The 57,671-nt window shown below is 42.9% G+C and carries 47 protein-coding genes, 1 tRNA gene, 2 pseudogenes and 1 riboswitch (2 of these 51 cut by a window edge); of the genes and pseudogenes, 13 read left to right on the top strand and 37 right to left on the bottom strand.

The genetic code is table 11. The features are described 5' to 3' along the window. The 17 genes from U2P91_RS08475 to U2P91_RS08395 all read right to left on the bottom strand — a co-directional run. A protein-coding gene (locus tag U2P91_RS08475) for an energy-coupling factor ABC transporter permease (RefSeq protein WP_322519438.1) crosses the window boundary here: on the bottom strand, positions 1–875 show its 5' portion. It extends 139 nt beyond the left edge of the window; the window shows 875 of its 1,014 coding nt (coding positions 1–875); its start codon is at positions 873–875; its stop codon lies beyond the left edge, outside the window. Between the two features lie 239 nt (positions 876–1,114). Continuing rightward, the gene (locus U2P91_RS08470) at positions 1,115–2,530 is read right to left on the bottom strand and encodes a D-alanyl-D-alanine carboxypeptidase family protein (protein ID WP_111889505.1); all 1,416 of its coding nucleotides are present in this window, start codon (positions 2,528–2,530) and stop codon (positions 1,115–1,117) included. Between the two features lie 22 nt (positions 2,531–2,552). Continuing rightward, on the bottom strand, positions 2,553–5,507 hold the full coding sequence (locus U2P91_RS08465; protein WP_322519437.1) for an insulinase family protein: 2,955 nt from the start codon (positions 5,505–5,507) through the stop codon (positions 2,553–2,555). 24 nt (positions 5,508–5,531) lie between these two features. Beyond that, positions 5,532–6,860: a replication-associated recombination protein A gene (locus U2P91_RS08460; protein WP_111889504.1), complete on the bottom strand. Its 1,329-nt coding sequence runs from the start codon at positions 6,858–6,860 to the stop codon at positions 5,532–5,534. A gap of 50 nt (positions 6,861–6,910) precedes the next feature. Next, positions 6,911–8,974 (bottom strand): Eco57I restriction-modification methylase domain-containing protein, encoded by a 2,064-nt coding sequence (locus tag U2P91_RS08455; RefSeq protein ID WP_322519436.1) that lies wholly within the window; start codon positions 8,972–8,974, stop codon positions 6,911–6,913. A 196-nt stretch (positions 8,975–9,170) separates the two neighbouring features. After that, positions 9,171–9,255: transfer RNA gene (locus tag U2P91_RS08450), tRNA-Leu, on the bottom strand. Positions 9,256–9,348: 93 nt separating this feature from the next. Then, positions 9,349–9,609 (bottom strand): DUF1294 domain-containing protein, encoded by a 261-nt coding sequence (locus tag U2P91_RS08445; protein WP_322519435.1) that lies wholly within the window; start codon positions 9,607–9,609, stop codon positions 9,349–9,351. 15 nt (positions 9,610–9,624) lie between these two features. After that, the gene (locus U2P91_RS08440) at positions 9,625–10,308 is read right to left on the bottom strand and encodes a GntR family transcriptional regulator (protein WP_111889501.1); all 684 of its coding nucleotides are present in this window, start codon (positions 10,306–10,308) and stop codon (positions 9,625–9,627) included. A 22-nt stretch (positions 10,309–10,330) separates the two neighbouring features. Further along, complete coding sequence (locus U2P91_RS08435) at positions 10,331–11,035, bottom strand: GntR family transcriptional regulator (protein WP_162624561.1); 705 nt, start codon at positions 11,033–11,035, stop codon at positions 10,331–10,333. Next, entirely contained in the window at positions 11,019–11,705 is a 687-nt protein-coding gene (locus U2P91_RS08430) for a cobalamin B12-binding domain-containing protein (protein ID WP_322519434.1), read from the bottom strand. Before U2P91_RS08430 ends, U2P91_RS08435 begins: the two co-directional genes overlap by 17 nt. Further along, positions 11,689–13,062, bottom strand: a complete 1,374-nt coding sequence (locus U2P91_RS08425; protein ID WP_322519433.1) for a trimethylamine methyltransferase family protein — start codon at positions 13,060–13,062, stop codon at positions 11,689–11,691. Before U2P91_RS08425 ends, U2P91_RS08430 begins: the two co-directional genes overlap by 17 nt. 324 nt (positions 13,063–13,386) lie before the next feature. Continuing rightward, entirely contained in the window at positions 13,387–14,034 is a 648-nt protein-coding gene (locus U2P91_RS08420; protein ID WP_322519432.1) for a DUF1638 domain-containing protein, read from the bottom strand. 69 nt (positions 14,035–14,103) lie between these two features. Continuing rightward, entirely contained in the window at positions 14,104–17,040 is a 2,937-nt protein-coding gene (locus U2P91_RS08415) for a methyl-accepting chemotaxis protein (RefSeq protein WP_322519431.1), read from the bottom strand. Positions 17,041–17,130: 90 nt separating this feature from the next. Continuing rightward, positions 17,131–18,597, bottom strand: a complete 1,467-nt coding sequence (locus U2P91_RS08410) for a glycine betaine uptake BCCT transporter (protein WP_111889495.1) — start codon at positions 18,595–18,597, stop codon at positions 17,131–17,133. A gap of 168 nt (positions 18,598–18,765) precedes the next feature. Then, positions 18,766–19,569: a methyltetrahydrofolate cobalamin methyltransferase gene (locus U2P91_RS08405; protein WP_111889494.1), complete on the bottom strand. Its 804-nt coding sequence runs from the start codon at positions 19,567–19,569 to the stop codon at positions 18,766–18,768. 116 nt (positions 19,570–19,685) lie between these two features. Further along, positions 19,686–20,318: a cobalamin B12-binding domain-containing protein gene (locus tag U2P91_RS08400; protein WP_111889493.1), complete on the bottom strand. Its 633-nt coding sequence runs from the start codon at positions 20,316–20,318 to the stop codon at positions 19,686–19,688. 108 nt (positions 20,319–20,426) lie between these two features. Continuing rightward, positions 20,427–21,884 carry a trimethylamine methyltransferase family protein gene (locus U2P91_RS08395; RefSeq protein ID WP_111889492.1) on the bottom strand — a complete coding sequence of 486 codons (1,458 nt, stop codon included), beginning with the start codon at positions 21,882–21,884 and terminating at the stop codon, positions 20,427–20,429. 296 nt (positions 21,885–22,180) lie between these two features. Between U2P91_RS08395 and U2P91_RS08390 the strand changes: the two genes are divergently transcribed. Then, positions 22,181–23,443, top strand: a complete 1,263-nt coding sequence (locus U2P91_RS08390; RefSeq protein ID WP_111889491.1) for an MFS transporter — start codon at positions 22,181–22,183, stop codon at positions 23,441–23,443. 256 nt (positions 23,444–23,699) lie between these two features. Here the strand turns inward: U2P91_RS08390 and glyA are convergent, their stop codons facing one another. The 7 genes from glyA to glp all read right to left on the bottom strand — a co-directional run bounded on the left by glyA (position 23,700) and on the right by glp (position 30,520). Continuing rightward, positions 23,700–24,941 carry a serine hydroxymethyltransferase gene (glyA, locus tag U2P91_RS08385; protein ID WP_111889490.1) on the bottom strand — a complete coding sequence of 414 codons (1,242 nt, stop codon included), beginning with the start codon at positions 24,939–24,941 and terminating at the stop codon, positions 23,700–23,702. Positions 24,942–24,959: 18 nt separating this feature from the next. Further along, complete coding sequence (locus U2P91_RS08380; RefSeq protein WP_111889489.1) at positions 24,960–25,148, bottom strand: hypothetical protein; 189 nt, start codon at positions 25,146–25,148, stop codon at positions 24,960–24,962. A 226-nt stretch (positions 25,149–25,374) separates the two neighbouring features. Next, positions 25,375–25,812, bottom strand: coding sequence for an MOSC domain-containing protein (locus U2P91_RS08375; RefSeq protein WP_111889488.1), 438 nt, complete (start codon positions 25,810–25,812; stop codon positions 25,375–25,377). A 17-nt stretch (positions 25,813–25,829) separates the two neighbouring features. Then, the gene (gene moaC / locus U2P91_RS08370; protein ID WP_111889487.1) at positions 25,830–26,327 is read right to left on the bottom strand and encodes a cyclic pyranopterin monophosphate synthase MoaC; all 498 of its coding nucleotides are present in this window, start codon (positions 26,325–26,327) and stop codon (positions 25,830–25,832) included. Between the two features lies 1 nt (position 26,328). Beyond that, positions 26,329–27,288 (bottom strand): GTP 3',8-cyclase MoaA, encoded by a 960-nt coding sequence (gene moaA / locus U2P91_RS08365; RefSeq protein WP_111889486.1) that lies wholly within the window; start codon positions 27,286–27,288, stop codon positions 26,329–26,331. Between the two features lie 28 nt (positions 27,289–27,316). Continuing rightward, complete coding sequence (locus tag U2P91_RS08360; RefSeq protein ID WP_111889485.1) at positions 27,317–29,257, bottom strand: molybdopterin biosynthesis protein; 1,941 nt, start codon at positions 29,255–29,257, stop codon at positions 27,317–27,319. Positions 29,258–29,296: 39 nt separating this feature from the next. Further along, complete coding sequence (glp, locus tag U2P91_RS08355; protein ID WP_111889484.1) at positions 29,297–30,520, bottom strand: gephyrin-like molybdotransferase Glp; 1,224 nt, start codon at positions 30,518–30,520, stop codon at positions 29,297–29,299. Between the two features lie 148 nt (positions 30,521–30,668). Between glp and U2P91_RS08350 the strand changes: the two genes are divergently transcribed. Both U2P91_RS08350 and U2P91_RS08345 read left to right on the top strand, forming a co-directional pair. Next, positions 30,669–31,343, top strand: a complete 675-nt coding sequence (locus U2P91_RS08350; RefSeq protein WP_111889483.1) for a HesA/MoeB/ThiF family protein — start codon at positions 30,669–30,671, stop codon at positions 31,341–31,343. Between the two features lie 9 nt (positions 31,344–31,352). Further along, complete coding sequence (locus tag U2P91_RS08345) at positions 31,353–31,856, top strand: MogA/MoaB family molybdenum cofactor biosynthesis protein (protein WP_111889482.1); 504 nt, start codon at positions 31,353–31,355, stop codon at positions 31,854–31,856. Positions 31,857–32,236: 380 nt separating this feature from the next. On the opposite strand, the gene U2P91_RS08340 is transcribed toward U2P91_RS08345, so the two are convergent. Both U2P91_RS08340 and U2P91_RS08335 read right to left on the bottom strand, forming a co-directional pair. Continuing rightward, on the bottom strand, positions 32,237–32,455 hold the full coding sequence (locus U2P91_RS08340) for a YdbC family protein (RefSeq protein ID WP_111889481.1): 219 nt from the start codon (positions 32,453–32,455) through the stop codon (positions 32,237–32,239). A 12-nt stretch (positions 32,456–32,467) separates the two neighbouring features. After that, entirely contained in the window at positions 32,468–32,716 is a 249-nt protein-coding gene (locus U2P91_RS08335) for a glutaredoxin family protein (protein WP_111889480.1), read from the bottom strand. A 159-nt stretch (positions 32,717–32,875) separates the two neighbouring features. Here U2P91_RS08335 and upp point away from each other — a divergent pair, with 159 nt between their 5' ends. Further along, positions 32,876–33,505 carry a uracil phosphoribosyltransferase gene (gene upp / locus U2P91_RS08330; RefSeq protein WP_111889479.1) on the top strand — a complete coding sequence of 210 codons (630 nt, stop codon included), beginning with the start codon at positions 32,876–32,878 and terminating at the stop codon, positions 33,503–33,505. An 80-nt stretch (positions 33,506–33,585) separates the two neighbouring features. After that, positions 33,586–34,914, top strand: coding sequence for an APC family permease (locus U2P91_RS08325; RefSeq protein WP_111889478.1), 1,329 nt, complete (start codon positions 33,586–33,588; stop codon positions 34,912–34,914). 170 nt (positions 34,915–35,084) lie between these two features. On the opposite strand, the gene U2P91_RS08320 is transcribed toward U2P91_RS08325, so the two are convergent. Genes U2P91_RS08320 through U2P91_RS08310 form a run of 3 tightly spaced genes read right to left on the bottom strand, consistent with a single transcriptional unit; the run spans position 35,085 to position 38,191 of the window. Next, a complete protein-coding gene (locus tag U2P91_RS08320) occupies positions 35,085–36,248 on the bottom strand; it encodes a SpoIIE family protein phosphatase (protein WP_111889477.1) in 1,164 nt (387 codons plus the stop codon). Next, positions 36,248–37,951, bottom strand: coding sequence for a [Fe-Fe] hydrogenase large subunit C-terminal domain-containing protein (locus U2P91_RS08315; RefSeq protein WP_111889476.1), 1,704 nt, complete (start codon positions 37,949–37,951; stop codon positions 36,248–36,250). The genes U2P91_RS08320 and U2P91_RS08315 overlap by 1 nt, the downstream gene beginning before the upstream one ends. Continuing rightward, positions 37,952–38,191 (bottom strand): (2Fe-2S) ferredoxin domain-containing protein, encoded by a 240-nt coding sequence (locus tag U2P91_RS08310; RefSeq protein WP_242988537.1) that lies wholly within the window; start codon positions 38,189–38,191, stop codon positions 37,952–37,954. It lies immediately after the preceding gene. 324 nt (positions 38,192–38,515) lie between these two features. Continuing rightward, a riboswitch (molybdenum cofactor riboswitch) is annotated at positions 38,516–38,632 on the top strand. 104 nt (positions 38,633–38,736) lie between these two features. Here U2P91_RS08310 and U2P91_RS08305 point away from each other — a divergent pair. From U2P91_RS08305 to U2P91_RS08270, 8 genes are all read left to right on the top strand, one after another. After that, the gene (locus U2P91_RS08305; protein WP_111889474.1) at positions 38,737–39,594 is read left to right on the top strand and encodes a substrate-binding domain-containing protein; all 858 of its coding nucleotides are present in this window, start codon (positions 38,737–38,739) and stop codon (positions 39,592–39,594) included. 59 nt (positions 39,595–39,653) lie between these two features. Further along, positions 39,654–40,355, top strand: a complete 702-nt coding sequence (locus tag U2P91_RS08300; RefSeq protein ID WP_111889473.1) for an ABC transporter permease — start codon at positions 39,654–39,656, stop codon at positions 40,353–40,355. After that, positions 40,345–41,061, top strand: coding sequence for an ABC transporter ATP-binding protein (locus U2P91_RS08295; protein WP_111889472.1), 717 nt, complete (start codon positions 40,345–40,347; stop codon positions 41,059–41,061). The genes U2P91_RS08300 and U2P91_RS08295 overlap by 11 nt, the downstream gene beginning before the upstream one ends. Before the next feature lie 164 nt (positions 41,062–41,225). Further along, positions 41,226–42,293, top strand: a complete 1,068-nt coding sequence (locus U2P91_RS08290; protein WP_322519430.1) for an HD-GYP domain-containing protein — start codon at positions 41,226–41,228, stop codon at positions 42,291–42,293. 268 nt (positions 42,294–42,561) lie between these two features. Next, positions 42,562–43,626 (top strand): ABC transporter ATP-binding protein, encoded by a 1,065-nt coding sequence (locus U2P91_RS08285; protein ID WP_111889469.1) that lies wholly within the window; start codon positions 42,562–42,564, stop codon positions 43,624–43,626. Further along, positions 43,613–44,458, top strand: coding sequence for an ABC transporter permease (locus U2P91_RS08280; RefSeq protein WP_111889468.1), 846 nt, complete (start codon positions 43,613–43,615; stop codon positions 44,456–44,458). The genes U2P91_RS08285 and U2P91_RS08280 overlap by 14 nt, the downstream gene beginning before the upstream one ends. Continuing rightward, positions 44,455–45,234 carry an ABC transporter permease gene (locus U2P91_RS08275; RefSeq protein ID WP_111889467.1) on the top strand — a complete coding sequence of 260 codons (780 nt, stop codon included), beginning with the start codon at positions 44,455–44,457 and terminating at the stop codon, positions 45,232–45,234. Before U2P91_RS08280 ends, U2P91_RS08275 begins: the two co-directional genes overlap by 4 nt. Positions 45,235–45,247: 13 nt before the next feature. Further along, entirely contained in the window at positions 45,248–46,288 is a 1,041-nt protein-coding gene (locus U2P91_RS08270; RefSeq protein WP_322519429.1) for a spermidine/putrescine ABC transporter substrate-binding protein, read from the top strand. Positions 46,289–46,373: 85 nt separating this feature from the next. Here the strand turns inward: U2P91_RS08270 and U2P91_RS08265 are convergent, their stop codons facing one another. The 8 genes and pseudogenes from U2P91_RS08265 to cimA all read right to left on the bottom strand — a co-directional run. After that, a complete protein-coding gene (locus U2P91_RS08265; RefSeq protein ID WP_242988536.1) occupies positions 46,374–47,603 on the bottom strand; it encodes a chloride channel protein in 1,230 nt (409 codons plus the stop codon). Between the two features lie 22 nt (positions 47,604–47,625). Next, positions 47,626–48,086, bottom strand: a pseudogene (locus tag U2P91_RS08260) (diguanylate cyclase domain-containing protein). Positions 48,087–49,198: 1,112 nt separating this feature from the next. After that, positions 49,199–50,689, bottom strand: coding sequence for a methyl-accepting chemotaxis protein (locus U2P91_RS17965; RefSeq protein WP_371414216.1), 1,491 nt, complete (start codon positions 50,687–50,689; stop codon positions 49,199–49,201). Between the two features lie 78 nt (positions 50,690–50,767). After that, positions 50,768–51,913: pseudogene (locus U2P91_RS17960) on the bottom strand (MCP four helix bundle domain-containing protein); the annotation flags it as partial. A 403-nt stretch (positions 51,914–52,316) separates the two neighbouring features. Next, the gene (gene ilvB, locus U2P91_RS08250) at positions 52,317–53,978 is read right to left on the bottom strand and encodes a biosynthetic-type acetolactate synthase large subunit (protein WP_111889461.1); all 1,662 of its coding nucleotides are present in this window, start codon (positions 53,976–53,978) and stop codon (positions 52,317–52,319) included. A gap of 95 nt (positions 53,979–54,073) precedes the next feature. Further along, on the bottom strand, positions 54,074–55,738 hold the full coding sequence (gene ilvD / locus U2P91_RS08245) for a dihydroxy-acid dehydratase (protein ID WP_111889460.1): 1,665 nt from the start codon (positions 55,736–55,738) through the stop codon (positions 54,074–54,076). A 77-nt stretch (positions 55,739–55,815) separates the two neighbouring features. After that, positions 55,816–56,877 carry a 3-isopropylmalate dehydrogenase gene (gene leuB, locus U2P91_RS08240; protein ID WP_322519428.1) on the bottom strand — a complete coding sequence of 354 codons (1,062 nt, stop codon included), beginning with the start codon at positions 56,875–56,877 and terminating at the stop codon, positions 55,816–55,818. Positions 56,878–56,962: 85 nt separating this feature from the next. Beyond that, positions 56,963–57,671, bottom strand: the 3' portion of a protein-coding gene (cimA, locus tag U2P91_RS08235; RefSeq protein ID WP_111889458.1) for a citramalate synthase. The gene runs 875 nt beyond the window's last position; only the last 709 of its 1,584 coding nucleotides appear in the window; its start codon lies off the right edge, out of view — the gene reads right to left on this strand; it ends in the stop codon at positions 56,963–56,965.

The following is a 57,671-nucleotide window of genomic DNA, read 5'->3' as shown; positions in this document are numbered from 1 at the left end:
AAACCATAATCGGGTAGGAAGGCGGTGCTTTCCTGAATACTTCCAGCACTGCTGTAAATATCACCATCTGCTTCGAGTTCGGCGGTTCCGGCCACATTTTCCATGGCCCATTCCAGACCATCGGGATTTGCTGATGCAAAAAGTGATAAACCGCCTCCCACAACGACAGCAAAGATCAGTAGCGTTCCTATTACTTTCTTAATGGAAATATTTTTAGGCAATTTTGTATTTTCAACCGATGATTCCAATAACTCCGGCCGCATTTTATATACAAAGACCAAAATTCCGCCGGTCACAATCCCTTCAACCAAACCAATGGCCAGGTGGATCGGAATCATTAAACCAACAAAGGTCATAAATGGTAATTCGGTAATTCCCGATGCCAGCGTTTCAAGCACTACTGAAAAGGCGCCTAACGATAAAGCTAAAACGACCGAAACAATCGCTGCCACGGTAATCCGACTCGGTGTCAGTCCTCTTTTTACAATCGGTTTAAAGACAAAGGGGTAAACCAGCAAACAGGCATAAAAACCCAAATTCCAGATATTTGCGCCTAAGGCCAAAAGCCCACCATCGGCAAAGAAGAGTGCCTGAATCAGCAATACCGCAGTGAGGGTTAAAAATGCGGGAAAGGGTCCCAATAGGGCTGCCAGTAAAATCCCGCCACCAATATGTCCACTGGAACCAGTCCCCGGAATAGTGAAATTAATCATCTGTCCGGCAAAGATCACGGCCCCCATAACACCCATTAATGGGATCTTTTTTTCATCTAAATCGTCTTTACATTTATACGCCGAATAGGCGATTGCTCCGGCGCTCGCCGCAAGCATGATTCCTCCAACTGCTGGAGAAACTAAAGCATCTGCCATGTGCATAATAAAACCTCCTCAAAGTTTAAAAAACCAAACAAAAAAACACGAAGTACACCTCCTGAGTTTCAACTCTGGAGATACCTTCATGGCATCATTTTTGCATCATAAAATTTGATTCGTATCCTGCACTTCAATGCGAAATACTAGCTAAATTATAACTCACTTGTCTATATATGTCAAGAAATAATAACGGGAGTCTGTCGTTTTTATCGGCAGACTCCGCCTACTCAGTACCACTTAATCTAGCGTCTCCGCTTCGGTGGCTGATTGGATGATCTACTGTTGGAGCCGTTTTGCTTTTTCTTAATTTTAATTTTTTTGTACTTAATATTATTCTTGCGCATAAACTGGACAAACATGATCCGCAAAATAGCAAGTAGTATCATGATCACAATGATGGTCACATACCAGTAAAGAATTGGATAATCCATCCAGTTTCGGGCTTTCATGGCTTTGACTGCGTACAGTGGCGCCGTCTCTACTAAGGTTTCGCCATTGTAAACCTGTAGTTCACCAAGCTGCTCGCCTTCCTTGATATCTGCTTCCAGATTTGCCAGGGTCTCATCACCAATCATCTTTGTTTCATCCCATTTAACTTTGGCCGTGTAGTTAGCCTGATCCGTCTGGGGTGCCGCCGTAATCAGCGCCTCATTTGTTTTATATTTCAATTTATTGCCATCAAACACATGATAGTTGACTACCTGCACAACCCGGTCTTCATCCTCCGGATCCGACCATTCAAGCAGTTCATATTCTTTAACCACCGCATTAATGGTGTCGCTTGCTTCGCCAAAGACAACCGCCTGATCAGCATTGAGAATAACGCCAATCATTTTCTTATCATTACCTTCCCCTTCAAAAACCAGGCACTTATTTGCTTCTTCAGTAAAACCGGTCTTCCCACTGGTTGCGTAACCGTTAAAAACCGGATTGGCCCCCGATAAACCATTGATAACCCGAAACTCCTCCGACAACTCATTAAAATTGGTATAAAGCAAGAGGTTGGTATTATTCCACTTGTGTTTGGTTTTGTTAGTTTGCACCTCATGAACCTTGGCCCGGGTAATGGCTTTGATCGTCGTCTCATCAAAGGCCGTTTTAGCCAGAATCAGCATATCGGCGGGCGTTGTAAAATGATTATCATTGTGTAATCCGTGAGGATTCGTGTAATTGGTGCCGGTCATCCCCAGATCTTTGGCTTTCTGATTCATGGCAGCGATAAAGGTTTCATACGCTTTATCCGAGCTGATAGAACCGTCCCCGGCAATCCTTCTGCCAATGTTCACAGCGATGGTTTCTGCCGCATCATTTCCGGAGGGCAGCAACAAAGCATAAAGCAGTTCGTTAAGGGGCAACACCTCTTCTTCTTCAAGACCAGCGTTGCTGCTGTCCTCATCCAAATATGAAATCTCATCACCTACAGTAATGTTTTCGTTGAGATCACCGTTCTCGATGGCCACCAACGCGGTCATCAATTTGGTTGTACTGGCAGGATAGAATTTTTCATCTTGCTTTTGCGCAAAAAGAATATCGCCGCTATTCACTTCATAAATAACCACACCCTCATCAGCACCATAGGCAGGCAAACCCGCTGCCATAACAGCAGATGTACAAAAGACCAGGCTAAGTATCAACAATAGTCCTATTTTTCTTTTCATATCCCCTCTCCCCTCAAAACTGCTATTTGATATAGCGGGTCACTTTAAACAATTCCTTTTCATCATTAATTGCTTCTTCACTGCCTAAAACGCAGATGGCATTTTTAGCCAGCACTGCCGCAATCATTTCTCCATAACTCTTTAATTGTTCAACAGTGGTTTCTAAAATTTCTTCCCGCTCTTTTTGTAGATCAGCGGCGGTCACGCCGCTGAAAAAGAAGTTATCCGCAATTTCACCTTTCACTGAGGCACTCAGCGGTACATCCTTGCTGCTGATCGTTCCGATGATATATTTTTCCAGCTCACGCTTAGAGAGGTCTAACTGGTTAATATAATCAATCACACCCTGATAAGCTTCAAAGGTCTTTTTAAGTTTTGGGTCCCGGTAGGATCCGAAATACAGGTCTCCGCTCCGTCCGATGTTCATAAAAGCACCGTAGGCGCCACCCTGAACCCGAACCTTGTTCCATAAATAATCCATCGACAGAAGGCCTTTTAAAACCAGTTGAGAGCCGGTGTATTGGTAGCCTAAAGCTCTAATATTATAGCCTTGCGAAACATATTGAATCTTAGCTGCCGTTAAAAAACCTTCGTTGGCAATTTCAGTCTCAAAAGCAAAAGCGTTTTTTACCAGTATTTTCGGAGCCAGTCCCGACACATAAGCGCTCAGAGCGACCAAAGTCTGATCCCGAATTTCTTCGGTGCCGGTGATGCTAATCAGTGGTTTTTTGTTGTTGAAAACCAAGGTGGCAATGCTGGCCAGCTTTTCCGTCAGCGCTTCAAATCGCTCATCAAAATTTGCGTCCAGATCCGCAATAAAACGATAGAACTCAATGCCGCCAAATTCTTCAAACAGCCGCGCTGACTGAGAATAGTAGGACTGCAGTCGTTGCACACCAACCACATGGCCAGCGGTTAAAAATTGAGTTTCCTTATGGGTCTTTATTTCCCGGATCATATCGTGGATCAGATTTTTTTCCTGATAGCGGGTCTTCGTCATCACATCGGTCATAATCCGAATCAGGGTCGGGATCTTTTCAGCAACTGCTTTGCCTTTCACATAGCAATTAGAGGTGAAATCCCCAAAGTGATGAACATCATCATAGGACTCAATCCCGAAGGACAGACCGCCGGTATGAATTTCAATCTCCTGACTCAGTCTTCGAAAATCCATCGTTTCAGTGCTGAGACTACCGAGCATTTTACACATCAGCGATAAATATTTAAGATCTTCCTGGGGCAACTCGCTGTAATCAAAATAAAGTTTTAAATAGGAAATTCCACCCGTAAAACCAGGATGAAACAGCAGTGTAGTATCCAGCACTTCGGTCACTTCCAGGGGATAGGTTCGGCCGGTGCGGCTGATATCTGAAAGCGATAATTTGGGAATTTTTTCCAGATCATCCGGGGCATCCTCTTCATTTTGTTTCTGCATCAGGGTTTGCGTTTCGTCAACCAGGGCCTTAAGTTCTTCTGGGGTCAGACTGGTTTTAAACGCCGCCAATTTTTCTGCTAATGCCTGATCGGCGTTTCCCTGCAGGGTATTGTCCGGTACAATGGTCACTAGCGTTTGGTGGGTATTGTCAATTAGCATCCGTTTAAGCAGTTTTTCGAAGTAGCCGTCTTTCCAGTTGTCTTTGAATTTTTTAAAAGCTTCCTTGTATTTAAGATAAGCAATCGGGTCATCACCATAGAGCCAGTCATCCATCATTTCAATCCCATAAATTAGACCTTTGGGATAAGAACCATACTCCCCTTCAATATGGGAGAATTCATGGATATTAATGCCCGCTTCGACACTGAGAGGATCCAGACCATCTGTTACCAGCTTATTTAACACCGACTCCACCGTGCTGACAAATAAGTCGCGATGTTTTTCCTCAGTATTTTTAAGGACAATCGAAAAATAAGGCTGTCTGAGGGAACTACTAAAATGATAGCTGACGTCTTCAGCAATTTTTAAATCCAGCAAAGCTTCTTTTAACGGTGACGAATTATTATTCAATAAGATATGGGAAAGAATATCAAAAGCCAAAGCATCTTCATGGGATAATTTGTCTCCCAATACCACAGAAAGGGCCAAATAGTCTTTGTTTTCCAGGGATTCTTCCTTCGATACACCATAGGAGGTCCGCAGTTCTGTCCGATTTTTAAGCAACGGCTGAACCGTGATCTCACTATCTACCACCTGTTTTTCAAAGCCACTGAGATACTCATCATTTAAATATTTCAAGTGCGTCCGGACATCCCCGTCGCCATAGAGATAAATATAGCTGTTGGAGGGATGATAGTATTTTTTATGGAAACCCAAGAAATCTTCATAGCTCAATTCTGGAATCACATCCGGATCCCCGCCGGATTCAAACCGGTAGCAGGACTCAGGATAAAGGGATTCGAAAATTTTATTTTGGAGCAATTCCTCCGGATTGGAGAAAGCGCCCTTCATTTCATTATAAACTACCCCATTGTAGATAATTGGATCATCGGCATTTTCAATGTGATAATGCCAGCCTTCTTGCAAGAAGGTATAGGGGTTTTCATAAATATTAGGATAAAAAACCGCATCCAGATAAACATCCATCAGATTCATAAAATCTTTAGCGTTGGTACTGGCAATCGGGTACATCGTTTTATCAGGATAGGTCATGGCATTGAGGAAGGTGTTAAGCGACCCTTTAGCTAGCTCCACAAAGGGTTCCTTGACCGGATATTTTTTTGATCCGCATAAAACCGAATGTTCTAAAATATGGGGCACCCCAGTGCTGTCGGTGGATGGTGTCCGAAAGCTGATCGAAAAAACCTTATTATCATCATCTGCCGATATATAAACTAATCGGGCTCCGGTTTTTTCGTGGACAAAGGTTCGGGCAAAGCCATCTATTTCATCCACAAATTCTTCTTTATTCAAGATAAACCCATGGATATTTTCTTCCAGTTTAAACATTTTTTGCTGTTGTTCTTTTAATTCTTTTTTCAAATGTCACTCCTCTTCTCTTCGTATTTATTCGATTATTCCATTTTTCTTGAGATATTCCTTCATTTTCTGTTCATAGCCCATTTCTGTCGGTTCATAAAAATGGGTGCCCACCAGATCATCCGGAAGATATTGTTGTTCAATGTAGTGCCCGGGAAAATTATGAGGGTATTGATAGGTCATCCCGCGACCCAGTTTTTTGCTGCCGGAATAATGGGTGTCCTGCAAATGTGCCGGGACATTGCTGTTTGAGACATGTTTTACCGCGTCAATGGCCGCATCCACCGCCAGATAGGAGGCATTGCTTTTGGGCGCACAGGCCAAAAAAACGACTGCCTGAGCCAGATTAATCCGGGCTTCCGGCATGCCAATAAAGGCAACCGCATCGGCAGCGGCCATCGCCACGGTCAAGGCCATCGGTTCGGCATTGCCAATGTCCTCAGAAGCCGAAATGACAATCCGACGGGCAATAAACTTGGGGTCTTCTCCCGCCGTGATCATTTTAGCCATCCAGTAAAGTGCCGCATCCGGATCGGAACCCCGGATACTCTTGATGAAGGCTGAAATCGTATCGTAATGATTATCACCATTTTTATCATAGTGAACGGCTCGCTGCTGAATGCACTCCTGAGCCGTTTCCAAATCGATCACAATAACGCCGTCGGCGTTTTTATCCACCGTTAAAATCCCCAGTTCCAGAGCATTCAAGGCCCGGCGAACATCGCCATTAGCGACCTCGGCAAAATGATTGAGGGCGTCTTCATCACATTTAATCTTCATCACCCCGTAACCCCGGTCACGGTCTTCAATAGCCCGTTTTATCACGTCACGAATGTCTTCCGGAGTCAGATTATAAAACTCAAAAATGGTGGAACGGGACAACAGCGGCGAGTTGATTTCGAAATAGGGGTTTTCAGTGGTGGCCCCAATCAGGGTCACCAACCCTTTTTCGACACTGGGTAAAAGGGCATCCTGCTGGGCCTTATTAAAGCGATGGATCTCATCAATAAAGAGGATCGATTTTTTATTATAAACACCCAGATTATTCTTCGCTTTATCCAATACCTCAGTGATTTCTTTTTTTCCTGAGGTGACCGCATTCAGCTCATAAAACACCGCATTGGTACGGTTGGCAATAATTTTTGCCAATGAAGTTTTGCCGGTACCCGGCGGTCCATAAAACACCACCGAGGACAATTTATCGGCTTCAATCAGCCGATACAAAAGTTTCCCCCGACTAATGATATGCTGCTGACCGACAAATTCTGCCAATGTCTGGGGTCGCATTCTTACCGCCAGGGGAGCATTATCCGCAATTTGTCCTTCATAGTTCTGGTTAAAAAAACTTTCCTGCATAATGTCCTTTCACGATAGCGTTTTAATTATAAAACGCTCGGGGTTTTTAATTACCGGTTCGTTTCAATCACTGCTATTTCTGCCTGACTTAACTCAAAATAGTCATAGAACCATCTGTCGATTTCAGCAAGAATCTTGCCTGATTCTAAAGCGCTTCCATTTTTCTTTAAGTCTACAATTTTATCATAAGTATCTTTAAAAACCTTAATTGTATCCTCTTTAATATCGGGTATTCCTAACCGTAGCAGGGTGTTTGGATAATACTCATAAAGTTTATCCCCCAATTTTTTTCCGTAGGATTTAAAATAATAATTATACAACCGGCTGTTTAACAGCATCACCAGAAATTCCTCAGTGACCTGATGGTAAAGCCGCGGTTTAAGAATCATTCCGTAAACATCGGCACTGAAATAGCATTTATTCTCATCGATCGCAAAACGATTCTGGGTTGCCTTATAGGGGAAAATAATTTTTCGTCCTTCAAAATGATCCGGATCCCGACCCCACTGAAGCTTATACCAGGCCAGCTTACCGTTTTTGCATTCCCGACGGTTTTTAAGTTTTTCCCGGTGTTTTTCCAGATGCGCGACTACCTCCGGGTACAAATCAATGGCCCCAATCCGATTGGTATAGAGGATTTTCTTTTGGGGGCTTGTTATCTGGTAAGCCCTCACATCCTTATTTTTAATCCAGGATTTTAATAACGCCGGGTCAAAGGCACAAAGTGTCGGATCAGTTTGTTCAAAGATAAAGGCCTTGTCATTGCCGGTAATAATGCCCTGAAAACTCTGCACTACATTATCCAGGGTAAAGGGTGTTTTTTTCTCAATTTTTTCTATAATTCCCTGCATAACTGGCGAATAAAGACGCCATGAATCATCACTGAGCTGGGCTTGCAGTAGTTCAAATGACTCATAAAGATCACCTTGCCAATTGTTTTGATTAAGTGATTGGATCAGTTTTGGGTAGCTTTCAGGTTTATGGCTTTTGATGAAAAAGCGTTTAACTTGAATGGTTTGCCCCTCATCAATCTGTGTCTTTTTCACTAGCTTAATAATAGCCGGATCAACCCCAACCCCTTCAATAACCCGTAACCCATTAAAATCGATGACCTCCTGGATTGCAAAAGCTTTCCTGATAAAGACCCGTAACGGTTTTCCGTAAAAGGCTTCAACAAAATAACGGGAAGTGATATGAATTAATTGTCCTCCGGGCTTTAGCAGTTCCCAACCCCGGTAAATAAAACAATAGGAAAGATCGCCCTTGTCTCGGTATACCTCACCGTAGCGGTTTTTGAGCAGCTTCATATAGTCGGTCTGGATTTCCTTGTGACCCACATAAGGCGGGTTCCCAATTACCACATCCACCGATTGAGGGTTTATTAATTCTTCGGTAAGAATATCCCCACAAATAACCCCCAGGGGGTTAACATATTCACTTCCTTTTAAGGTTAGGATCAGCCGAGTCACAAGACAGGCAATGGAATCCCGATCCACGCCCAGCAGACAGGTTTCCAGGAGCTGGCGATGCTGCGTTTGTCTTTCGCATGGACTCAATTCGCCATTTTTTAAAATAATCGTGTCATAAATTGCACTTAACAGAGATCCGCTCCCACAAGCCGGGTCCAAGACCCGGATTTTTTCTAATTTGTCCCCCACTTCGTATGTACCAAGCACATTGGAAGCCATATAAGTAGCGATGTTTTCTGGGGTATAGAAGATACCGTGGTTTTTCTTATGATTGATTAGCAGACTTGCTTCGTAAAGGCTGCCAATCAGCCTCGGATTCTCTCCTGCCAAGGATGGTGCTGCGGTGGTTAAATCACTGACCCAATCCCAAACTTCGTTCCCAATCGGTTGGGGGTCTATCTGCTCTTGCTCCCAGAAAGACACCTGAAGGGGCTTCCCCTGCCAGAGTCCCAGGATATAATCAAGGGTAAAATTCTTTTTGATATCCTTCTGATGGACTTCAAAATCAAGGCGCTGATTATCTACCAGATATTTTAACACAATGCACTTAAGCAAAAAAAGCACGTTGGCAGGTTGCTCCTCAGCCAGGTAATTATATCGATTAATAAATTGTGTCAGCTTATCTGAAATCTCCTGAAACTTCATTAAAACCTCTTTCATTTAATTGATGTTCGTCTCACCAGGTTATTATAACATCATTTGCCTGAAAAAGATAAGAAAAAGGCTGAAATAAACGATTTAGAAAATACACCATGTCGCCAGAAGTAATGGTAACACGCGCTAATATTAATTTACAACATAAAAAAAACGGCCGTCAATAGCCGTTTCTGAAAATCCTAAATGGTGCGAGAGACGGGAGTCGAACCCGTACGCCTTGCGACACACGCCTCTGAAACGTGCTTGTCTGCCAGTTCCAACACTCTCGCATAAGTCATTTTGAACACCACTATAGAATACACTCTTTTGAGTGTATTGTCAAGGTCTGAGTACATCTTTTTTTAAGCCAGCTAATTCAATCCTCATAACAAAAGAAACAGACTCAGCCCAATCTGAAAAATCAAAAGAATCGGAATCCCCCAGGAAAATAAAAAGTGCTTTGTTTTATGATGAAACACCCGCATTCCGATAAATCCACCGATAGAACCGCCAAGCAGACATAAACCAAGTAGGGTTTTTTCAGGAATCCGCCAGGCCTCCTTTTTCGAACGCCTCTTGTCATTCCAGAAAAAGACAAAGGTAATCAGATTAATGATGGTCAGGTAGCTTATCAAATAACTCATTTGGCATTATTTCCTTTATTCATAGAATGATTTTCCATTCAGTTCGATATTTTCGCCTAAGACATATATGATACTTTTACCAATCGGATGATCATCCAACGTATAAAAATGCAAATTAATACAAAGCATTGGCATACTTTCATCAATTAAAAGTCTATTTGATATGTACTTATTGGGATAATCCATTGTGACTTCAATTGTTTTTTTTACTTCATAGCTATTAAAGATCCGATTCATAATGGCAATGTTTTTCTCTGCCTTTTTTTCAACCCCTTCAGTAAGATAGTGACCTTTCAGAAATAATGAGTCAATACTATAACCCACTGGCATTGAACCTGAAAAATACATCCGTCTAATCTCCAGTGTTTTTAATTCCCGTCGTTGCCCTTTTATTTGTGCCACCGAAATTAAAATATCCTCTATCTCGGTATCAGTTATTTCTTCATTGATACTATTTTCGAGAGAAAAATTAATTAAGAACAAATCTTTTTCCCGTTCCTTAACAAAGGTACCCACTCGCTCAATGGATATCAAATATCCTTTATTTACAAGCGTTGCCAAGCTCTTACGTACAGTTACACCACTTGTATGATACTTTTCTGCCAATTCCTGATTTGTCGGTAGTTTTTCATTCGGCTTAAGTAAGCCACTTTTTATATCTAGAAGAATATCTTTCTCAATCCGCTCGTATATTTTCACTTTTCCTCACGATCCTCATCTATTATTCTTGGTGAGAATTTCCACGAATGCAACACCACTCTCTTTTTATAAACAGTTGCCGATAACCCATTGGCTCATCATCATCCAAGATTTTTTGAGTTATTTGCATAACTGGGGTTCCTACAGGTATTTTAAGTATTTTCGCAATATTTAATTCACAATTAACACCAGAAACATTCATTTTTCCCTGCATCTGAAAGAGCCTATTCTTTTGTGATAATATTTCACTGAAACTGGTGTATTCAAAATTATCGTTCCATACTGTTATCCCCGGGAAGTATGGAATGTACTGGATATCATACGCAATTGGCTTTTCGTCATTAAGCAAAACCCAACGTATATAAACAACTCGGGCATCCGGTGCTATTCTGAGATGATAAACTAAGTCAATGGTTGGTTTTATAATTTCCGAACCTAAGAGTTCAACCCTTTGGTATGGTTTCATTAATAGATTTTCCGTTTTTAATGAAATGAGATATTTATCATTGTGTTTTTCCAGAACAAAATTTCCTTTGCCAGGGATTGAGTATATATAACCTTCATCAATTAGCTTTGAAATTGCGTTACGAACCGTGATACGACTGACTCCATATTCATCAGCCAATGTATTTTCTGGGGGAATCGCAGAATTAACTGGATAAAAGCTCTTATGAATCTTATATTTGATATTCTCAGCAATATCTTCATATTTATGATTGATAATCATCGCCTCCTTCATTTATCCAGTTTTTACATTGTTTAACACCTTCATATACATCATTTGCAAAGGCATCCACACCGGTATATTCAATCGCCTGACGATGAGTTGAGAGTCCGCCAACGATTATTTTAACTTGGCCTCTAATCCCAGCTGCGACAAGTTTTTCATTAACTTCTTTAATATATCTAACTCCTTCCGCTAAAATTGAGCTAATCGCAATAATGTCTGGCTTACGATTGATGGTTTCATTTAATATCTCTTCCGCAGTTACATTAATACCCATATCAATTATTTCAAAATTAGACATTAAAGCTGCACTCTTGAAAATCGACTTTCCAATATCATGCAAATCTCTTTCGATGGTGCAAAGCAAAATTCTGCCAATTGGTTCTTCTGATTCTTCATTAATCAATTTTAAACTTGGTAATTTTAAAACCTCTTCAAAAATAATACCAGCCATCATCAAATCAGTGACTCCGTATCGTCCTTCTTCAAAAAAACGACCAATTTGATCCAACCCGCGTTGAATTGCCTCGATAATCTGAGCTTGAGAAGCACCTTCACGAATGGCATAATTCACAAGTTTCAGGACTTTTTTTTCCTCTATTTTTTTCATTGCCTCAATGATACTATTTAAAGTAGAAGCACTGGCAGGATTTTTAATCGATATATTCATCTGGTAAATAACCTCTTAATATTTTAATTTGATCTTTTGTTGGGGCAGAAAATTCAAAACTATTCAATCGTCGTTTTATTTCCTCATCAGTCTCTTTTAACATTTCTTCTCTTGTTTTTCCTTCTCCAAAACCACGTTTTGGGTATTGCTTGCGTATTAATTTAAGATTCCTTGAGGAAATATAATTACCTGTTGATCCGGCTCTTAAAATTTCATCCGTCATAACCGTAACATCGTTAATATCCATCCCTTTCAAAAAGTCTTTAAGGCTTAGATACATGTATTCATCTAAGATATACTTATTATAATTAATAGTTCTGAGTGTATCTTCCATCCCAAAGCTATGCATCAAGCAGTCAACTTCAGCAAGCAAACTCGATAAAAGGTTCATACCACTCTCAAAACCACTTTGATAATCCAGGTATTTTGAGTCTGTAAATGTACCCCCGGCCCGAAATGGAATTTGATAATATTGAGCCATCCCCTTTGCCGCAAGAGTAAACAACCCAGTTGCTGAGCTTCCCACTGATGTTTCAGCATTGAAAGGATCAACCCCGAATAATGGAAGTCCATATATTATCGGTAAACCCGGGCTTTGTATCTGAGCAAAAACGATACCAGCTAGAATCCCCGCGTTCGCTAATAATAAATTTCCACCGGGCGTGGGAGGTGCTGTTAATCCACTTAATCCACTTCCACAGGCAATCATCAAGGGTTGATTCTCTTCACAATGGACCGTAATAACTTCCGTTGTCGAGTGCCCCATGATCATAGGCGATGATACATTCACATTGCCAAGAACTACTGGCTTGTTTCTGATCCCATGGTATTTTTGAACCATCTCTATACATCTACGCGAGTCTTCCTTCCCACCTACAACAGAAAGACTTGGTTTATCTGAATATTTTAAAATCATCGCTATACGGTAACTATTCCTTTGATCCAAAGGAATATCGAAGGGTTCTACGGTGTAAGGACAAGCCATACTGATATTATCATTAAGCTGATTCAGTTTTGTAAAGTTGAGATAATCATTTCGTGTCCCTAATGCAATCTGTTCATTCCTGGACACAGTTGTTCCGCCATAAGGCGGCAACGTACATATTTCTCCCTTTCCTACCACTACTCTCCTGCTGCTTGAATAAATTGGAAATGCCCGGGGAACCAGTTTAATACTTTCTTCAATCAGATGAGAATCAATAAAAACTTGTTTGCCTTGTACTCTTGCACCCGCTTTTCGAAAAACATCAAGTGCCTCTTTCGAAAAAACTGTGATTCCCATCGTTTTTAACAATTTTAACGATTGTTCGTGAATGAGATCACATTCTTTTTTCGAAATACTAAGCGTTAATTTCATGATCACTACCCCCTGCATTTCCTCAATTAAACACTTCTTTAGATTATATCATAACAACTTCGGTTTGTTTACCATTTCACCATGATAATTTTCTGTCGCTATCTAGCCTATCATCGTTTTCGGCTGTGATGATAATGCCTTGGATTTGGCCATTATGCCATCTAAAGAACTTAATAGAAGTCTTGTTTTAATTATAAAATGAAACAAGCTGTATGACATATGGTTTAAAATTTCTTATAAATAAGTTATACCACCCTTTTTTCAATTGCAAACGCTAGGGAAACCTTATTGTCAACATTAATATTTTTAATACGCTTCTAATTCCTAATCTGCATGCCGAAATATTTCTTCCGTAATCGCTTCTCCTGGAGCTAATCGGATAAACCGTTCATCTTTGCAACCGCTTACCATCTCATCCAAAATACGAATATTTCCGGTAGTCTCATTGACTTTCAATCCTAATTTTTCAGCCATTGCGTCGCATTTATCTTTATCTTCCTTAGTTTCAACGCCAGTATGGATAAACAATAGATATTGATAATTTTTAAACATTGCCCTGGCAATTTTCAAAGCTCGTTTTTCGCCATATTTTTCTTTTATCCGATCATGTTCATAGCCAATTCCATCTTCGCCCCAAAGCCAGCCCTGAGAAACAAAGTAAGATGAGCAGCGCAGTGCTCCAAGATCGGTGTGATCATACAAAATCATCGCAATGCAGTCATCAACTCTGGGTATTACCAAAGAACATGATTTTGCCTGAATATCAACCAGTGCTTTTCCGCACAAGCCATAACATAGATAGATTATATCAGCATCTGTTTCAGCATCAATTGCATTTTGTATTTCAGTATGAAGCAGTTCCGGCGTGTTGTGGAGTTGCTCTTTAAGCCAGCGATATTCAAGATCTGGACAATCAAACATTGCTTCAATTTCCTTTTTTAAAACACTGCAGCCAATCATAACTTTTTTCATTTTTATACCCTTTCCTTGATACTCCCTGTGTACTTCTAACGTCGTTATCCAATATTAATTCTGTTTGCTTTATTGTTGTAACTTGAATACCCCTACCATCTGCTTGAGCATTTCAGCCTGACCGGATAATTCTTCGCTGGCCGCCGCGCTTTCTTCGACGGTGGCGGAATTAGTCTGCACCACTTGGGAAACCTGTTCAATCCCCTGGGTGATCTGAGCAATTTCGGACGCCTGATCATTGGAAGCCCGGGCAATATTACCCACTAAGCTGGTGACCTTTTCAATTTCATTCAAGATCTCTTTGAGGCTTTCGGCGGTTTCATCGGCAATTTTTGTGCCCACGCCAACCTTCTCAATGGAGCCTCCAATCAGACCGGTGGTTTCTTTTGCGGCTTCGGCACTTCGGGCGGCCAGGGTTCGCACTTCTTCGGCGACGACCGCAAAACCCTTACCGTGCTGACCGGCCCGGGCTGCTTCCACGGCGGCATTAAGGGCCAGAATATTGGTCTGGAAGGCGATGTCGTCAATCACCTTAATAATCTTGGAAATGCTCTTGGATGATTCGTCAATATCACCCATAGCAATAATCATTTTTGTCATTTGGCTATTGCCCACTTCGGCATTTTTCCGAACCCGCACAGCCAGTTCATTGGCATCATTGGCCCGGAGGGCATTCTGTTTGGTTTCATCGGCCACTTCTTCAATGGAGGCCGTGAGTTCCTGGATCGAGCTGGCCTGTTCAGTGGTGCCCTGAGCCAATGCCTGGCCGCCATCGGAGATCTGTCGAGCCCCCATTTCCACTTGAACGGCGGCCACATCAATCTCGGCCATGGTGCTACTCAAGCTGGAACTGATGCCATTGAGTGCCGCTTTGATGGCCCGGAAATCTCCGGTGTAACTGGACGTTATTTCCTGGTCCAGATTTCCCTGGCTGATTTCTTCCAGCATGCTGGTAATTTCACCGACATAGCGCTTCAAATTAGCAATGGTCTGGTTCATGTCTTTTTTGATGATGGCATGATCCCCCTGATAATCGCCTATCATGATAGTATTGAGATTGCCCTCTGCCAGCTCTTTCAGAGTTTCTGAGGCTTCATTGATGGGCCGAATCAACGCTTCCAAAGTTTGGTTAAAACCTGCAATCACCTTGGCGTACTCACCTGCAAACTTATCCGGATCGCCTCTGAAACTGAGATCACCGGCCACGGCTGTTTGTGCCATCATCTGGGTCTCTTCAACCAGGGTTCTGATATTTTCCATCATCCCAATCAGACTGGGTACCAGATCATCCTTTTCGCTGCGCTTGCCAATGGCTTTCAAGTCCTCTAAATCGCTAAGGTCGCCGACTTCAATATGATTAGCAATATCGACGATTCCCAGCAGTTGGCTGTGGACCGAATTAATTTCTGCTCCAATTTGACCATAAATACCCTGATATTGTTGCTCAATTTTCTCACTTAAGTCGTTTCGACTCATTAAATCAAGCACTCGATTGCCTTCTTTTAGAGCACCTAATCCTTCAATACAAGCGTTGATGCTCTGTTTCAGGTTATCATACTCGCCAGCATAGGTTGTCGTTATTTTCTCCGGAATCTCGCCCTGACCGATCTTATCCAGGTATTCGGCGGTGATCTGAAGTGGTCCCACGACGGCATCGAAAGTCGCATTGACCCCTTCGACAATACTCCGAAATCCACCTTCAAATGCTTCGGCATTTCCTCTTTTTTGTAATTCTCCCGCCACGGCAGCCTGGGACAAACCCGTCGACTCCTGGATCAGATTCCGAATTGTTTCAATGGTTTGTTTCAGGGCCGGGTTGATTTCATCTTGTTCATCGGTAATATCGATATTGGCCGAAACATCCCCTGCTGAAATCTGCTTCATGGTTCCGATCACGACATGTTGTAAATCATCAGCAAACTCATCCATCACCGCAGCCATTTCGCCAATTTCATCTTGCGAATCAATGTTTAAACGCATCCCCAGATGGCCTTTGCGCATTTCTTTGATCATCCGATTCACATTCAAAATCGGTTTGGTGATCGAATTAGCGATTTTATAAAGGATCATCGCCAACACCATAAAAATAATTAGACCGGCAAGGGCAATCAGCAGGATATTTTTAGTGATGGTAGCCTGAACGCCCTTCATTGAATAGCCAATGTTTAATGCCCCCTGAAGTTCCCCATTGACGACTACCGGATAGACAATATCATAGACATTGACATTCTCATCCTCATAAAAATACTCTGAGGCATTCCTTTCGCCATCAATGGCGACCTTCTTAATCGCTTCATCATCTTGATAGCTTTTCCCGATATCGTTGCTGTCACTGTCGGCCACAGCAATCAGATTTTTATCAATAAAGCTTGCAAAGACAATGCTATCATCCGATGCCAGTTCATCAATGAGGGCCTGATAGCCAAACTTTCCGGTTAATTCCAGCACTCGAGTGGCCGAAACCCCGACCTGGACAAACTCCCCGGTGTTGCTTTTCAGATAACCGTATTTGAAGGATTTCTCACTGTCTGTATTCTTTCTGATATCTTCCATCAACTCCGGTGCGCCGCTGATCATATAATTATGGATAGGATCGCCCGGCTCGGCCTTCCAGCCCAGATATTCACCATTGGCAGCATTGATAATCTCCCCAGATGGATTATACCAATAGATATGATCGATCCCGGTTTGCGTGGCCAGCTGGCTCAGATAAGCATCGTTGATAGCACCGCGATTACCAATGATAACATTTCCAACACTGCGAATCTGGTTTTCTAGCATTTCGTTCATGGTTCTAACGGCCTCGGTGTTATCTTCAATCCGATCCACAAATCGCTGTGACGACGTGAAACCATTTCGCTCCATTTCGGCAAATAGACTGTTTCGGGTTAAATACGAAGAAATGCCACCAATCATTACTACCCCTGCTAATACACAGATCAGTGGGATGATCAATAGTTTTACCTGAATTGACTTAAATTTCGGAATTCTTTTGTTGCTCTCCATACCAATTTTCCTTTCGCTTACATCCAACCTTTTTCAATGCTCACTAACCATGTCTATGGCAAGTAGAAGCATCGTTAATCCTGTACTAATTTAGTCTTTTGTTTCTTTTTGCAATCCTTGATATAAGGAGATACACATCAGAATAATGATAATCAAAAATGGCAAAGCCATGATAATTGAGGTATTACGTATCGCTACCAGGCCCCCGCTGAAAAGCAAAACAATTGCTATCAACGACAGTAGGATGCCCCAGATCATTTTAATTTTAGTATCTGGATTCAAATCCCCATTTCTTGCGAACATGCCAATCACAAAGGTTGCTGAATCGGCGGAGGTAACAAAAAATGTTATAATCAACAAAGTTGCAATTATTGATATTACATTTCCTAATGGCAATTGCGCCAAAGTGGCAAATAATCCAACGGTGATATCATTAGTAACCTGAGCAACAATGTCAACGCCCTCGAATATTTCGAAATATAAGGCCGTGCCCCCAAATACCGTAAACCAGAAACAACAAAAAACGGCTGGCAGAATAACTACACCCAGAACAAATTCCCTGACGGTCCGCCCCTTCGAAATTCTGGCGATAAAGGTTCCCACAAATGGCCCCCAGGACAACCACCAGGCCCAATAGAAAATCGTCCAGGTGCCGATCCAGGGATCTTTTTTTAAGGGTGATAGAGCCAGGCTCATCGATAAAATATTCTCGATATAACCGCTGATACTCACAAAAAAAGTGTCGATAATAAATATGGTTGGTCCAAATATCAATACAAACAGCAAAAGCAACACGGCAATAATAATATTGGTGTTGCTGAGTATCTTAATACCTTTATTTAATCCTGTTGCTGCGGAAGTCAAAAACAAAATTGTGATAACCACAATAATAACAACCTGCGTGGTGATTGTATTGGGAATATTAAACAACGTATTCAATCCGCCATTCACCTGTAAAGCCCCCATCCCCAACGAGGTGGCAACCCCAATTACGGTTAGAATTAACGCCAGAGTATCGATGAAATAGCCTATTGGCCCCTTGATCTTTTCTCCCAACAATGGGTATAGGGTTGAACTGATCAGACATGGCAGTTTTTTTCGAAAGGTAACATATGCCAGTGCCAATCCCACGATGGCATAGATCGCCCAGGGATGAAAACCCCAATGTAAAAAAGTGTAGCGAAACGCCATCATCGCTGACTGCGTCGAGGACGGTTCAATCCCCATCGGCGGTTGAGCATAATGAAAAACCGGTTCAGCAACACCCCAGAATACTAGCCCGATCCCCATTCCTGCGCTAAAAAGCATGGCAAACCAGGAAAAATTCGAGTACTCTGGACGATCATCATCACCCCCCAGACGTATTTTTCCATATTTTCCAAAAGCTAGAAACAAGGCAAAAAGCAAAATTCCCAGACCGGTTGCCAAATACAGCCAGCCCAGGTCATTGGTGATCAATCCGAACAAACCATTCGTAAATGCTAATAAAGCCTCTGGAAACAAAAATCCAAATCCCAAAAAAAGCAAAAGAAAGACCAGTGAAGCATAAAATACCATTTCGTTTTCCTTTCTATTAATTCTCAGACTCAGTGTTTACACTTTTAGCTATTGTGACTGAGTAAACACCCTTAATTCACAGCTTGTCATAGTTCCGTTTCGACCAAACCAATGAAATGGAACTATGATAGCAATGAAACTGTAATCATATTTTTTAAACCACGCGTATTATTTAACCGCCCCAATCTGTCCCTGACGATATGCTTTACTATATTTTCGACAATGTTTATCTCTGCCAAGAAGTGCATAGGTTGCAAAAATCGTACCCATCATATCACGGTTCAGAGGATCCAATACTGCAGAATCCATACCTGCCTGAATAGCAAAAGCCATACAAGTTTTATTCAAAAGCGATCTTATCGGTAAACCAAATGACATATTACTAATAGCACCGGTTACATGAATAGTCGGATACGATTCCTTAATTTTTCTTATTTCCTCCGCAAAATTCAACATCGAGTTATTTGCCGTTGATAATGCCATCACACAGGGATCAATATGAATGCGATCTGGGGTTATTCCAAATTTTGCAGCTTTATCAACCATAATTTTAGTGATGTTCAATTTCGTTTCGACATCATTGGGTATGCCATTGTTATCACAGGTCAAGCCGACTACTTCCCAGCTATTCCCTTCTAATAATGGTAACAATACTTCGCATTTGTCACCTTCTTCAGAAATTGAATTGATCAAACCGGGTTTATTAGCATATTTGAAAACAGCTTCAATAACCTGTGGATTAGGGCTATCTATACCAAGAGGGGTCTCTGTTGCATCCTGAACTACTTCCATCAGCCATTTCAGGGTTTCGACTTCATATTCTGGTGCAGTACTTGCACATACATCAATAAAATGTGCTCCTGCTTCAGTTTGTTTAATCGCAAGATTTTTGATGAAATCAGCATCTCTTCTTTCGATGGCTTCTTTTACGGATGGAATCGTTCCGTTAATTTTTTCTCCAATTATGATCATGCTTTGTCTCCTTAAATTAAGCATAGAAGACAAGTAAATAGCGACTCATCTTCTATGTATTTGATTATCGTATTCTCTCAGTAATTACCGAATCACTCAACTTTTAATATAGATTTTTATGCTACCCAACCCTGGCATATTTTAACCCCTTCAGCAGCATTTGTTGTATACTGATCTGCACCAACAATCTCACAAGATTCCTTGGTAACGGGATTGCCTCCAATGATAATCTTTGAATCAATACCTTCCACTTTAATTAATTCTATTGTTTCTTTCATCGCATCAATAGCTAAAGTTAAAACGCCGCTCATTCCAATAATACAGCCCTTGTTTTCTTTTGCCGTTTTTACAAAAAGTTCTGGTGCAACGTCGATTCCGAGATCAATCACTTCAAATCCCGCTGCTTCTGACATGCTTTTAAAGATATTTTTACCTATATCATGGAGATCCCCATGGACCGTGCCAAGTATAATTGTTCCAGCAACAACCGTTTCACCACTTCCCAGAACTGGTTTCAAGACATTAATTGACTCTGTTAATAATTCTCCGGCAAAAATCAAATCGCCAACAAAATATTCGCCTTTTTCAAAAAGATCCCCAACCACTGCCATACCACTCTGGCATGCTGCAATGGCTTCTTGTGCTTCCGGCTCTGATGGATTTGAATCTATAAATTCCTTTAAAATGTCCATTACTTGTTCTTCTTCCAAATCTCCTACTGCCTGTGTTAATACTTTAAGATCTAACATATTTTTACCAATCCTTTTCTGTTTTTCGTTATTTCTTACGGTTTAATCCCTATTCATTTCAATCCAACAAGTCGCTAATACTCAACCTTCTACCATAAGTTTCTAAACTTAAAACTTTTCACTTTCCGGTAAATAACGATTTAGCATATCTTGTTGTTTTTTTGTTAATTTCGGTGCTTTATAATTTGCCAGCCGTTCCTCAACCTGTTTAGTAGCCCGCTGTCTAATGTCTCCTACTTCTTCAAATATGACGGATGGATCACCAGCCGTTTTATTGAAAATCGCCGATAAATGATGCTCATTTCGATACTCTTTTGGTGTTCTTCCGGATAGATAATTGCCTAACGGACCGGCTTTCTTTATTTCTTCAAATACTTTACTTGCGTGTGTATCGGAGATATCGATACCTTTGTTTAATCGCATCAAAATCCGGTTGACTTCTTCATCCAACACAAACTTTTCATAACTGCCCACCGCATAAGATTGTAAGATCCCGGCATTATTCAAAGCGAAATCAGATTTTCCTAGATAGGTAGTCATTAAAGTTGTCATCGTTTCCACACCAGCCTGATAGTCCGGTTTAAGCGAATCCGAACCACTTACTCCGGTTCTTACGGGCAATCCATAGTAACGTCCTAAAGCCAACGTTGACATCTGAATCAGTTGGGCTTCTGGCGAGCCAATCGCAATTGCCGTTTTTCGCATATCAGTTGGCGACGAAACTGTCCCATAAATAACCCCAACACCAGGATTAATCAATTGTGTTAATATAATACCAGCCAGAATCGTTGCATTGTCCTGAATAACTGAACCCATCAATGCTGCTGGTGCAGTAAGATTAGTCATTGAACAAGTAATAATTGTAACTGGCTGTCCTTCTTCAACAAGACCCATGATGTTATCCAGCACCTCATAAGAATACCCTAAAGGTGAAAGCGCACAACAATTTGTTAATAGTACCGGTCGATCCCAGATGTCATAGAACTCTTTATACAATTTAACAATATCTTTCGCAGCGTCCTTTAAACTTTGATTCCTAACATTTAAACTATTTGCAACGTTACCATAAGTTGGTCGATCAGAGTATTTTAGGCATAACGCCACCTGTGGAATATAAAAATTATCCTGGTTTTTGTCTAAATCTGGTGTATCATACGCTGAATTATTGACAAAGTCAGTTACATCACTGGTATGCATCAGTTTTAAGAATTTAACTACATCCGGTAGTAATGCGGCTCTGTAGGTATCATCTTCAAATAAAAACTTTGAAGGCCCGTAACAGCCAACTGTTTTTGGTTTAAAACGTTCTCCAATTGCAGTTTCTCCGGCACTCGTCGTTACAGTAAATGATTTTGGAGCTGTTGCCAATGCCTTATTTAGAAGTGCTTCATCAATTTTTACAATATTTCCTTCAACAGTTGCTCCATGCTCTCTAAATATATCAAGTGCTTCTTCACTGGCAAAAGAAATACCCACTTCTTTTAAAACTCTTAATGAATACTCATGCAACAGTTCCACATCGCGTGTAGAAACATATTTTTCATAAAAACGTCTGTTAATATACATTTCAAATAACCTCCAAGATTTTAATAAATACATGTATTTCGCAAGACAAATATACCATGCTTCCAAATCCATTGTCAACCCTGTTTTTTTGCTAAATTTAATTGAATTAATCGTCTACATTTAATAGGCTAAATTAGTTTTGTAAATAAACTCATATTCACCGCTAATTATTAAGGCGAATTTGTCAAAATACTAGCCAAATTATTCAAATCAAAAAAATGTTGACCGTTTACATTTATCGTGTTATAATTTTTGCACTAGACATGTATTTCGCAATCATGACCTAGGAGGATATTATGAAAAAATTTGGCTTTAGAAATGCGATGGTGTTTTTAATTTTAAGTGCAACGGTTGCTCTTGCATACCAATTACCGTTTTTGCGCTATACTTTTTACGATCAATTTGCGGCTGCATACCAACTTTCAAATATGGAAATCGGTATTTTGGCTTCGGCTTTAAATTTGACCTATACTCTATGCTACCCTATTGGTGGCTGGATGGCCGATAAATTTACCATGCGATTCCTAATTTCCACAACTTTGGCAGCTTTAGCGCTACTAACGTTTGCTTTTGCAATGACTACTAATTTCACAGTTCTACTCGTTATTCACATACTTTACGGATTCTTTGGCATTGCTACCTTGTGGTCTGCTTATCTGAAAGGGATTCGAAATTTAGCAAATAAGGAGAACCAAAGTAAAATGTTTGGTAGTAGCGAAGCTTTGCGGGGTGTCATTCAAACGATCATGGGTTTTGCGTTCCTTGCTATCGTTGGTTTAGCCGCCACTGAAGCTGCTGGAATGAAGGTGCTATTTCTCTTTGGTGCCGGGGTATGTGCAATGTTTTTTGTGCTGGCCTTGTTTTTTCTTCCAAAAACAGACATTAAACACGAAGAACATGCAACAACTAGCGAAACCAAATATCGAATTATCGATGTGCTAAAAAATAAAGGTGTCTGGGTCACAATCCTTGTCATTATGTTCTCTTATTTCACATGGGCTCTAGGCAACGCATATATGACAACCTACACCGTACAAGTCTTAAATATTTCAACAACTGCAGCTAGCGCCATCGGAATCGTAAGAAGCTATATCATTGTGTTGTTGGCAGGAGTAATAGGTGGATTCGTTATGGATAAGTTTACATTCAAAGGAAAAGGATTTGTCATCCTTTTTATAGCGATCATCGCAGCTATCATTGGCGTTTTAACAACAGCTAAAATAGTTGCATTAAGTGTCTTCTTAACCTTAGTAATTGCATTCTTGGCTAACGTCTTGAAATCAACCTATTGGTCTGTAATGGACCAGGCAGGTATTCCCATTGGAATGACCGGAATGGCTACAGGCATTATTTCATTTATCGCTTTTCTGCCAGATGCATTTTACGGTCCAATTCTTGGCAAGTGGTTAGATGATGCAAAGGCCGCCGGAGATATTGCCGCTGGCTTCAATCAAATTTTCATCCTGTTAGTTGTATGTGGTATTCTAGGGGTTCTTTCATCTATTTTACTAATTAAACGTACAAAAGAAGTTAAACGATTAGAAGAGCAAGCGTCTTAAAAAACGCTTACAATTAAATCAATACCAGCAAATAAAACGTTTTTTCTACTATTACCATTAATTAAGTTTAGGAAATCAAGCAAACACTATTTATTTTTAACCTGCTTCTAATTGTTATATTGAATGTGGATATAACAAGTTTTTCATTCATTCTCTAATTAAATATTAAATAAACACTAAGCACCCCAAGTTAAATTGAGGTGCTTTATATAAAAAAAGCGTTTAACAGAATAATATCTGTTAAACGCTTTTTTTGTTAACCCATCAAGCCCGGATATAAGGGATACTTTTCGGTTAAAAAGGCGACTTTTTCAAGCGCCAGTTCCATGTCTTTTTTAATCAGTGCCGCTTCGATTGCATCCGCTACCACTTCCATGTCTGCTTCAACCAGACCCCGGGTAGTAATGGCTGGCGTCCCAACACGGATTCCGCTGGTGACAAAAGGACTTTCCTTATCATAAGGAATGGCGTTTTTATTGGCGGTGATATTGACTTTCCCAAGGGTGTCATCGGCTTCTTTTCCGGTTAAGCCAACCTTGCTCACATCTAGTAGCATCAGGTGATTATCGGTTCCGCCGGAAACAATCCGAAATCCCCGATTTTCAAGGGCCGCTGCCAATACTTTGGCATTCTTGACCACTTGTTCCTGGTAGGCCTTAAATTCTGGTGTTGCTGCTTCTTTAAAGGCTATCGCCTTAGCTGCGATCATATGCTCCAGGGGACCGCCCTGCGTTCCCGGAAACACGCCCTTATCGATGAGTTTGGCATATTCTTTTTTACATAAAATAATGCCCCCTCTTGGACCTCGCAAGGTTTTGTGAGTGGTGGTGGTGACAAAGTCCGCATAAGGCACGGGACTTTGATGCTGTCCGGCGGCAACCAGACCGGCAATATGAGCCATATCCACCATCAGAAAACAACCGGCGGCTTTGGTCATCTTTGAAATGCGTTCAAAGTCAATAGCTCGGGGATAAGAACTGGCTCCCACGACCACCAGTTTGGGCTGATGTTCTTTAATCAGTTTTTCTATTTCATCATAATCGATGGTTTCTGTTACCTGATCTACACCATAAGAGATAAAATTATAATATTTACCTGATAGATTCGCCGGACTGCCATGGGTTAAATGACCGCCCTGATCCAAACGCATCCCTAAAACGGTATCGCCGGGTTCTAAAATCCCCATATATACAGCAGTATTGGCCTGAGCACCAGAATGGGGCTGGACATTAGCATGTTCGGCACCAAAAAGTGCTTTGGCCCGATCGATGGCAACCTGCTCAATGGTATCCACATGAACACAGCCGCCATAAAAGCGGTGTCCTGGGGTACCTTCAGCGTATTTATTGGTTAAATGGCTTCCCATAGCGATCATTACTGCGTCTGACACGAAGTTTTCAGAGGCGATGAGCTCTAAATGACTTTGTTGTCGATGCAATTCCTTTTCCATGAGTTCATAAATCTCAGGATCTGCAACTTTTACTTCTTCAAAAAACATAAATTCCTCCATAAAACTCTAGTAGTCATTTCGCCGATTTGAAAGCCTTTCGAGGGAAGCTGCAATACTTTTTAAATAGATCGATATTTCTTCAATTTTCACTTTGAAATAAAAAACAAACATAATGCCTGACATCAAAAAAAAGATCAGTAATACCGGGATGATACTCCAGGCCACTCCGGCCATACTATTTATAAATTCATTCATATTGTCCTCCATTAGGCGACTGTCTTCATCTGAAAGACACTTGTGCGGCAATAACATTTACTATTGTAACACTAAATTCTGATAATGCAAGTCGCATTCCATCATTTTTTTATGATTATTCTATCTCCGGAAAAATTTAAGGTATCTTTCGCTCAATGGTTTCCGTTACCGCAATTTTCATGTTTTTTTGTGTTGTTTTAGCGATGATCTTGATACTCCGGTCTAATCAATCCACCACTTCAATGACATCTCCGGCTTTGATGGTACCACCTTCTAAGATAATGGTAAAGATTCCCTCTCGTGGCATCACGCAATCCCCAACCTGCTGGGCAATTTCGCATCCGGCATGACATTCTTTGCCGATCTGGGTAACTTCCTGAAGCGTTTCTCCGATTTTTAACTTCGTTCCCACCGGGAGTTCATAAACACAAATTCCTTCGGTGGTGATGTTTTCGGCAAAATTTCCGGCACATAGTCCCGCCGCACCCATGGCGATCATCTTATCAATGCTCTCCTGGCCGAGAAGGCTGACCTGCCGATGCCAATTACCGGCATGGGCATCGCCGTCCAGACCAAAATCCTTAATAAAAATTCCAATTGGAATCGGTTTTTTCATGACACCTTTTTTCTCACTGATATTAATTGCAATTACTTTTCCACTCATGTTGTTTCTCCTGTTTTTTATTGATGATTGGGATTAATAAACTCGCCGGATTTGCCCCCGGTTTTCTTAGCCAGATAGATCGATTCAATGGTCATCTCTTTGTCAACCGCCTTGCACATGTCATAGATGGTCAGGGCGGCCACTGAAACCGCCATTAACGCCTCCATTTCCACTCCGGTCTGGCCGCTGTTTTTAACCGTTGCTTCAATTAGAATCCGGGAATTAACCTCATCGATTTTAAAATCAATGTCACTGCCGGAAATAAAAATATTATGACACATCGGGATCAGGTCGGCCGTCCGCTTAACACCCATAATTCCGGCAATTTGGGCCACACCCAACACATCCCCTTTTTTCATCTGCCCATCAATTATCTTTTGCAGAGTCTCTTTTTTCATCGTGATAGCCCCTTTGGCAACAGCCACCCGGGTGGTGCTTTTTTTCTCGCTGACGTCCACCATTTTGCTGCGACCAGCGTCATTAAAATGGGTGAACTCTAAAATTTCTTTGTCCATGTCATCCTCCAATTTCGTTCATATTTCTGCGCAACTGTTTTTCATGTTCGTTGATATGGTGCCTTTCCGGTTTTTCATTAATCGCCTGGAGTAAAATTTCCTGATAGCTTTTTCCTTCTTCTCGTAATGCGATAACATCAATCTCATTGTCTGAATGAAGACAGGGCTTGATCTTACCGTCGGTAGTTACCCGAATCCGATTGCATTCACTGCAAAAATGTTTACTAATAGGGTTAATGAGTCCCACTCTGCCTTTGGCACCGGGTAGCTGATAATATTCCGCCGGTCCGGTTTTATCCGGTTCCAGAAGTGGCATTAATGCAGGCATTTTTTTTAACACCTCATCGTTGGAGAGATATTTGTTTTCTGCAAAATCACTGGATTCACCCAAGGGCATTAGTTCAATAAACCGCACATCAACCGCTTCATTTTTGGTGTAATTCACAAAGGTCTCAATTTCATTATCATTGAAATCCTTAATCAGCACTGTGTTGATTTTTATTGGATCCATCCCTACTGCCTTGGCCGCGGCAATCCCCGCAAAAACATCTTCTAAATGACCCCACCGGGTAATTTCATGAAACTTAACTGGATCAAAGGTATCCAGACTGATATTCACCCGGTTTAAGCCGGCTTTCTTTAAATCTTTGGCGTATTTAGGCAAGAGAATCCCATTGGTGGTCATGGTCAGATCATCAATTCCGGGAATTTCACCGATTCGGCTAACTAGATCAACAATCCCATGACGCACAAGTGGTTCCCCGCCGGTTAACCGAATCTTGTTGACCCCCAGTGAAACCCCGGCTTTGATGAGATTCAGAATTTCTTCAAAGGACAGATTTTTCTGATGGGGATGTTTCACAATCCCTTCTTCAGGCATACAGTAAACACATCTTAAATTACATAAATCGGTGATCGAGATACGCATGTAATTTATTTTTCTTCCATAATAATCCTTCATCTGCTTCCCGCTTTCTCCCTTGTGATGTCTAGGGTTTAACAATTTCTCCCGGCTGTATTATTTCATATCCCCCCAGCTGCATAAGGGCTTCTTTAAATTCCTGGGATTTAAGCACATTGATGAATATCTGCACCCGGGGATCCCCCAGATTCTCTTTTAAAATTACAAAATCGTAGTCTTCATCGCCGATCGGGATAAAATCCAGTTCCATCATATTGGCGGCCGATAAAACCCCGATACCGACGTCGCAGGAACCGGATTTCACGGCCGAAGCGACCATCATATGGGTGTTCATTTCCCGTGTATAACCCAACACCTGACTATTATCAATCTTATTTTCTTTTAATAAATAATCCAACAGCACCCGGGTTCCTGAACCCCGTTGGCGGTTAACAAAGCTTAAATCGGTCCGGATCAGATCCCCAATTCCCTGAATATTCTTTGGATTGCCTTTGGGGATAATCATTCCCTGGGTTCGTTTGACACCTTTAATCAGCTCTACCGCTTCGTCAGCCAGATAGCGTTTTATATAGGAGCAATTATAAACCCCGGTTTCCTCATCGAGCAGATGGATCGGTGCAATATGGCACTCCCTTTTTTTGATCGCCATAATCCCGCCCAGACTACCCACATGAGCTGAAGACAGGTTCACCAGTTGCTTATTCTTATGGATAATATTGGCGACGATATCCATTAACACATCGTGACTGCCAATGGAAACCAGGGTATTTTCTATTTCTTCCCGGCGACGCATGAGAATCAGCTCGACCTCTTCCCCGGCTTCATAGCCTTCTACATTTTTGGGAATTTTTAAAATCCCGTCAGCATTCACCAGCGACATCGTGACACCGGCGCCGCGATCCAGTGGTGTTGCTATGAATCGCTGGTTCACCCGGCCACATTTCATCCGCACAAACTCCAGGTATTTTAGCGATGACATCAGCCGTTTGGACAGTATCGCTTTAATGGTAACACCTTCTGTTGTGGTCTGATGGTTAAAGGCCAGAATCACCGGCTTGACAAAGCTTTCAAAGACAAAGTAGGCGGAAACCGGATAGCCGGGAATGCCAATTACCGGTTTTCCCTGAACGATTCCCAAAACGACTGGTTTTCCCGGTTTAATGGCCACCCCATGAACCACCACTTCACCCAGTTCTTCGATCAGCTTGCGGGTATAGTCTTCGGTTCCGGCCGAAGAACCGGCCGAGATCAGCACCATATCGTTTTCATCCACGGCCTTAACGATCGCGTTTTTAATTAGCTCATAGTCATCTCGAACGGTTTGATAGCGCTTGGCTTCACCGCCGTATTCTTCCGCCAACCCGACAAACATATGGGTATTGGAGTCGATTATTTTTCCCACTGCCATGGCCGCTCCGGCTTCCACCAGTTCGGTACCAGTGGGAATAATCCCCACCCGCGGTTTGACCAAGACCTCAATTTCAGTAATACCGCCAGCTAAAAGGGCACCTAAATCGATCGGACGAACCCGATGAAAGGCCGGGATAATCAGTTCTCCGGCAACGATATCTTCACCAATCGGACGGACATGCTGCCACAGCGAAACCGGACTGTTGATGCTGACTTCATTATCACTTTTAATGATGACATCTTCAATCATCACCACCGCATTATAGGGATCAGCAATCACATCCCCGGTATCGACAAAATTAAAATCGGTCCCTTTTATCAGGGTCCGGGGATGACGTTCATCCACGCCAATCATCTCCATCGCTTCCACACAGATGCCATCCATTGCTGAGGCATTATAATAAGGAGACGAAATTTTCGCAAAAACAGGCTCTTTCGTCACCCATCCCAGGGCTTCGATCACTGGCAACAAGCGGCCTTTTTGCGGCCCTTTTTCAAAAGATAAAAAGGCCAGATATTTGGCCACCGCCACATCCAGATCTTCATTTTTTAAATATAAATTCCGTTCATCTTTTTTTCCGGTATTTTCGGTATTCATTCTCTCCTCCAGTTCTGATGCAAGTAACGCATAAGCTTTCTAAAATAGGGTCACTTCAACCCGGTCTCCGGCATTTTTCCCTTCTTCGTTTTCGGTTATTTCAATGTATCCGTCCGAATAGGATAACAGCGTAATCATCCCGGATTTGCCGTGAGTTGGCCGAATTTCAATGTCCTTTTCGGTTTTTTTAATGGCCACCGTCTGGAAGGTCCGTCGTCCTGGTGATGCGTGGATGTTTTCCATCAAAACCCCCTGGATGGTTTGGTTGTTAAAAGAATCCTGATCATAGTAGCGTTTCATAAATTCCTGAAGTACAATCATCAGTACCATAATAGCGGCTGCCGGCTGTCCGGGTAAGCCGATTACCGGTTTTTGCAAAACACTTCCCAAGATTGTCGGTTTTCCCGGTTTAACGGCCAGACCATGAAGAAGCACCTCGCCCAGTCCATCGATGACCTGAACGGTATAATCTTTTTCGCCCATCGAACTGCCACCAGAAAGAATGACCATATCACCGTTTTTTATTCCGAGCTCCACGGCTTTGCGAATCTCCTCCTGGTCATCTCTGGCATAAGCGGTCGAAATGACATCAGCACCCAAGCGTTTTGCCACTGCTGCCAAGGCTGGTGTGTTGATATCGATCACTTCCCCTGGCTTCGGCGTTTCTCCGGGCCGAATAATTTCATCCCCGGTCGAAATAATACTGAGTCGGGGACGCTTGTAAACCTCAACTTGTAAATAGCCCAAGGCCGATAAAACACCGATATCCTGGGGTCTTAAGAGATGTCCTCGGGAAAAAACCAGTTCCCCATTTCTGATATCATCACCAATGCGCATCATATTCTCATTGGCACCCGCATTGGTGTAAATGGCCAAATCTTTTTCACCCAGTTTTTCGGTATATTCAATCATGATCATGGCTTCAGTGCCGGCGGGCACCATGCCACCGGTAGGAACGTAAAGGGTTTCACCCTGATTAAGACTTTCAGTCGTTTCTTTGCCCATCTGGACTTCCCCGACAATTCTTAAAAACCCCGGTATAGCACTTCCCGCACCCTGAACATCGGTTAGCTTGACCGCATAACCATCCACCACTGATCGATCAAAGTGTGGGACATCCATGGTTGATACGATATCCGCTGACAATACCCGGCCTAATCCAGCGCTTAAATCAATGGTTTCTTTCTCTAAAGTTAATGCTCTAAATGTCTCTTTGATGATGTTTTTCATTTCATCAATAGTTTTTACCTTCAGCAACTCCATTTTTTCTCCTTACCGATCAATTTTTTTGTCTTCTTTCTATTCTAACGATTATTGTAAAAAAAAACAATATCATTCAGGACTTTAATTATTCGTTAAAAATTGTTATACTGATGTTAAATGTTAGATTGGGATACGAGGAGGTGGCACAATGTCACGTTATGAACGGAATTTTCCAGCTTTTTCCGAAGAAGACTTTGAACGCATCCAGCATGCAACGGTTTGTGTGGTGGGCTGCGGTGGTTTGGGTGGCTATATTATTGAGATGCTGGCCCGGGTCGGGATCGGTTCCCTTATTTTGATTGATGGTGATGTTTTTGAGGACTCCAACCAGAACCGCCAGATTTTTGCCACTGAAAAAAATCTGGGTACGCCCAAAGCCAAAGCCGCGGCAGCCCGGGTCAAGTTAATTAATAAAGAAGTGACGACGACCTGTTATCATGATTTTCTCAATGAGGACAACGGTTTGGCTCTGATCGGCGAGGCCGATCTGGTGGTGGATGCTTTGGATAATGTTCCCGCCCGGCTTACCCTGCAGACTTTATGCAAAGAAAAAAATATTCCCCTGATCCACGGCGCCATTGGTGGCTGGTTCGCCCAGGTAACCACGGTGTTTCCGGAAGATGATACCCTGTCCCGGCTCTATGCCGGTGAAAAAGAATATGACTCCAAAGCCTTGGGAAACCCTTCCTTTACTCCAGCCCTGGCTGCTTCGCTGGAAGTTTCCGAAGCCTTAAAAGTGCTCACCGGGAAGGAAGAAATACTGCGGAACAAGCTTTTGTATATTGATTTACTCGCCAACGACTTTTTTACATTTAATATTTAGGAGGACCTTATGTATAAAACTGGAATAATGACCTTAAGCGATCTGGGCTCAAAGGGCCAACGGGAAGACAAAAGCGGCCCGATGATTCATGCTATGCTTGCAGAGACCAACCTTTACGAGGTGGTCAAAACCATCATCCTGCCGGATGATCTGGAATCGATCAAAACAGCCCTGATGGTCTGGGCTGATGAGGATCATCTGGATCTGATTCTGACCACTGGTGGCACCGGATTTTCTGGGCGGGACTGGACCCCGGAAGCCACCATTGCCGTCTGCGACCGCTTAACTCCCGGAATCCCGGAAGCAATGCGCTACCACAGCATGCAGATCACCCCGAAAGCAATGCTCAGCCGCAGTGCTGCCGGCATCCGCAAGCAAACCCTGATCATTAACCTCCCCGGTAGCCCCAAAGCAGTTAAAGAAAACCTCGAAGCCGTTCTACCGGCGCTGGACCACGGTCTGCAGATGCTCTTGAGCAGCGGTTCCGCCAATTGCGCCGAACCCATCAAGTGACCTCGAAACCACGATTCCGCTTCGCTCCATCTTTGGTTCGTGAGCAGTCGCCAACTACAAGCAAGCTTGTGATTGGCTCGTTGCCTTCACGCAAAAAAGCGTATCTCACCAAAAGGAGAGATACGCTTTGTGTTCAGATTAACAGATAAGCCAGTACCGACAATTGTTACATCATGTTGTATGCATCGGAGCGGACACGGCATAGCCTGTCCGATTCTGCGCATTGGCAACGAGCCAATCACAAGTGAGCTTGTAGTTGGCGACTGCCTGCGACCAATGCGAAAAGAGCAAAGCGAATTTCGCATGGTGCAGCGAACAACAGATTAACAATTGGTCGGTACGGTAGTATTCCTCGCACCTGATTTTACTGCATCTTTTTACTAAAGTTCCATCCCATTAAGGATATCACGCAATTGGACCAGCTCATCGACAGTCAATGTGATCCCCTTACGCATTTTTTCGTGATCAGCATTCCAATCCCGAATATCATACTTGGGGTCCCGTTCATTCCAGCTCACCAGATTCAATTCTTTCTGCCATCCACTGGGTAATTCGCTGAGAACACCAATTTCTTCTACAACCTTAAATATTATCGCCATTTTAACCTCACCTTATAATAATTCATCGAGTTTACCACTAAACTCAATCTCTTTCAGTTCCGAAAAGCCACCAACAAATGTCTCCCCAATAAAGACAAAAGGCACCGTATAATGACTAGTCTGACTCTGCAATTGACGACGGGTCTGCGCATCATTGTAAATATCAATTTCCACATACTTCAACCCCTTATCATCCAGGAGTTGTTTTGCGGCTCTGCAATAGGGACAGTGGGCCCAAGTATATAATTTAATTTCTTTCATTTTTCAGGTCACCTTCCTTTTTAAAAGTTCTTGACACAAACGTATTCTTTCATTTTAACCCTTATTTCCCAAGTGTCAACAAATAATTCTTAAATAATTGTAGAATTATTCGATCAATTATCGTATTATTAATCTATTAAACGTTAAAAGGAGATTACCATGCAAAATGTAACGATAGTGGATCATCCACTTGTCATGCACAAATTAACTCACCTTCGCAAGATGGAAACCCCTTCCCGGGAGTTTCGAGAATTGGTGAAGGAACTATCCAGTCTGATGGCCTGGGAGGTGACCAAACATTTTCCGCTTAAAGAAATTGAAATTGAAACCCCCATTTGCAAAACCACCCAAAAAGTTCTGGCCGAAAAAGATGTCGTCATTGTCCCTATTCTACGGGCAGGTTTGGGAATGGTTGAAGGCTTCACAAATATTATTCCCAAAGCTAAAATCGGTCACATCGGACTGTACCGTGACCCTGAAACCCTCCAGGCGGTGGAATACTACAAAAAACTACCTTCTGATATTGCTGAAAGAGAAGCCATTATAGTCGATCCGATGCTGGCCACCGGGGTTTCTGTGATTCATACCATACGCCTTTTAAAAGAAGCCCACTGCCCCAATATCAAGGTCGTTCATATTCTGGCCTGCCCGGAAGGTGTCAAAGCCGTCACCAATGCTTATCCTGAAATCCCCATTTTTTGTGCCGCCATTGATGATCACTTAAACGACCATGCTTACATTGTACCCGGTTTAGGTGATGCCGGTGACCGACTTTTTGGTACAAAATAAAAAATCATTTCCAGGTTATTACACCGAGGCCAATCGCGTCTTCTCTTAAGTTACCTGGAATCCAAACAGCGGAGGTTACCATGCAACAGTCACGCTACAACTTATTTACCGCCATCGCTCTTATTGTTGGCGTCGTTATCGGGTCTGGTATTTTTTTTAAAAGCGATAATATTCTCATTGCCACTGGTGGCAGTGTTGTTTTAGGTATTCTGGTCTTTGTTGTCGCCGCCATCAGCATTGTTTTTGGTTGTTTAACCATCGCTGAACTGGCTGCTCGAACAGATCATCCCGGTGGGGTCCTTACTTATGCCAAAGAATTTATCAGCCCCAGCATGGGTTCAGCCTATGGCTGGTTTCAGACCTTTATCTATTTACCCACCATCACGGCTATTCTGGCTTGGGTTTCCGGTATTTACTTTTGTATTCTCTTTAATGTGAATCAAACCCTGGAAATTCAAATATTAGCGGGCGTCGGGTGTTTTTTTGTGCTCTTTGCCACCAATATTTTTTCAGCTAAAATTGGCGGTTATTTTCAAAGTGCTGCGATGGTCATTAAACTGATCCCCCTGGTAATCATCGGTTTTGCCGGTCTGTTATTCGGTGGCACCGGAGAGCACTTTACCAGTACTGCGGTTTCGGAAATCGCTTCCACCGGCTGGATTGGAGCCATTGCACCGATTGCCTTTTCCTTTGACGGTTGGATTATTTCCACCTCAGTAGCCTATGAAATTAAAAACAGCAAGCGCAATCTACCCCTGGCACTAGTTATCAGTCCGTTGATTATTCTGGTTCTCTACATTGTTTACTTTGTGGGAATCTCTAATCTGGTGGGTCCAGCCGAAATTATGAATGTCGGAGATGCCCATCTTGATTTTGCAGCGACTATGATTTTTGGACCCAGCGGCGCAAAAATACTGATGCTATTTGTTTTTATCTCTGTCCTGGGAACCCTCAATGGCCTGGTGATGGCGATGATCCGGATGCCCTATGCTTTGGGACTCGATCAAATGATCCCCAAATCCAGAGCGATGACCACGATCTCACCACGATTTGATTTCCCGGTGAATTCAGCTGTTTTTGCCTTGATCATCGTGATTTTTTGGTTAGCTGTTCACTATTTTTCTCAAAAATATACCCTGTTCCCGAATTCTGACATTTCAGAAATCGCCATTGTGACCAGTTATCTGCTCTACCTCGGCCTTTATTACAAGGTTTTTATTTTATGGAAAAAGAAGGAAATAAAAAGCGTCTTCAGAGGACTGATTTGTCCAATCCTGGCTTCTATCGGTTCCTTGATTATTTTCTCTGGCGGAATCCAAAATCCCCTGTTTGGGCTTTATTTTGCTATTTGCGCCGTTGTTTTTGGGGCCGGTTATAGCTACTACCGTTATTATGTTATAAAAAAATAATTATTTTTTTATTTCAGGGTTAAACCGCATTGTTTGGGTATATAAGTTATATAGCTTTTCTCCTCAAAGCATATTATTAGAAGCGGAGCACCCTCACCGGGGTGTTCCGCTTCTCTTTTTGCTTGAATGCCTGTATTTTATTAGCTCGTGCTTAAAGTATTATACTTAAATCAAACATAAATGATATTTACTTCTTTATTGATGCTACGCAGCATCTCAATAAGTTTCTGGGTCACCCGCCATTTGGTGGTGAGTTCTTCTGGAAAATCGGGGTTTTGATGGGCGGGATTGATGGAGTTCCCAATAATCAGATCGATGGTGGTACATTCGTTCATCAGAATATTAGCCAGCATCGATGCACCATTTTTTTCCTGAAAGATTTCGCGACCACAGCGATTATTCATATAATCATCACAGATCCGCAGGGTTTCTTTCAGCGTCAGTACTCCCTCAGTTACCAGGTCAATCCCTTTGATAGTGGCAATCGGTGGTACCCGATCCGACATGGTGGAAAAATCGACTTTTACTTCTTCACCAAACTCCCGCGCCACAATATTGGCGGCCGTCCCGCCGCAGACGATTTTTTTGCCCCGACCCCGTTCCAGTAGCCGTTTAATCTCGGCGTCCTTTTCCTGATCCAACGGTGGACCTGAAAAAATGGTGACATATTTTCGTTCTTCCACCTTGATCACAGCCACTGTGGTATCGTCTCCCGGCTCCTCACCATACAGATTATAACAGGTATCCACCAGTGCCATGGAAATGTCCTTGGCTTTTTTGTTTTCATAGGATCGCGCCAGGATATAATCCGACGCTTCTTCCCATTGCCATCCAAAATTTAGTAAATTGCCAATCCCCGCATGGATCACGCCGTCACTGAAAAAGGCCATAATATCACCTTTTTCAATTTCCTTGGTGGTTTCATAAACAGACTTTCCCTGAAACTCAATTTCCTTCCGTTCCAGTTCGATGATTTCTCCATCGCGGATAAACACCAATGGGGGGTTATCAAATTCCAGAATATAAGCCATTCGATTTCTAAAAACCTGAACAATGGTAAAGGTCGAGTAGGCCATCCGACGAACACTGCATTTTGGCAGGGTGGCTTCCAGGGTTTCCAACACATCCATAATCCCCATTTTTTCTTCCAGCATGGTCGCCGCAATGGTGGAGGTCAGCGTTGCCAGAATGTTGGCTTTAACGCCGCTACCCATGCCATCAGCCAGCACCACAATGACGCTTTCATCATTAATTCGCACTTCCACATTATCGCCACAAAGCTCTTCATGAACCTTGTTGACACTATCGCTGGCAATATCCATAAATAAAGGCATTAACGTTCAACCTCCCGACTGGTTACAACTTTTTGAAGTTTGGTCAGCGTCACCTTGGTTTCCGCCGTGGTTTCGCCCAACAACCCGGCGATCTCGTGAGCAACCCGCATTTGCTTGTCAATCACCCGCTGAGCCATTTTAAGCGTTTCTTCCTGGATATTTAACATCTCCTGCTCCTGTTTTTCCTGCCTGGTGATATCAATAAAAATTCCCATATACAATTCCTGTTCTGGAATATAGGTCAGAATTTCCATAAAGATCCGGTTTTCTTTTTCGTAATGCCCTTTTCCGGTATAGGTATTGCCGCGGTTATTGTCCAGTTTTCGGAAGGGATTATAATCAAGCGCATCCACAAAATTGTAACGCATCACAGCTTCTTTTTTCATATTAAAGAGGCGTTCTGCGGCGGCATTAAACTCAATGATCCGGAATTTTTTATCCAGCACGGCAATGGCGTTGGGGGTGGTCGTAATGATCAAGTTTGAAATCGCTTCGGTTTTACTGGTAATCAGCGGCAGACACATATCCATTTCCGCCATATTCCAGTAAACCGCTCGGGCTTTATCCCGGCATGTTTCATAACCACAGGTGCCACAGTTGAGTTCATCCCGTTCTGTGAATTTAGACATCTGATTTAAAATCCTTTCAAGTTCTTCCTCGGGAACTTCGCCCAGATGATGAACCGGCCGTTTATGGAAGGACCGTCTACTATTGATTTCGGGAATCTCATTCGATGGTTCTTTGTTGCTGTTTAAATCGATATAGGTCTGGAGCATTTCCACCTTTTCATATTTAGACAAAGGGCTGTGAAGATTTCCGGGACCATTGACACACCCTTCTTCGCAGGCATTCATTTCAATCCAATACTTCTTCTCCAGCTGATGAATTTCATCCATGAACGCCATGCAATCCTTGACGCCGTCGATGCGAAGAATTTTCCGGCTGCCGTCGAGATTTTCGACACTGTTTTTAGCCAGTCCTCCAGTAATTGGATAGAGCCGTCCGGTATTGGTACCGATGGCGTTGAATTCCTCTATCGGCATCTTATTGGGGTCAATATGCTCCTCTTTAATCCAGGCATCGATTTCATCAAAGGTTAAGACCCCATCAATAATGCCACGGACATCCGTATCATGAACCTCCATTTTTTTTGCCAGGCAGGAACCAGCGTAAACGATCTTAGCCTCCGGGTATTTTTCTCTAAGAATCTTGCCATGGGCGATCATTGGCGAAACCTGATGGCTCAAGGCGGACAAATACTGAGGATAATAAATTTCAATGAGATTTTTTATTGCCGCACAGGAGGAAGAAATCACCAGCTTTTTATCACTGCAATATTCATCGGCGTAAGCTTTGGTGACTACCTCAGCACCGATGGAAGTTTCCTCAATGATTGTAAATCCCAGTTCCCTTAGAATTCCCAAATACTGTCTGGGATGGTTAAGGTAATAAGCAGTCGGAAATACTGCTGATAAACTGAGTACCACCTGCTCGGTTTTTAGCCATTTTTTGATGGTATCAACATCACTATGGATCTCTTTGGCATTATGAGGACATGTTGCAATACAGATCCCGCAGCCAATGCACATCGACTGAATAATCTGGGCGTGTTTATCCTTCAGTTTTATGGCTTTGACTGGACACTTCCGGATACACTTATAACAATTACGACATTTATCTTTTGAAAAATTAATGATACTCAATTATTTTTCCCCCATAATTTTCTCGAAAATTTCTTTCGCATTTTCAGTTGAAACGGCATAGATGATGTCATCACATTCCACGGCAACCCCCTCCGTACATTTCCCCATACAAAATGACCCTACCAGTTCAACCTCATCCCCTAATTCTCGCTCTTCAATAATTTGATTCAAGGCTTTAACAACCTTATAGGATCCGTTTACATGGCATGCACTGCCAACACATATTCTTATTGTCTTCATCACATTATCCTTCATAAAAAATATTCTACATTAGTCTGGTTGGTTCATGGTATCATCAGATTTTTTGTCTGTCAACGGCTGGGCAAAAATGTCATACTAAAAGATCTAAAAAAAAAGCAGTTCAAAATCAGGATAAAAAAACGTTCATTTTTGATGCAAACCCTCCTCAATTTTTTAACGATTATTGATACTTTTTACCCTTACTTTTAATTTATACTGGGTTTTACTCAAATATCAGCAGATTCATGGGTAAATCCGACTTCGACCTTGACGAAGCCAATAATCTTTGCTAAAATCGGTGTAATTGAATAACGTTTTCTTAATGAAAACAATACAATCCGAATTGATGCACCTACGGTTTGCTATGGTTTATCAATCGATAGAGTACGGTTAGAAATGATTGTGCTTTCCAGTGTGTAAAGGATGGTGGAATTCATGGAATTATCTGACTGTTTTTTTGAGCAGTCATTTTATTTTTTTGGATTGACCTCCCGTTATGTCATTAAAGAGACTTCTCTTTGATACTATTTTTTAGGAGGAAGAAAATGAAAAAGAAATTGTCAGTATTGGTTATTGTATTATTTGTCTGTACCCTTGCCCTGAGTGGCCTGGGCTGCACCCCGGCTAAAAAGGAATTAGAGCCTGGTTCTAACGGGGAGATCATTCTTGCCACCACCACCAGTACCCAGGATAGCGGTTTACTGGAAGTGATCCTACCGGATTTTGAAGCCCAAACTGGGATCGCCGTCAAGGTTGTTGCCGTGGGCACCGGGAAAGCCATGGAAATGGGAAAAGCTGGTGAAGCCGATGTCCTTCTGGTTCATGCACGTTCCCAGGAAGATCAGTTCATCGCCGATGGATACGGAGCCGAACGCTTTGATGTCATGTATAACGACTTTGTTGTGCTGGGACCAAAAGAAGACCCGGCCAAGGTAAAAGCAAACGCTGCTGCTGATGCTGCCAAGGCTTTTACTGCCATAGCTGCTGTGCCATCAACCTTTGTCTCCCGGGATGACAAATCCGGTACACATACCAAAGAGCTGGCCATCTGGAAGGCTGCCAATATCACCCCTGCAGGCGACTGGTATTTAAAAACCGGCACCGGCATGGGCGAAACACTAACTGTTACCAACGAAAAATTGGGCTATACTCTGGCTGACCGGGCAACCTACGCCAACATGAAAGATACCATCACCAACCTGGAAATTGTTTGCGAAGGCGATACAATTTTAAACAATCCTTACGGGGTTATTGCTGTATCACCATCAATCAATGACCAGATCAATGCCGACGGCGCGCAAGCCTTTGTTGATTGGATTATATCACCCGAAACCCAAAAACTGATCGGTTCATACGAAGTGAATGGGAATCCGCTGTTTATCCCCAACGCTGCACAAAAATAAAAAGTTAACTGAGGTCCTGGGAGAAGATCTTCTTCCAGGATCGCATTGTGGAGAAATCAATGGACTACATACTCAATGGTTTTGTTGAAGCCTTTCGGCTCATTTTTTCTTTTGATCCTGAAATCATTCAAATTGTTTTGTTATCGCTTTTTGTCTCTTTTTCTTCGACCCTTTATGGCACCCTGATCGGCGTTCCTCTTGGCATTCTTCTGGGCATCAAAAAATTCAGAGGCAAGACAGTGGTGTCCCGGTTTCTTTATACCTTCATGTCATTTCCGCCGGTTATCATTGGTTTGTTTACCGCCCTCTTTTTAGCTCGTTCTGGTCCTTTGGGTCAGTTTCAGCTGATGTATACTGCCACCGCAATGATCATTGCCCAGACTATTCTGGTTACCCCCGTTATTATGGGCATCATCTTTAACCATGCCAGCACCAGTGGCTATGAGGTAGTCCAAACGGGGAAAACGCTGGGTGCTCAGGGGTGGGATATTCTGATCCTGCTGATTCTGGAACTAAAAGGCGTCATTATGATCGCCCTGGTCAGTGGGTTTGGCCGGGCCATTTCTGAAGTCGGCGCAGTAATGATTGTGGGTGGAAATATCCGGGGGTTCACCCGCGTGATGACGACCTTTATCGCCATGAATAACAATATGGGTCAATACAGTGTCTCCATCGCTATGGGACTTATCCTGATGACCATCTCTTTTCTTACCAACTCGATTTTATACCATTTTATCATAGGGGATCAAAATGAATATTAAGACGCGTAATATTACAAAAACATATAAAGATAAAACGGTGCTCAATCTGAATGGTCAATCTCAAGATCTTTTTTTTGAGTCTGGAGAAATTCACGGCATTATCGGACCTAACGGATCTGGGAAAACCACGCTAATGAAAATAATGGCCGGTCTCGTTACCCCAACTACTGGGAATGTACTTTATAATGGCGTGCCCTTAGATCCGAATATTTTTTGTGAAATGACCTATTCCAATCATACCCCCACCCTTTTTTCACGCTCAGTTTATGAAAATATTGCCTATCCGTTAAAAATCCGCAAACGTGAAAAAGACGAAATTGATCAAACCGTATCACAGTTATTGAATGAGTTCGAAATTGAAGCGATTAAGAATCAGAGTGCCCGACATCTTTCCGGTGGGGAATCCCAGAAAACAGCACTAGCTCGCGCCTTATCTTTTTCACCCCAAGTTCTATTTTTAGATGAGCCCACGGCGAATATCGATCCCAAAAGCATCCAGATTATAGAAACTGCTTTAAAAACGAGAACTAAAGAGCAGGGACTTTCAATTATTATTATCACCCATAATCTCAGTCAGGCTTTCCGGATCTGTACCCACCTGACGTTTCTGGATCAAGGATCTTGTCTTTTTTCTGGCACACCGGAAAAAATCATGGCCTCTAACCATCCTACAATCGATGAGTTTATCTCACTTGATCGATTTTAAAACGCTATTATCTGAACTAAAATCACAGAAATTCAAATATTTTTGTGAGAACTATTTTTTATCAGACTTACCAGGAAATTTTGATTGCATAAACGGGGTTTTTATAGTTATAATATTTACTTAGTCCAGACTTTATATGGGGTCATTATATTGGGAGGAAAACCATGAGATATGTGCCAACATTTTGCCTGCGCGAAGGAATGATGTTAGGAAACAATCTTTGGGGTGAGCGGGGTGAGTTGATTCTTGCTAAAGATACTGTTCTCACCGAAGATTACATCGAACGAATAAAAAAATTAAATTATAATGGCATATATGTTGAAGATGATCTGACCAAAGATATCCAAATCATTAATATTATCAACGATCGTGTCCGAGCCGAAACCGTTAAATGTATTAAGGATGTTTTCATTACTACCGAAAACAAAGGTGCCTTAAAAAAGAATACCTTTAATGACATGCAAAAACATATTGAAAGCATCGTTGACGAAATTCTTCAGAATAGCAGTATGGTGATTAACATGGTGGATCTGAAGGTTTTTGATGACTATACCTATTTCCATTCGGTGAATGTGGCTGTCCTTTCCATTTTATTGGGTTCAGCCCTGGGTCTGCGCCGGGAACAGCTGTGTGATCTGGGTATCGGTGCCATTCTCCACGATATTGGCAAAGTTTTTGTTAAAAAAGATATTCTTTGTAAAGAAGGGGAACTTTCAGAGGACGAGTCCTGTGAAATGCAAAACCACTCGACCCTCGGTTATGATTACATTAAAAAAGTTTCGACCATCAGTATGTCTGCCCGGATTGGCATTTTAGACCACCACGAAAAATTTGGCGGTGGTGGTTATCCCAACAACCTAAGTGAAGAGCAAATCTCCCTCTTTGGACGAATCATCGCCATTGCCGATGTTTATGACGCCATGACTTCCGACCGACCTTACCGCAAAGCCATTATCCCCTCAGAGGTGATTGAATATATCATGGGTTCATCCCATACCTTATTCGATCCGGATCTGGTCAACATCTTTATCCGAAAGATCGCTCCCTATCCCATTGGCACCTGTGTGGAACTGAGCAATCGGTTAACCGGTATCATCATTGAAAATTATGAAAGCTTCTCGATGCGCCCCAGGGTCCGCATTTTCAAAAGAGATGGTGAAGACATTGATCCTTTTGAGCTTAATCTGAGTGATCGGGCTTTCCTCAATATTACCATTACTAGCATCTTATAAATGACGCATTCGTTTTAAATTAACAAAAGCGTTTAAGATTTTGCTTTGAGTGTTGTTCCAGTTAATGGGACAGCACCTTTTTTAATTAAAAAAGTCGCTTTAAAACCCATTTATATTGCTATTTAACCCATTACATGTTAGAATAAATTTAATTGTCATAATGCATCAGCAAGCAACGAACCGCTTAATCAACCCTGGGGAAAGCCTGGGGATTTTTTTGCTTAAATTTATCGTTTCAATACAGAGCTATCAATGGAGGATTTATGAATTGAAAAAAAATACCGAAAAAATTATCCAGGTTAAAGACCTGGTCAAACATTATGGGGACAAAACGATCATTGATGAAATTAATTTTCACATTCGGGCCAATGAATTCCTGACCATTCTCGGCCCCAGCGGCTGCGGAAAAACCACCTTGCTACGAATGATCGGTGGGTTTGAAACCCCGGACGCCGGAGATATTCTTTTCGAAGGCAAATCGCTGGTCAATATTCCGGCCAATAAACGGCCCATTAACACCGTTTTTCAAAAGTATGCCCTGTTTCCCCATTTAAACGTCTATGATAACGTGGCCTTTGGGTTAAAAATTCAAAAAAAAGCCAAGGCTGAAATAGACACCCTGGTTCAGGAAATGTTGCGGATGGTCAATCTTAAAGGGCAGGAACAACGGGATGTCAATTCCTTAAGCGGCGGCGAGCAGCAGCGGGTCGCCATTGCCAGAGCCCTGGTTAATCACCCTCAGGTCCTGCTGCTTGACGAACCCCTGGGTGCTCTGGATCTCAAGCTTCGCAAAAACATGCAACTGGAACTAAAAAAACTCCAGAAAAAAACCGGCATCACCTTTATTTATGTCACCCACGACCAGGAAGAAGCGATGACAATGTCTGATACCATTATCATTATGAACCATGGCCGGATCCAACAGATCGGCTCACCGGTGGATATTTATAACGAACCCCGAAACGCCTTTGCCGCCGATTTTATTGGTGAAAGCAATATTCTGGAATCGATGATGTTAAAAGACTGTCTGGTCAAACTTCAGGATGTCGAAATTCCCTGCGTAGACAAAGGTTTTGAGAAAAACGAGTCGGTACTCACTGTGATCCGCCCTGAAGATATCGAAATTCTCCCACCCGGTACCGGTTTTCTGGACGGTGTCATCGAATCCGTGACCTTTCTGGGGATGCACTATGAAATCGTTATGAACTGCAAGGGCATTAGCTGGCTGATTCATACTACCCGTGAATTTTTTGCTGGCGACCAGATTGGTATCCAGGTTGATCCCAATAATATTCATATCATGAAGAAGGAACACGACCATGAAATCATTTAAGGAAACCATTGCCTATCCTTACGGTCTGTGGATGCTTATTTTTATCGCCGTTCCGCTGCTGGTGGTAATCTGGTTCAGCTTTTTATCCAACCCGGATTTTAAGGCTGGCATCTATACCTTTACGTTGGAGAATTATAAAGAGTTTATGGACCCGGTCTACCTGGAACTTTTATACCGTTCATTTTTATATGCGGTCATCGCCACCCTGATCTGTTTTTTTATCGCCTATCCTTTAGGGAACCTGATTGTATCGCTACCCGGCAATCGCCAGAATCTGATGATTGTACTGATGATCATCCCGATGTGGGTCAATTTCCTGCTGCGAACCTATGCCTGGATGGTGCTGCTCAGCGGCAGCGGATTAATCTCTCAATTTCTGGGTCTGTTAGGCTTTAGGGATGTTTCTCTGCTATATACCCAATCTGCTGTGATTCTGGGGATGGTCTATAACTTTTTCCCCTATATGCTGTTACCGATTTACACCGCCTTGAAAAAAATTGATCCGGATCTACTGCGGGCCGCCACCGATCTGGGGGCCAACCATTTCCAGATGTTTGTAAAAATCAAATTGCCACTCAGTCTTCCCGGCATCGTTTCCGGATCAATGATGGTCTTTATGCCCGCGGTAAGTACCTTTGTTATTTCCAATTTGTTGGGCGGTGGCAAATACATGCTCATCGGAAATCTCATTGAGCAGCAGTTTTTAACCCTGAACAACTGGAACTTCGGCTCAGCGCTTTCAATGGTATTGATGACCATTATCTTTCTCGTCTTAGGTGTTGCCCGTCTGATCACCGGAAAAGAACTTGATACCGGAGGTCAAATTCTATGAAAAAGATCCTTAAAAAACTGGCCTTTGCCTTAATTTTGTTGTTTTTATACGCACCTATTTTAGTGTTGATTGTTTATTCATTTAATGATTCTAAGATTATGGGGCCCTGGGCAGGTTTTACGCTCAAATGGTATGTCATGCTTTTTCAGGATCGCTATATCCTTCAAGCTTTGTACTATACCCTCATTATTGCCGTGATCGCCACCACTGTTTCCACTCTTGTGGGCACCATTTCGGCGGTGGGTATTTACCAGATGCGATCCAAACTAAAAAGACCCTATCTGTTGTTAAATAATATCCCCGTTCTGGTACCGGATATCGTGATGGGGATTACCCTGATGTCGCTATTTATTTTTGCGGGAATGAAAATGGGACTAACCACTATTATTATTGCCCACATCACCTTTTGTATCCCCTATGTAATTCTGGCGGTACTACCCCGGTTTAACCGGTTGCCGGAGAACATTTTTGAAGCTGCGCTGGATCTGGGTGCAACCCCTCGCCAGGCCTTCTGGAAGGTGCTGTTCCCGGAGATTCTTCCCGGTGTTACTTCTGGTGCCCTGATTGCCTTTACCCTATCAATTGACGATTTCGTGATCAGTTTTTTTACCGCCGGCAATGGGGTCAGCAATCTATCGATCACCATCTATTCGATGGCCAAGGCCGGTATCAACCCCAAAATCAATGCCTTGTCAACAATTATGTTTGGGTGTATCATGATCTTACTAATACTGATCAATATCCGTAGTGAAAAAGGGATTAAAAATATCCAATAAAAAGGAGAATGGAATGAAAAAGTTCGTGTTAATTTTATCCTTGTTGTGTCTGCCTTTTCTGGCCAGCGGTTGCGGCTCCGATAATCGGGCTGAGCTTACTGTTTATAACTGGGGCGACTATATGGACCCGGAGGTCATCGCCCAGTTTGAAGACGACTATAATTGTCGGGTCAATTACGAAACCTTTACCTCCAATGAGGACATGTACGTCAAGGTCAAGAATTCATCCGATACCTATGACGTACTGGTACCCTCTGATTATATGATTGAGCGGCTGATTCGCGAAGAGATGCTTAGGCCCATCACCAAAGACAATATCCCCAATCTGGCTAACATCGATGCCGCGGCCCAGGATCTGGCCTTTGATCCCGGCAATCAATACTCGGTCCCCTATTTCTACGGGGTTTTAGGAATTGTCTATAACACCGCTCAGGTCACCGATCCGGTGGATAGTTGGGATATTCTCTGGAATGATAAATATGCTTCCAAAATCTTAATGTATGACAGCATTCGCGACAGCATGGGCGCCTCACTAAAACGGCTCGGTTTCTCCATGAATGAAACCAATGAGGCTAACATCAATGCCGCCCGGGATGCTCTGATTACCCAGAAACCGCTGGTTATGGCCTATGTTACCGATAATGTCAAAAGCCTGATGGCCAGCGGTGATGCTGCTATGGCCGTGGTCTATTCCGGCGATGCGGCCATTATCATGAGTGAAACCAACAACCTTGATTTTGCGGTTCCCAAGGAAGGTTCCAATGCCTTTTATGATAATTTTGTGATCCCCAAAAATGCCAAGAATCCGGAACTGGCCGAACAATTCATCAATTTCATGCTAACCCCGGAAGTTGCCGCTAAAAATATTGAATACGTCGGTTACTCCTCTCCGAATACGCCAGCTCTGGCGCTGCTTGATTCAAGCTGGTCGAACAATGCCGGTTTTAACATCAGCCCCGAAGATCTGGCTCGCAGTGAGATCTTTATGGATCTGCCTAGTGATATCATGGAAATCTATAACCGGGCCTGGACCGAGATTAGTGTCTCCAAATAACAAAACAACCCAGCTGGAAATAACTCTGGCTGGGTTGTTTTAGTTGCGCGACCAATTGTTCCGACTCTTATGGCATCAACTCATTCTAGTCTTCCAGAAGTCCGATCCATTTGGGGATCGGAATAGCGCCGCCAATCACTGCACCAATAGTCATCGGAATGATGCCGTTAATCGGAAAGCACATCAACAGCAATAAAATCACTGCCAGGGGTTTTCGCATAACCGTAGCTGTTAATGCCGCTGTTACTATTGCCACACAAAAGATGGGATCAATGGGAAGCATTAAGGCACAGGCATAACCAATGGCGATCCCCGAAAAAATGGTGGGGAAAATATTTCCACCCCGCCAGCCCATTTGGTGGCAAATATTGCCCATTAGAAGTTTGACAATCCCAGTTAAGAGCAGCACTGCAAAACCCAAGCCCTGCCAGGAATTCATCACCTCAACCATTTCGTGTTCACCGGAAAACATCGTGTAGGGCAGAAAAATTCCGACGCCGCCAAGAATCACACCGCCAAGAATGCTCCGAATCAGAATTTTTTGCGCCAATGGTTTAATCGCGACTTTGGTCATTTTTTGAAATAGATAATAAAGCATTCCCGCTGCTACCCCAACCAGTGCCAGAGGAATCGCTGCTGCCCATTCTACTGCCGTCATTTTTTGGATGGCTGGGAAGTGTCCCAAACCCAGCCGTCCGCCAAAAAGATTCTGGAGGATGGTTAATGCCCCATAACCGCTGAGAATGCCAACGAAATACATCATTATTTTTAGATTTTTAGGAATCACTGCTGGTTTTTCTTCATCTTCTATTTGCTCTACAAAGGCAAAAAGCGGTGCCCCAAAGATAACGCCGATGGTGGCAGCCATACCAATCTGCGGTAGCTCATCCGTTTCTGAAAGGATAAATTTAAAGCGGTCGGAAAACCAGAAACATAACCCCACAATCACGCCGGTTAAACCGGCTTCCGGGCCCAGACTCCCCCCAAATATCAGTGGTAACAGGGCTGAGATACCAATGATGTGTAGGTTATTATAAGGGATCTTATTCCCTTTTTTAACCGTTTTTAAAATTTCCGCCATTTCCCGGGGATAGGGACCAAACCGTTGCTCCCAAAGCCCGATGAGTAAACCGCCAATGGCACAGACCACCACCGGATACAAAGTGAGATTGACCGCATTTTTAAGATCCTGCCATAAAAAATTGATGCCCAGGTTCATCATAAACAGCAGCCCCCAGGTAATCCCACCAATTGTGCCACCCAGTATCGCCACAAATAAAGTCATTACGGCAGTTTCTTTAAATTTAAGCCCCACGGTATCCTCCTGTCAATTCGTCTTACGCTTGTCCATTGATGAATTGCACTCTGTTTTTTCCAAATTCTTTGGCTTTGTACATGGCGATATCAGAATAGTTCAACAGCTCCGTGGCCGTGACCCCATCCCGGGGATATCTTGCAATGCCAAAGCTAGCACTAATATTTAAGTTCATATTTTCGACCACAAAGGTCTCTAACAGAGCCATTCGGATTTTTTCAACATACTCAAATATTTCCGTTTCACTGAGATCGCGCTGGATAATCAAAGTAAACTCGTCGCCCCCTAAACGCCCGAGCATATCCTGCTGTAAAACGATTTCTTTATTCTGTCGGCAATCGATTTCAGCAATAAGTCGCCGATATGATGCCCTTTATAATCATTGATCTTTTTAAAACTATCCAGATCAATAAATACCACCGCAAAAGGCGCTTGTTTCTCCTGGGACTGTTCTACCAGATAATCAAGCTTGTTGACAAGCATTTCACGGTTTGGGAGTCCGGTTAAAACATCGGTATATGCCAGATAATTAAGCCTAACTTCACGCTGTTTCATTTTTCTGTTTAGTTCTCTAAGCTTTTGGTTCTGCTCTAAAACTTCTTTTTCCGAATTTGCCAGTTCATCGTAGAGAACACTCAGTTCTTTTTTTTGTGCAGCAACTTCTGCCAAATTACTATCAACCCGCTTGCCATAAAATGAAATAATACTGATGATAATGATCGTGCTAAGCGGCACCATAATTCCTGGTATTGCCTTTAAATTGCCGGCCCCCAAGACGATAATGATCCCCACAAACGCGGAAGTCAGAAGATTAATGGCCACCCCAATCCGATAGCCCTTTTCTTTTGCTATCACCACCAGGCAAACCGAAATCATCACCTGAAGCTGAGCCACAACACCGGCAATATTACTAAAGGATGAAAACCGTACTTGCAGAAAAATGACCGTAAAATACAAAAGCAAACAAATACCGATTTTGATTCGTGAAAACTGCTTACTTTCATCAAGGGTTCTTTTCTTCTCAATATGATGATCTGTGAAATCTGCAACATTTCTAATTTTTTCCATGAACTCCCTCCTGGTACTGATTTCTAAAGCTCTACACACTTTTCTCTGATACTTTATATAATCATCGACCGGTTTTCTTACGCCCGAGTAGAATCTGGTCTAAATCCTATTCCAAATTGATCGGTCTAGCCTTCTTTTTTGTCTTGGGATACTTTTTAGCTGTCAAATTTTACGATCATCCCTTTTCTTTCTTCTTGATCCAGAATCATCGGGTCGCCGATAGCCCAGGCTTTTACATCGTTCGCATCGTCTTTGCCGATTATAAAAACACACTTTATTTTTCACTATTCAATTTTTGTAAGTTTTATTTTCTCTCATTTTAACACAGATAGACACCCTAAACAATGCGTGGCATTCACTGTGACAGTTTTTTTGCTACTTTATATTTTTCAGGTATTTAAAATTAATTTTTTCAATTAAAAAAACTTTGCAGTGGCTGCGTGAGTCCGTCTGCAAAGTTTTCTTTTGATTTACTTTTGGTGTTCTAGTCGCTTTATGCTTAGCAGCTACCGTTAAGCATCACGTGACTAATACTTGTCATCGTCATCAAGAATAATGTTGGGCTCAAAGGACGTCTCTTTATCTATTCTTACTACTTTCTTTGCCCCAAGTTGATTTTGAGTTTTTGGCGATTGCCCAAACGTTTTTAAGTCGAAGGCACCAACCATTTGTTTTAGCATTTCGGCCTGACCGGACAATTCTTCACTGGCGGCGGCACTCTCTTCCGCTGTAGCCGAATTTGTTTGTACCACCTGGGAGACCTGTTCAATACCCTGGGTGATCTGGGCTATTTCAGAAGCCTGATCGTTAGATGCCTGGGCAATATTACCGACAATATCGGATACTTTCTCGATCTCATTGAGTATTTCTTTTAGACTTTCTGCCGTTTCATCAGCAATGCCGGTTCCCACTTCCACCTTGTCGATCGAACCTTCAATCAGCCCGGTGGTTTCTTTTGCTGCTTCAGCACTTCTGGCTGCCAGCGTTCGAACTTCTTCCGCTACGACAGCAAAACCTTTTCCATGCTGGCCGGCCCGAGCCGCTTCTACCGCAGCATTTAAAGCCAGAATATTGGTTTGGAAGGCAATGTCATCAATCACTTTGATGATCTTAGAAATACTGTTGGATGATTCGCTGATATCATCCATGGCTGTTACCATTTTTTCCATCTGACCATTTCCAACTTCGGCGTTTTTTCGTACTCTGACAGCTAATTCATTCGCCTGATTGGCATTCAAAGCATTTTTCTTCGTCTCATCTGCCACTTCTTCAATCGATGCCGTTAATTCTTGAATCGCACTTGCCTGCTCAGTGGTCCCCTGTGATAGATTCTGTCCACCATCTGAAATCTGTCTGGCACCCATTTCCACCTGACTGGCGGCATCATTGATTTCTTTCATGGTTTGGCTAAGTTTATCATTGATTGTGTTGAGTGATGTTTTAATTGGAAGAAAATCACCAAGATACTCACTTGTAATTTCCTGGTTTAAACGACCTTGTCCCATCGCTTCAAGGGTTGATGAAATTTCATCGACATATTGTTTCAAAAACTCAATCGTCTGATTTAAGGCCTTCTTAATTTGAGCATGATCGCCCTTATAGTTACCTTCCATGCCAATCTGCAGATTTCCCGTTGATAATAAGTTTAGCGTGGCGGCTGCTTCTTCTACCGGCTGTATAATCGTATCCAAAGTCTGATTAAATCCATCGATGACCTTTGCGAATTCTCCCTGGAATTTAAATGCGTCACCGCGATTTTTTAGATCCCCTTCAACTGCGATACTGGCCATATTTTCTGTTTCCTGAACCAGGCTTAGAATATTTTCAATCATAGCAATCAGACTTGGGTTAAGGGTATCATTTTCACTTCGTTTGCCAATCTGTTTCAAGGTATCCAGATCATCCATCTCACCAGCGGCGATATGAGTCGCAACATTGACCACCCGAATCAAGCGCTCATGAACAGCATTGATGGCTTTTGCAATATCCGAGTAAATTCCCAGATATTGTCCCGTCATTTCTTCGGAATAATCATTGACGCTCATCTTTTCAAGAATGCGTTTCCCTTCCGTTAATCCACCTAAACCATCAATACAGATATTTAAATTACTTTTGATAATGTTAAAATCACCATTGTAGGAATCTGTGATTTTTTCGGGGATAATACCTCGACTGATCTGTTCGACATAGTCGGCGGCCAGATTCAGTGGACCAACCACCGCATCCAGAGTGGCATTGACGCCTTCAACAATCTGCTTATAACCACCGGTAAATCGATCTGCGTCCCCTCTCGTGCTCAATCTTCCTTCTATTGCGGCAACAGAAAGCCTATTTGCTTCGTCGATTAAGGCACGTATAGTTTCGATGATCCGTTTAAGTGCTGGTGCCAATTCATCCTGATCATCCCTTAGCATAATATCAGCGCTGACATCGCCAGCAGACACATTGTTTAAAGTTCCTACAATCACCGTCTGGATGCTCTCTGAGAAGGTATCCATGGCATCCGCCATTTCCCCGATTTCATCGTTTCGATTCATTTTAAGACGTATCGCAAAATGTCCCAGGTTCATCTCTTTTAGATTCTCTGAAACCTTTTGAATCGGTTTTCCAATAATCCTACTTAAGAAGATCCCCAAAGTAATGGCAAAGATCATCCCCAAGATTGTGATCACCGCCATAAGGGTAACTGAGGCATTAGTGGCACCAGTGTTTTCGCTGATCTGGGCCTCTCCAGACTCAGCTTTCATTTTGATAAGATCCCCCATATCCGAAGTAGCTGTTTCAAAAGATACTGTCAGTGCCCCAGCTTCATCTAGCATAGCCAACGCTTCTTCGTCCTTATTTTCCAAAGCTAGACTTGCTACATTGTCAATTTGTTTTTCAATTTCAGCGATGCTTGTTTTAAGCTGATCAAACTCTAATCTCACTTCGTCTTTTACAATTGTCGCTTCAAATTCGTCCAAAGCATTACTGATAATTTCTTTATTTGCGACAATATCTTCAGCATCTTTTTTAATCTCATTTGTATCCTATTCTAGAATCATATCAACTAATTCATACTTCATTTTTTCTATACTTGAAAGCAAATTTCCCGTGCTCATATGAGCAGTTGTGACATTGTTGTAAGTCTCAATATATGTTACATTGACCTTAAGTAGATTAACAACCCCAATCAATCCTACAATACCCGCTACAAAAGATACAAGTAGAAAACTGGTGACAAGTTTCCTGGTGATCTTCATATCATAAATCCATTTCATATAACTTTGCTCCTTTTGTTGAAATAATTAAGATAGTAATTTTGTAAAAAAGTCCTTGTGAAATTATTTTTAACTATCACTAATCTTCTTATTGTTAGATTAAATTGTCGCTCCTTTCAGACTTCAATAGTTTTTTAGCAACTTTTTCTGCCAAATAGTCATGTCTTTTATCATAAAATAAAAGATGCTTTTTTCGTACCAATTTGTATTATACAATGTTTGCTCGCAAAAAACTATCGTTATTTAGTGAGAATTAATATTTATTAGAACTGTTACACTGCGATTTTAAAACTGCCTGCCGCCACTTTAATAAAGATACTAATTGAAATACAAAAAAATCACCGCAATATGCTAAATCACGGTGATTTTTGTTCATACTATGCTACTATTCGTAATAAATTTCATCAATCGCACAGCCCGCCGGGACGATCGGGTAAACCCCTTCTTCGTTGGAAATCTTGACATGGACAAGCAGTGGCCCGGGTTGATCTTTGATCGCCTCTAGGGTTTCTTCCAGCTCAGCCATATTAGTTACCTTGTAGCCGGGGATTCCGCTAGCCGCCGCCAGCATGATGTAATCAGTGCATTGAACAATATCAGTTTGGGCATAACGTTTATCACTGAAGAGCTTCTGCCATTGTCGTACCATCCCCAATGACTCATTGTCAAACAGGAAGATTTTTAAGGGGATCTGGTACTTGCTGACAGTAATCAGTTCCTGACAGTTCATTCGAAAACTGCCGTCTCCGGCAATTAGCAACACATCCGCATCGGGATTGGCCAGTTTGACGCCGATCGAAGCCCCCAGACCATAACCCATGGTCCCTAAGCCGCCGGAGGTTATAAATTGCGCCGGACGCAAGACATTCCAGTACTGTCCCACCCACATCTGATGCTGCCCGACCTCGGTCACCACAAAGGATTCCGGATAAGCAGCGTTGATGGTATTAAGAATATTTTTGGGATGATAATCACCTTTCTCAGTACAGGGGATGATCCAGTTTTCAATTTTTTCATACCATTCCGGATAGGATTTTTCTTCAATGTCTTTAGTCAATAAGGGCAATACATCTTTAATATTTCCCTGAATCTGAATTTCAGCCGGAATATTTTTAGCAAATTCAGTGGGATCAACATCAATGTGGATAATCGTTTTATTGCGGACAAAGGCATCGCAATTGCCAGTGACGCGATCACTAAACCGGGCACCGATGGCAATGAGCAGATCGGAGTTGATGACTGCCAGATTCGTTTCCTGGAAGCCATGCATACCCACTAATCCCAGCGAAAGTTCATGATCTCGGGGAATGCCGCCTAATCCCATTAAGGAGTTGGCCACCGGAATTCCGGCTTTTTCGGCAAAGGCCAATAGTTCTTCATGCGCCTTGGATTTAATCACTCCGCCACCAGCATAAATGACTGGGCGTTTGGCCGCATTAATGGCGGTAACCGCTTCTAATATCTTTGCTTCTTTAATATCCGGATAGATCTGACGCAGCTTTGGAATAAACATTTTATGGTATCCGGTTTTGGTCAGAAAGATGTCTTTGGGAATATCGATTACAACTGGACCGGGTCGTCCGGACTGAGCGATAACAAAGGCCTCCCGGATGGTATCGGCCAGGTCTTCTACATGGGTAACCAGATAATTGTGCTTGGTAATCTGCATAGTCACGCTACTGATATCAATTTCCTGGAAGGAATCCTTGCCCAGCAAAGGTGAAGCAACCTGTCCGGTAATCACAACCAGCGGCACGGAATCCAGATAGGCATTGGCAATCCCAGTGATGGCATTGGTTGCACCCGGTCCGGAAGTCGTAATCGCGACTCCTACCGTATCACTGGTTCTGGCATAGCCGTCAGCAGCATGGACACCATTTTGTTCGTGACAGGGGCCAATTTGGGTAATCTCGTGATCAAGCCGATAAAAGGCATCGAATAATGGAATCACAACGCCACCGGGGAATGAAAAAACATGTTTGATCCCCTGTTCTTCCAGACATCGGACGGTGATCTCCGATCCTAATAATAATTCTTTGTTATTCAAATTTTCACTTCCTTTCTGCTATTGGTTGAGATTTATAGGGTTGTAGGGGTGGGTCGTACCCGCCACTGCAACCCTTTATATAAAACATTGATTGTTTATTTTTCAAAGACGGCACCGGTGGAGGCCGAAGTTACCAGTCTGGCGTAACGGGACAGATAGCCGGTTTTTATTTTTGGTTCCAGTGGAACCCAGGCCGCTTTACGCTTGGCCAGCACGGCATCATCCACCTTTACAGCAAGGGAACGATTGACAATATCAATGGCAATAATATCCCCTTCTTCGATCAGGCCGATGGTGCCGCCGGCGGCGGCTTCAGGGGAGACATGTCCGATGCAGGCACCGCGGGTAGCTCCAGAGAAACGGCCGTCGGTGATTAAGGCCACCTCTTTATCTAAGCCCATACCAGCAATAGCGGAGGTTGGGAACAGCATTTCCCGCATTCCCGGACCGCCTTTAGGACCTTCATAGCGGATAATCACCACATCACCAGCTACAATTTTGCCGGCTTTAATGGCGCTCGTCGCTTCTTCTTCAGAGTTAAACACCCGGGCTGGGCCTTTATGTTTTAGCATCTCCGGCGCTACCGCCCCTTGTTTTACCACGCCGCCGTCTGGGGCCAGGTTACCAAAGAGCACGGCCAGACCACCGGTAAGGCTATAGGGGTTTTCCAAAGGTCGAATAACCTCCGGGTTTTTATTAAAGACACCGATCAAGTTTTCAGCAATTGTTTTGCCGGTTACTGTCATCAGGCTGGTATCAATCAGATTGGCATCGGCCAGCGTTTTCATCACAGCCTGAATGCCACCGGCATAGTACAAGTCTTCCAGATGGTGATTTCCGGCTGGTGCCAGCTTGCACAGATGCGGAGTTTTGGCAGAAATCTCGTTGACTTCCTGAAGATCAATGCAGACCCCAGCTTCGTTAGCGATGGCTGGTAGATGGAGGATACTGTTGGTGGAACAACCCAGGGCCATATCGCAGGCCAGGGCATTTCTAAAGTTTGCATCCGTCATTATATCCTGGGGTTTAATATCCCGTTTCCACATTTCCATCACCTGAATCCCGGCTTTTTTAGCTAGCCGCACCCGTTCAGCAAAAACAGCGGGAATGGTGCCGTTGCCAGGCAGACCCATCCCCAACACTTCGGTCAGGCAGTTCATGCTGTTGGCAGTAAACATCCCAGAACAGGAACCACAGCCGGGGCAAACAGAATCTTCAAAGGATTTAAGCTCTTTTTCATCAATTTTGCCGGCATTAAAAGCTCCCACCGCTTCAAAGGCGGTATTTAAGTCCGTGTCCTTTTGTCCGACCGCTTTACCGGTGAGCATTGGCCCACCACTGACGATTACAGTAGGAATATTGATCCGCGCTGCCGCCATCAGCATGCCGGGAACAACCTTATCGCAGTTGGGAATCAAAACCAGCGCATCAAGAGAATGAGCAGTGGCCATGACTTCAATTGAATCGGCAATCAGTTCCCGGGACGCCAACGAGTATTTCATCCCCACATGACCCATGGCAATCCCATCGCAAACGCCGATGGCTGGAAATTCGATGGGGGTTCCCCCAGCCATCCGTACCCCTTCTTTGACAGCTTTAGTAATGGTATTTAAATGAATATGTCCAGGAATGATTTCATTAAAGGAATTGACTACACCGATTAAGGGTTGCTCCAGTTCTTCGTCGATATAACCCATAGCTTTAAATAAAGAACGCTGGGGAGTCGTTTCGACGCCTTTTTTTACACGATCACTTTTCATTTGATATCCTTTCTTTTGTGGTTTTGATCTTGTCGTTTGCGGGCAGTTAATAACCGCCCCTGCAAACCATAAATCTTTTATAAATTATCGATAATTTTTTGACCCATTTGAGTGGTGCCTACCAGGGCCATCCCGGCTGAGAAGATATCACCGGTGCGATAGCCTTGAGCCAGGGTTTTTTTTACAGCGGCTTCGATGGCATCGGCTTCGGCAATCAGATCCAGGGAGTAACGCAACATCATCGCCACGGATACGATCGTCGCAATGGGGTTGGCCTTGTCCTGATTCGCAATATCCGGAGCGGAACCATGGATGGGTTCAAACATTCCGAATTTACCATCGGCCATACTGGCTGATGGCAGCATTCCGATCGAACCGGTAATCATGCTGGCCTCGTCAGATAAGATATCACCAAAAAGGTTACCCGTAACAATGACATCAAACTGTTTGGGGTTGATAACCAGTTGCATGGCAGCATTATCAACATATAAATGGTTTAGTTCGACCTCGGGATAATCCTTGGCCACTTCTTCGACACAGCTTCTCCAGAAACGGGAAACTTCCAGAACATTAGCTTTATCCACATTGGTCACTTTTTTATCACGCTTCATGGCAATTTCAAAGGCTTTTTTGGCAATCCGCAAAACTTCCGGCCGGGTGTATTTCATGATATCCCAAGCCGCAAAATCGCCGTCCCGGCCTTTTTCACCAAAATAAACATCTCCGGTCAGCTCCCGAACCACCATAATGTCGAGGCCTTCGCCAATGATTTCCGGTTTTAAGGGACAAGCGGCTTTTAATTCTTCATAAAGGATGGCTGGTCTCAGGTTGGCATACAGGCCCAGGCTTTTTCGCAGGCCCAACAAACCGGCTTCTGGTCGTTTGTCACCGGGAAGGTTGTCCCACTTTGGTCCACCCAGGGCCCCTAGTAAAACGGCATCGCTGTCTAAACAGATGTCCACAGTTTCCTGAGGCAACGGGTTATCACAGGCATCTATGGCAGCACCACCGGCCAACACTTCGGTATAATTAAAGGTGTGGTTGAACTTTTCGGCAATTTTATCTAAAACCTTGATACTGGCCCCGACAATTTCAGGGCCGATTCCGTCTCCGGGAATTACGGCTATTTTATAATCCATTTGTTCTCCTTATTATGTTTACGTATTTTTAGGCATTTGCGGGCGGTTAATAACCGCCCCTACAAACCGATACGAATCGTTTTGTCTAATATTGCTCCCGTTCCTCATCATTTAACAACTTGTACTCAATCGAGTCGATCAGAGCGATCAGACTAGCTTCAATAATATCGGTAGAAACTCCGACATTGGTCCAGATGTCGACCCCGTCGGAACTCTCAATTAAAACCCGAACCTTGGAGGCGGTAGCGGACTTTGAATCGATGACCCGAACTTTAAAGTCGGTGAGGCGCACCTCGCTGATTTTTGGATAAAAAACTTCCAGCGCTTTTCTAAGCGCCTTATCGAGGGCATTGACCGGGCCGTCGCCTTCGGCGGCATTGATTTCCGATTGACCATCGACATTGATTTTTACCACGGCAGAGGAACTGAGAGCATCCTTGGTGTGGGTCTGTTCCCCGATAGTTTTAAAATCTTCTAGCGTGAAGAACGGCTTGTGCAGCCCCAGTTCCTTGCGAATCAGAAGCTTGATGCTGCTTTCGGCGCCTTCAAACTGATACCCCTGGTACTCCAACTCTTTAATGCGATCCATCACGCGCGTGGTTTCTTTGGATTTCTTGGTCAGACTCGGGTCTACTTCGTTCATCAGCTGAATGATCGTACTGCGACCAGAAACCTCGGACATTAAAATCCGTCGTTCATTTCCCACCGCCTCTGGTGAGACATGCTCGAAGGAAGCCGGGTTCTTCATAACCGCATCAATATGCATGCCACCCTTGTGGGCAAAGGCTGATTTC

It is taken from the genome of Acetobacterium sp. K1/6, assembly GCF_034438075.1.
Lineage (GTDB): Bacteria > Bacillota > Clostridia > Eubacteriales > Eubacteriaceae > Acetobacterium > Acetobacterium carbinolicum.
The sequence above is the reverse complement of the archived record's forward strand: the minus strand, read 5'-3'. Positions and strand labels throughout refer to the sequence as shown.

What these genes read in the sequence shown, in the direction of transcription:
- U2P91_RS08360 (WP_111889485.1), bottom strand. Translation starts at nt 29,257, where the DNA reads ATGAATACCGAAAATACCGGAAAAAAAGATGAACGGAATTTATATTTA.
- leuB (WP_322519428.1), bottom strand. Translation starts at nt 56,877, where the DNA reads ATGGATTATAAAATAGCCGTAATTCCCGGAGACGGAATCGGCCCTGAA.
- U2P91_RS08325 (WP_111889478.1), top strand. Translation starts at nt 33,586, where the DNA reads ATGCAACAGTCACGCTACAACTTATTTACCGCCATCGCTCTTATTGTT.
- U2P91_RS08455 (WP_322519436.1), bottom strand. Translation starts at nt 8,974, where the DNA reads ATGAAGTTTCAGGAGATTTCAGATAAGCTGACACAATTTATTAATCGA.
- U2P91_RS08340 (WP_111889481.1), bottom strand. Translation starts at nt 32,455, where the DNA reads ATGGCGATAATATTTAAGGTTGTAGAAGAAATTGGTGTTCTCAGCGAA.
- U2P91_RS08335 (WP_111889480.1), bottom strand. Translation starts at nt 32,716, where the DNA reads ATGAAAGAAATTAAATTATATACTTGGGCCCACTGTCCCTATTGCAGA.
- U2P91_RS08300 (WP_111889473.1), top strand. Translation starts at nt 39,654, where the DNA reads ATGGACTACATACTCAATGGTTTTGTTGAAGCCTTTCGGCTCATTTTT.
- U2P91_RS08310 (WP_242988537.1), bottom strand. Translation starts at nt 38,191, where the DNA reads ATGAAGACAATAAGAATATGTGTTGGCAGTGCATGCCATGTAAACGGA.
- upp (WP_111889479.1), top strand. Translation starts at nt 32,876, where the DNA reads ATGCAAAATGTAACGATAGTGGATCATCCACTTGTCATGCACAAATTA.
- U2P91_RS08445 (WP_322519435.1), bottom strand. Translation starts at nt 9,609, where the DNA reads ATGAGTTATTTGATAAGCTACCTGACCATCATTAATCTGATTACCTTT.
- U2P91_RS08270 (WP_322519429.1), top strand. Translation starts at nt 45,248, where the DNA reads ATGAAAAAGTTCGTGTTAATTTTATCCTTGTTGTGTCTGCCTTTTCTG.
- U2P91_RS08350 (WP_111889483.1), top strand. Translation starts at nt 30,669, where the DNA reads ATGTCACGTTATGAACGGAATTTTCCAGCTTTTTCCGAAGAAGACTTT.
- U2P91_RS08295 (WP_111889472.1), top strand. Translation starts at nt 40,345, where the DNA reads ATGAATATTAAGACGCGTAATATTACAAAAACATATAAAGATAAAACG.
- U2P91_RS08280 (WP_111889468.1), top strand. Translation starts at nt 43,613, where the DNA reads ATGAAATCATTTAAGGAAACCATTGCCTATCCTTACGGTCTGTGGATG.
- U2P91_RS08430 (WP_322519434.1), bottom strand. Translation starts at nt 11,705, where the DNA reads ATGAATATATCGATTAAAAATCCTGCCAGTGCTTCTACTTTAAATAGT.
- moaC (WP_111889487.1), bottom strand. Translation starts at nt 26,327, where the DNA reads ATGGACAAAGAAATTTTAGAGTTCACCCATTTTAATGACGCTGGTCGC.
- U2P91_RS08380 (WP_111889489.1), bottom strand. Translation starts at nt 25,148, where the DNA reads ATGAATGAATTTATAAATAGTATGGCCGGAGTGGCCTGGAGTATCATC.
- glp (WP_111889484.1), bottom strand. Translation starts at nt 30,520, where the DNA reads ATGGAGTTGCTGAAGGTAAAAACTATTGATGAAATGAAAAACATCATC.
- U2P91_RS08470 (WP_111889505.1), bottom strand. Translation starts at nt 2,530, where the DNA reads ATGAAAAGAAAAATAGGACTATTGTTGATACTTAGCCTGGTCTTTTGT.
- U2P91_RS08275 (WP_111889467.1), top strand. Translation starts at nt 44,455, where the DNA reads ATGAAAAAGATCCTTAAAAAACTGGCCTTTGCCTTAATTTTGTTGTTT.
- U2P91_RS08290 (WP_322519430.1), top strand. Translation starts at nt 41,226, where the DNA reads ATGAGATATGTGCCAACATTTTGCCTGCGCGAAGGAATGATGTTAGGA.
- U2P91_RS08305 (WP_111889474.1), top strand. Translation starts at nt 38,737, where the DNA reads ATGAAAAAGAAATTGTCAGTATTGGTTATTGTATTATTTGTCTGTACC.
- U2P91_RS08410 (WP_111889495.1), bottom strand. Translation starts at nt 18,597, where the DNA reads ATGGTATTTTATGCTTCACTGGTCTTTCTTTTGCTTTTTTTGGGATTT.
- moaA (WP_111889486.1), bottom strand. Translation starts at nt 27,288, where the DNA reads ATGAAGGATTATTATGGAAGAAAAATAAATTACATGCGTATCTCGATC.
- ilvD (WP_111889460.1), bottom strand. Translation starts at nt 55,738, where the DNA reads ATGAAAAGTGATCGTGTAAAAAAAGGCGTCGAAACGACTCCCCAGCGT.
- U2P91_RS17965 (WP_371414216.1), bottom strand. Translation starts at nt 50,689, where the DNA reads ATGACGGGACAATATCTGGGAATTTACTCGGATATTGCAAAAGCCATC.
- glyA (WP_111889490.1), bottom strand. Translation starts at nt 24,941, where the DNA reads ATGTTTTTTGAAGAAGTAAAAGTTGCAGATCCTGAGATTTATGAACTC.
- U2P91_RS08405 (WP_111889494.1), bottom strand. Translation starts at nt 19,569, where the DNA reads ATGATCATAATTGGAGAAAAAATTAACGGAACGATTCCATCCGTAAAA.
- U2P91_RS08345 (WP_111889482.1), top strand. Translation starts at nt 31,353, where the DNA reads ATGTATAAAACTGGAATAATGACCTTAAGCGATCTGGGCTCAAAGGGC.
- U2P91_RS08460 (WP_111889504.1), bottom strand. Translation starts at nt 6,860, where the DNA reads ATGCAGGAAAGTTTTTTTAACCAGAACTATGAAGGACAAATTGCGGAT.
- U2P91_RS08375 (WP_111889488.1), bottom strand. Translation starts at nt 25,812, where the DNA reads ATGAGTGGAAAAGTAATTGCAATTAATATCAGTGAGAAAAAAGGTGTC.
- U2P91_RS08400 (WP_111889493.1), bottom strand. Translation starts at nt 20,318, where the DNA reads ATGTTAGATCTTAAAGTATTAACACAGGCAGTAGGAGATTTGGAAGAA.
- U2P91_RS08420 (WP_322519432.1), bottom strand. Translation starts at nt 14,034, where the DNA reads ATGAAAAAAGTTATGATTGGCTGCAGTGTTTTAAAAAAGGAAATTGAA.
- U2P91_RS08425 (WP_322519433.1), bottom strand. Translation starts at nt 13,062, where the DNA reads ATGAAATTAACGCTTAGTATTTCGAAAAAAGAATGTGATCTCATTCAC.
- U2P91_RS08390 (WP_111889491.1), top strand. Translation starts at nt 22,181, where the DNA reads ATGAAAAAATTTGGCTTTAGAAATGCGATGGTGTTTTTAATTTTAAGT.
- U2P91_RS08435 (WP_162624561.1), bottom strand. Translation starts at nt 11,035, where the DNA reads ATGATTATCAATCATAAATATGAAGATATTGCTGAGAATATCAAATAT.
- U2P91_RS08415 (WP_322519431.1), bottom strand. Translation starts at nt 17,040, where the DNA reads ATGGAGAGCAACAAAAGAATTCCGAAATTTAAGTCAATTCAGGTAAAA.
- U2P91_RS08320 (WP_111889477.1), bottom strand. Translation starts at nt 36,248, where the DNA reads ATGCCTTTATTTATGGATATTGCCAGCGATAGTGTCAACAAGGTTCAT.
- U2P91_RS08395 (WP_111889492.1), bottom strand. Translation starts at nt 21,884, where the DNA reads ATGTATATTAACAGACGTTTTTATGAAAAATATGTTTCTACACGCGAT.